The organism is Bacteroides celer (assembly GCF_002632415.2).
In the GTDB taxonomy this organism is placed as follows: domain Bacteria; phylum Bacteroidota; class Bacteroidia; order Bacteroidales; family Bacteroidaceae; genus Bacteroides.
The window spans coordinates 807,401-865,071 of the sequence record NZ_CP178209.1 but is presented as its reverse complement, the minus strand read 5'-3'; the positions used below and the strand labels follow the sequence as shown (position 1 = coordinate 865,071).

The following is a 57,671-nucleotide window of genomic DNA, read 5'->3' as shown; positions in this document are numbered from 1 at the left end:
TAGAATACAAGTATCATGGTCTGGCCGTTTAGTTGAAACTTATCAACTTCCAACCGACAAAGGGGTAATCAACAAGAACCTAGTCGCAACACAAGATTTCCTTTCAAAGTTGGGAATTCCTCTTATAAAAGACAGCAATAACTATCTCTGGTTAAAAGTCTCTCCCATAGATGTTCTAAAATTCTTTTCAGAGTTTACAGTCCCCCCACAACTTACTAAAGTAGATTTAACATTAATCAGCAATTTTATTCGCAAACTCAATCAAGATGGGGAACTCGGAGCATGGAGTGTTGCTTTAATGAACAAGGCCAACGCATCAAAACATTTTACAGTATCAAATAAAGTCAGTGCAGGTTGTTTTATTCGAAACACAGCAGGAGACACCGAGACTTATATAATTAAGAAGAATCATATTGTCGGAAAGCAAACAGATGAATTCATTGATTTGGATAATGCCGATTTATCTGATGCCTGGCTCGCATCAAAACAAGACAAAGACTGGAAAAAGAACTATCCAAAACCTAAACTTGTTCGAGAATTATCCCGTGATGTAAATAATCCATTATTGATTATCTATCCGCTTGATCCTTTAGGTGCAAATCCAAAAGATGAAAATAGTATAACTATTTTTCAGGAAAACGATGATGTAATAATTGGTTTTGCTATTGTTTTTCCAAAAAGTAATACACAGCATACTGTAGAATTTGCGATAAATACCTCTTTAGCAAATGAATATTATCAATCTGAAATTGATTTTGATGATAACAATGATAACTTAGAAGACAATGAATAATATATTGGAAATATGGGAGAATATTGAACAATCCAACGAAATCGGATTGTTAAAGCGATTATATACAAATGGTTCTGAATTATTTATTTATGCTATTTTTCAAATTCCAGAAAGACATTGTGGAATTGCTTTATCATTCAATGAACATACACATATTGATATTTCCTCTTTCTCTAATTTGCGTGATCTACAAATTGTCTTAATGCATGATAAATCATTCCCATGCAACAAGCTACTTATCATAAAGTTATTACATTACCAAAGCCGTGAAATTTTCGCAGTCATGTGTGAAAATATGATACAATCTGTTTTATCATTACATTCTGAAAAACAAATTGCAAAAACAATCATTAATCAATTAGAAAAATGGCAAGCACTTTTCGAAAAGTTGAAAGGTGAAGGTTTAACATCATCAGAGCAGCAAGGGCTTTATGGAGAATTACATTTTTTACAAAAGATTATCATCAGGCAAAATGCTATTGCAGCTCTCAACGCTTGGGTAGGAACAGATAAGGAAATACGCGACTTTCAGTACAATGACTGGGCGATTGAAGTAAAAACTACATCTGGCAACAATCATCAGAAAGTTACTATTAGCAATGAAAGACAATTAGACGAGACATTATTAAGAAATTTATTTCTATTTCACTTATCAGTTGAAGTAGCCAAAAAGAACGGTGAAAGTCTAAATAGTAAAATCGATGCTATTAGAAAGATGTTACAAGACAATATTTCTGCCCAAAACTTATTTAACAATAAACTTCTAGAAGCAGGATACTTTGATAGACATAAGTACCTATATGAAGAAAAATGTTATCAAATCCGCAATGAAAACTACTACAAAATAGACGGAGATTTTCCACGTATCAAAGAACAAGAGATCCGTAATGGCATAGGTGATATCAAGTATTCAATTATACTTTCACAATGCATGGATTATTTAATTTCTGAAAATACTGTATTTGACAAAATAAGTATCTTATGAGCGAAATAAATAAATACTACTTATCCTTATTACAAGAGATTCGAACAATGCAAGACACTGCTGAAAATGGTGCAAGCCAAGAGCAGTTATTTACACAGATCGCATTAGAAATGCTTGCAGAAGCTGGGGAAACCGAAAATGCCACATTTGCATATGATGAGAAAGAACTAGGAACTAAAGGGCAACACAAAATTAATGGTTATGCAATGTCTGACAATTATGAAACGATAGATTTATTTATTTCTATTTTTCAGAATACAGAAGTACCACAAAAAATTACAAAAGAAGAAATAGATAGAGCGGCCAAACGCATTACAAACTTTTTCCGAAAAGCATTTTATAATGAATATGCTAAAGATATTGATGAGTCATCACCTATTTTTCAATTTGCATATGATTTAGCTAAACTTCCTGAAATAAGAGAAACACTTGTACGGGTCAATGCAATAATTCTCACCAACGGCACCTACAACGGCGATATCCCTAAACAAGAAAAGGTTGCCGGACAAGACATTTATTACAATATCTTTGATATTAACCGCTTATACGCGATATCTGAAAAATCTCATATATCTATTGAACTGGATTTTGATGAACAGCAAATCAAAATTCCTTGTTTGAAAGCTCCTATTGATAATAGTGATTATGAATCATACATTGCTATAATGCCAGGACAAGGATTAGCAATGCTATACAAACAATTTGGTGCTCGATTATTAGAACAAAATGTACGTTCCTTTCTACAATTCACTGGAAAAATAAACAGAGGAATACGAAAAACCATTAACGAAGAATCACATATGTTCTTAGCTTATAATAATGGAATCTCTGCAACAGCTGACAACATAGAACTTGACGAGACTGGGCATTATGTAAAAAGAATCAGCAACTTACAAATTGTAAATGGTGGGCAAACAACCGCCTCAATTTATCATACTTGGGATAAAGACAAAGCTGACATTTCAAATATTTTCGTACAAATGAAAATATCTGTCATCAAAAAAGCTGATTCTTACAGTGAGATAGTATCGCGTATTTCCCAATATGCCAATACTCAAAACAAAGTTAATAATGCAGATTTTTCGGCCAATAATCCAATACTTATTGAATTGGAAAAAATATCACGCCGTTCATTCTCGCCCATTACTCCACAACGTAATATTCCAACAATCTGGTTTTTTGAACGAGCTAATGGACAATATAAAAACATGCGCTTACGTGATGGATTTACCCCTTCCCGAGCTAAACAATTTGATTTAAAATATCCCAAGAAGCAGATGTTCAAAAAGACAGATTTAGCAAAATTCGTCAATTCTTATGGGGAAATTCAAGAAGGCAAAAAACTAACTATCGGTCCACATATTGTTGTTCGCGGAAATGAAAAGAATTATGCCCAATTCATAAACTACAACTTGCCTAAAAAAGTTACAGGAATATATTTTGAAGATGTCATTGCCAAATTTATATTGTTTCGGGAAGCAGAAAAACTGTATGGCATCAAACCCAATAACATTGGTGAAATGCGTAATGCAGTTGTACCATATGCTATTTCACTGTTTGGTTACCTCACTGATTATAAGCTTAATTTAGAAAAAATATGGAAAAATCAAAAGATCTCTGATGAGTTGTCAGCAGCACTCTATTCATTAATGAAACAACTTAATGAATTCATTTTGCATAACTCACCAAGTTCCCATTATATTGAATGGGCAAAAAAAGAAGATTGTTGGGAAACTATAAAACAACAACAATGGAATATTGATATTAATAGTATTAAAGCTGATTTTGCAACAGATGAACAACTAAAAAAACGTAAGTCAGCCGCTGACAATTTAGATATTGATTCAATTCAAAAAGAATATGAAATTGCATTATTGCGTTCAATTCCATACGCCCTCTGGAAAAAAATTGAAGAATGGGGAAAAGATACAGGCTATCTAACCACGAGTCAACAATCTTTCGCGGGTTTTGATATGGCAAATACTATAAAATTCAATAGAAAAATTACAGATAATAATCGTAAGAAAGCTATGACTATTTACGAAATTGTTTGTAAGAATAATATTGAGCTGCTTGCAGAAGCTGATGAACTCACAGAGGAGCAAAAAACAGCCCTGTCAACAACTGTAAAAGACAGTACAAGTGCAGACCACGGAATAACCATTGAGTTAATACAAAAAATGGTTGCTTGGGATAAACATCGTCGTATTCTTAAAGATTGGCAATGGAATGTTATGAATGAAATTATTTCAGGAAAAAAAACTTTAAATGATCGTCTAGCATGGGGATGTAAACAAAATCTCAAAACATTAAAACAACACGGTTTCACAGAAGAATAATTTTTCAGACACTGTCCACAATCTTGTGTAAATAGAAAACTATGAGAAGAATCTGCAATGAAGAGTTTATATTCGCGCAGAGTATTTACTCTTCACTATATCCTTTTTCTTCCCCTAATAGTCATTCAAAGAAAAGTTTCTAGACAAGTATAATTTGCATTATAGTTTTCTAATACTATCTTATTCAAAGTATATACTAACCCTTTCAAATTTTGTTCCCGGACTTTACTTTTCAATTGACATTCCCATAACAAGATAACATGCCATCCCATATTTCGGAGTTGCATTCGTTCTTTCAAATCTCGTTCTTTATTCCTTTCTATTTTTTCTTTCCAGAATTCTGTATTGGTCTTCGGCAAAACATAATATTTACACCCTTCATGTCCATGCCAGAAACAGCCATTTACAAAGATCACTGTTCTATACTTTCTTAACACAATATCAGGAGTTCCTGGCAACTTTTTCACATTAACACGAAAACGAATACCTTGGGAAAATAGATATTTCCGCACAAGAATCTCCGGCTTCGTATTTTTACTACGAATATTCGACATACACTTCCGCCGTTGCTCTTTTGTTAAAACGTCTACCATACATCAACAAAATTTAAATGCAAAAGATAAATGATTCCTAATGCAAAGATAAAAATTATCATCCATGAATTATAATATTAAACACAAAGAATGCACTCATTATCTCTTCAATCCCCATACTCTCAAAACAAGCACCGAAATATTTATGGACGCCTTTAACTAAATTCGCGATATTTTCACTACATTCACAGCATGAAATGCAGAATTATACTCAAACTATTAGCAATTCTCTTTTTTACAGGATGTTATAACAGAGAACAGATTTCCCAGCTCGACGAGGCGGAAGCACTGTTACAGAATAAACCGGACAGTGCCTTAACAATTTTACGACAACTAAAGCCGGAAGGAAACCAGGCAGAACAGGCCAGATATGCGTTGCTTTATTCAGAGGCTTTAGACAAAAATCACATCAAAGTAACCAATGATTCGCTCATTTGCCAGGCTTGGAGCCATTATAAACATCATCCCAAAGATTTACGCCGCCAATGCAAGACTCTTTATTATTGGGGACGGGTTAAACTGCGCGCAGGAGACAAACCGGGAGCGTTACGTCTTTTCCTAGAAATTGAAGAGAAACTGAAAGACACCAATGAGCCTTATTATGCAGAGCTTTTATATAGTCAAATCGGTGAAGTGTATTATGACCAAATGAACTATAGCCAGGCCTATCACTATTTTCGTGAAGCTCGCAATAACTTCCGACAGTCCAATAACACTCGCGAAGAAACAGAGGCAACTCTCGATATGGCAGCCGCAACTTTCAATTCAAAAGATATGGAGAAAACTATGCGGCTCTATTCTGCCGCACTCGATTTGGCCGATGAACACAAGTACGATAAGTTAGCTAAAGCTAGCCTTACCAATCTTGCTTCTCTCTATGTAGTGTCAGGCAAGAAACAAATTCCTCATGACCTACTGCAACGCATCGAATTTTCCGCCCGGCAAGACACGGTATACGGGTATCATACGCTAGTAGATGTGAATCTTCTGAAAAACCGTATAGACAGCGCACGCTACTATCTGGCACTTGCAGAAACACATTCCACCGATATACGTGATATGGCAGACCTGCAATACACCGCTTATCGGATTGAGGCGCAAGCCAAGAACTTCGAGAAAGCAACCAAGAAGATACACCATTATATCTATCTGACTGACTCGCTGACACGTTCAAATATGCAATTCTCCGCCGGTATGGTGGAACGTGACTATTTCAAGGAACGCTCCAAATTTGCCGAATACCGGATGAAGAACCGTACTACCTGGGAGATTACCATAGCAAGCGTAATTTTTCTAATAATAGGGGTAGCATACTACACCATCCGTCAACGTCTGCGCCTGCAACGCGAGCGTACCGACCACTATCTGCTACTCGCCGAAGAAGCCAACGCCCAATACAAAACCCTGACAGAACATATGGAAGGACAGCGCAATGCAGAAATCCATTTAAAAGGTTTGATAGCTTCACGCTTTGACATCATTGACAAACTGGGAAAGACTTACTATGAGCGTGAAAATACCGCATCACAACAGGCGGCTATGTTCCACGAAGTGAAACAGATTATCACCGATTTTGCAGAGAACAATGCAATGTTGCAAGAGCTGGAACTTATCGTAAATACCTGCCATGATAATGCAATGGAGAAGTTACGGAATGATTTTCCATCAATGAAAGAAACTGACACACGACTGCTTTGTTATATTTTTGTAGGTTTCTCACCACAAGTAATCAGTTTGTTCATGAAAGATACGGTTGCCAATGTATACGCCCGTAAATCACGACTCAAATCGCGTATTAAATCGGCAGAAACAGCCAATAAGGAGTTGTTTTTAGCACTTTTCGGATAGGTGTTAGGCCTGTGTTAGAAATCTTAGAATACATCTTTTATAATCCATTGAATATCAACACACTTTAAATCAAAGTGTTAAATTTGCAAGATTGCATCATAACCCGATTTTGATGCAATCTTATTACTTTTGCATTCGAAAAATTAGAAAAAAGAAAAGATTATGAAGAAGATTGTTATTCTATTAAGCGCCATACTTTTCATGGTAGCTTGCGAAAAAGGAAACGAAGAAATGAAAGAAGCAAAAGTAGTGGTATCCGTTTATGATGAGAATGGAAAAATTGTAACGGGCGTTCCCGTAAAAATGTATAATGAAAAAGATTATAAGATTTTTGAAAAAGATAATTTAACCTTGCCAACCGCAATCACACAGACCAATGAAAGTGGTATAGCCATCTTTGTACTGCCACGAGAGGAATGGTTTACAATGCAGTCGCAACGGTTCCTGACATTCGTGGTACAAGAAGGGGGTGGTCCTGACAACTATCAGATATGGTCTTCCGGCAAAACCGTAGAAGCTGGAAAAGTTGTAAAAGTAGAAATACGTTTAACCCAATTCCCTAACTAAGCCTTTATCACATGAAGCAAACTAGACTTTATATAATAACCGCACTTTGTCTGCAAATGTTTTTGGGAACAATATTACTAAGTTGCAGCACCGAAAATGACGAATACAGGAAAGATTCACCTTCGGCAGCAAATCCTGCTGAACCCATAGAGGCTTCACTTGAAGATTTCTTCATAGAACAGCTACCCTCAAAAACAATTTATGCATTAGGAGAGAATATAGACTTAACCGGCCTTAACGTGACAGGCAAATATGATGACGGGAAACAACGGCCTGTAAAAGTTACCCCGGAACAGATCAGCGGTTTCTCTTCATCCACGCCTGTTGAAAAACAAGAAGTAACCATCACACTGGAAGGAAAACAGAAAAGCTTTTCTGTTCAGGTTTCACCCGTCCGTATAGAAAACGGAGTATTGACGGAAATATTAAAAGGATACAATGAAATCATACTTCCCAATAGCGTGAGATCAATCCCGAAAGCTGCCTTCAGAAACAGCCAAATAGCAAAGGTAGTACTCAATGAAGGACTAAAATCGATTGGAGATATGGCTTTCTTCAATTCGGCCATTCAGGAAATAGTATTTCCATCAAGCCTGGAACAGATGGAGGAAAATATTTTTTACTATTGCCGGAATTTGAAAAAAGCAGATTTAAGCCAAACAAAACTCACCAAACTTCCCGCCAGCACTTTTGTATATGCGGGCGTTGAAGAAGTGCTGCTGCCTGCGACACTGAAAGAAATCGGAGCACAGGCATTCCTTAAGACATCTCAACTGAAAACGATTGAGATTCCGGAAAATGTAAAAACAATCGGATTGGAAGCATTCCGGGAAAGTAGCGTTACAACCGTGAAGTTACCGAACGGCGTTACAACCATGGCGCAAAGAGCCTTTTATTACTGTCCGGAATTGGCGGAAGTGACCACCTACGGGAGTGCTTTCAATGATGATCCCGAAGCTATGATCCACCCCTACTGTCTTGAAGGATGTCCGAAATTGGCTCGCTTCGAAATACCTGAAAGTATTCGGATATTGGGACAGGGATTACTGGGTGGTAATAAGAAAGTGACCCAATTAACCATTCCGGCAAACGTCACACAGATTAATTTTTCGGCTTTCAATAATACAGGTATTAAAGAAGTAAAGGTAGAAGGGATAACACCTCCGCAGGTATTTGAAAAAGTATGGTACGGATTTCCGAATGATATTACCGTCATTCGTGTTCCTGCCGAGTCTGTGGAAAAATATAAGAACGCAAATGGTTGGAGGGATTTCACAAACAAGATAACAACGTTCTAACAGTTCTCCAGTTTTTCGATTATAATCGAATAAAGTTGGTTTAATATCGACTTTTTCGGTTATAATCGAAACAACTTAAGAAAAACACTATATTTTCGATAATAACCGGAAAAATCAGTACTATTAGTTTATCTATTTAAATCTCCCCATTCACCCCCAAGCCGAACAGAGCAAAATCGCCCAGACAAGGATCATCCGGAAAGACTGTAGCCAATGCTGCCGTTATCTGGCGGGCATTTTTCAGAGAAAAGGTTTCCACATCCGTCAACTTAAAATAATGGGCTACCCGGCAGACATGTGTATCTAAAGGAACAATCAAATCTCTGCGATCAAAACTTTTCCAAATCCCCAAATCGACCTCCGAATCCCGGCGAATCATCCAACGCAAAAACATATTCAGTTTCTTTTGAGGACTTTTGGCAGAAACTTCAAGAAATGCACATAACTTTTCCATTGGTATTCCGGGATATAACATCAAAGCTTCCTCCAGACTTTCAAACTGTGTATAAGCTATATATAATCGCCGAAAGTATCCATAAAAATCAGCATACGACAACATCCGATAAAAGCTATTGGTTGCTCCTGAAGGAAAATCCTTCTCCCACTGGCAGGACAATACATACTGATAAGGCGAATCTCCCATTAGCCCGTGCAATTCGTCCGCTTTCTTCAAGATCTGTTTGCGATTGCCAAAACTCATAACCGCCGTCAGCAAACCGCTGACTTCGATATCCTGTTTCAGCGTATAACGATGGGGAAACTGCACCGGATCGCTTTGTATAAAGTCTGCGCGATGATACATCTCCGCACACATCAAAAGTTTATTCTTTATATCTTCAGTCATTTCGAGAAAGTATCAAGTATTGAAAGTACAAAAATACATATTCTAGTTGGATTTCCTCTTTAAGTAAATGATAGATTGCATCCCTAATAAAATAACAAACAAATATTCTGCCGTCATATACACAGTCAGAGAAGCATGAAAACATTCACTTAACAGATACAGATAAATCAAATATACAAGAATGGTGATTAACTGGAAGATAAAGGCGAGCTTCGTCTTTCCTGTACCGGTAACAGCATTGATATAAACATATCCGGGCAGTGCAAAAGCATAATTCAACAGCATAACTATAAAAGGATAGAAAGCTAGTCTCACCAGATTATCGTTATTCGTATAAAATCCGATAACCCATTGGTTACCCCAAAGAGTCATAACTATCAATGGAACTCCCACGGCATAACCCAACCTAAGAACTTTATGGCAAACGGGAAAAAGTTCCTTCCCCTGCCCCGCCCCAATTAGATTGCTGACTAATGAACCAGTAGTGGATGCAAAAGAGTTGACAATCACAAAAAAGACGGTAGAAACACTACGAGTAATATTGGAAATAGCAAGCTCTGTCCTTCCCAGATGCTCGATAGCAACGAAGAACAGAAACCAGGGAGCAACGCTGACAAAAGAGTGAAGCATACTCCATACAGATATCCTCAACAACTTTATCATCAACTTCCCATCATAGACGACCTTTAGCCCATATTTTACCTTATCTACTTTTGCCCACATATATAATAGGAGTACGATAAAAACTCCGAACTCAGCCAAAGAAGAAGCCATCGCCGCCCCGGATATACCCAGATTCAGTTTGAATATCAGCAGATAGTTAAAAGGAATATTGATACAAATAGCCATGATAGCTGCCACGGACAATGCTTTGGTCGTTGTTATCCCTACCAGAAAAGACCGGAAAGCTAAAAAAGGAAATGAGAACAACAAACCGAAGCTGCGCCAATCCAGATAATGAATCACTGCCTGGTAAATTTCATCTGAAGTTATCAACCGGCGTAAGATAAATGGAGAAACAAGCAAAATCACCAAACAAAGAATGACTGCCATACCCGACAGGAAATATAATCCCTGAAAAAATGTACGTCCCGTCTCTTTATAATGTTGTTCCCCATTTCTCCGGGCAATCATTACCTGCAGCCCGATGCTGAATCCAAAGCCCAGCATATAAACAGCCAAATAATAGATTCCGGCAAGCACGGAAGCCCCCAGTTCGACTTCTCCCGCATGCCCCAGGAAAATAGCGTCGGTAATATTGATTAATTGTTCCATTAGAATGCTCATCATCACAGGAAAGTTGATGAGCCATATTTGCTTATATGTATAATTCATTGCTCAACTTAAAAATAACACGATACGGTATACCACATCATAGCAGCACACAGTTCCGTAAATTTATAAAAATGGATATAAAACTCTTTGGCAGGCGAGTAGTTGCCTGTCGGATAGCTGAATAGCCCTGTTAGAAATGATGCTATTCGTTGAGCGTAGCTATATGCAGAGTTTCATAAATGGATGAATATTGCTGGTTTATCAATCAATTACGCAACAAAGATAAGAAATCTTATTTTCATATCCCAATGTGGTATGGTATTAGCAGATTACTTATAGTAAAGAGATGTATTAAAAACATTGATTGCAACATTAACAGATTGATTTATACAGATATACCATATTCTAAAGCTAAGGAATGATTCTTAAATATCTTTCTCTTTTGAAAAAAGGCATATCATTTTGAAAAGAGTAGTAACCAATAAATAACCAGATAACAATGAAAGTTTGTAAATTCGAGAAAATTAAAGATGAGGATGAAATGAAGCAAGTAATCAATTGTATTCAGAAAGAACATCCTTATGTAGCTGTAGTCCCTATATTGGCACAATTACAGGAGTGGTTACAGGCTATTTCCATCAGTTGGTTTCACGAAGAAGATGAAGTTTCTCATACCACAGTCAATGCCATCGAAGCATATTGCTGTACCCTTGCCAATCATCTCATTACAGATTCGCACTTAAATCAGGAAATTAAAAACCGGATTCTGGAGTGTATAAAGAAAATACATATACTTGTAGAAGACAAAGCAGATTTACTGATTGATAAAATGATAAAAGCGGAAGTATACGGATTATCCAGTGATTTATTCACTTATTGCTTACGTCAACAGGGTCTTCGTGCCCAAACATTAGATACCGGCAAACTTATACAGATCAATCTGGAAAGAAAGCCGGACATCCCATATATTCAAGAATCTATCCAACAATACATTGACGAGAACCGGAATGTGGATATTTTTATCGCCCCACTTTCCATTTGCAGAAATGTGTATGGTGAAATAGACTTCATGAGCGAACAACGCAATGATTACTATGCAACAGTGCTTGCCACCCTATTCAAAGCGGACGAAATACTGTTATCCACCCCTATCAATCATATCTACGCAAATCGGAATTGTCTGCGAGAACAACATTCACTAACCTACATAGAAGCCGAACAACTGATTAACAGCGGAGTACACCTGCTCTACGCAGATTGTATAACCCTTGCGGCACGCTCTAATATAGTTATCCGCCTAACCGATACACACGATCTGTCAACAGAACGACTCTATATATCTTCCCATGACACAGGCAACAGTGTCAAGGCCATCCTCTCACAGGATTCGGCTACCTTTGTACGTTTTACCTCATTAAATGTATTGCCCGGATATTTGTTTATGGGTAAGATATTGGAAGTTATCAACAAATATCAAATCAATGTCATCTCAATGGCCTCATCCAATGTATCCATCTCGATGATGCTGACAGCCAGCCGGGACACCCTGCGAATCATTCAAAGGGAACTACACAAATATGCCGAAATGGTTATGGACGAAAATATGTCTGTAATACATATCATCGGCTCCCTTCATTGGGAACGCACACAAGTAGAAAGCCATATTATGGATACTATCAAAGATATCCCCGTATCTCTCATTTCTTATGGAGGAAGCGATCATTGTTTCACACTATCTGTACATACCACAGATAAAAACAGACTGATTAGTTCGCTATCCAGACAATTTTTTGAGAGTCAGTGCGCAGCCTGATTCAAAGCCGGATAAAAAGAGACATCTGAAAGCCAAATAAAAAAAATAAAGAGATGAAAATAGCTATTATAGGAGCCGGACATATAGGGAGTGCCATTGTCACTTGTCTGGCGCAAGGACATCTTTACAATGAGAAAGACATTATTGTCTCCAATCCAAACATTGATAAACTGGAGAGACTGCAAGAACATTTCCCTGCAATACACATAACGACCGATAACCAACAAGCCATATCGGAAGCCGAAGTAATCGTCCTCGCCATCAATCCCTGGAAAGTAGATGAAGTATTGTCCTCTCTACGTTTCTCGCGTACACAAATCCTCGTATCTCTTGTGTCCGGAGTATGTATCTCCCACCTGGCTCATTTAACAGAAGCCGAGATGCCTATCTTTCGGGCAGTTCCCAATATGGCCATTACAGAACGTTCCAGCCTCACTTTGATAGCTTCCCGCGGAACCGATAAAGAATATCAGCAATTAATAAAACAGATATTTGAAGAAGGAGGAAAATGCCTGTTCCTGCAAGAGAAACAACTAGATACCACTTCCGCATTGACCTCCAGCGGAATAGCTTTCGCCTTAAAATATATGCAAGCGGTTATGCAGGCAGGGATTGAGCTAGGAATTCCCGGCAAGGATGCCATGCAAATGGCAGCGTATAGCATGGAAGGAGCGACAGAACTGATTCTGAATCATAACACTCATCCATTGCTGGAAATAGAGAAAGTAACCACTCCGGGCGGAACCACTATAAAAGGATTGAACGAACTGGAGCACAAAGGCTTCACTTCTTCTATTATTCAAGCCATCAAAAGCAGTGCCACAACTTTGATTGATAAAGAGGAAGAAGATGCAAAAATCTTCCGATAGTCTTTATGGTATGGTTTCTCAAGTCCTTTTTGCCTATTTTGAGATGCTATATATCCCAAAGCCAGCATAAAGGACTTAAGAAAATATATGCTTAAATTTTATATTCCTCTATCTTCCGGTACAGGGTGGTAAGTCCGATTTTCAACAAACGGGCAGCTTCCGTTTTATTCCCTTTCGTATATTCCAACACACGTGCAATATGTCTACGCTCCATTGCGGCCAACTCAAAACTGCCTACACTATCATCCGAACATTCATAATGAGTGTTCTGGATTTCCAAAGGAAGATCACAAATATCCAGTCGCCCCCCTTCACACACAATCAGGCTACGCTCAATCACATTTCTCAATTCACGGATATTCCCTTTCCACGGCTGTTGTTCCAGTGCTTCCAGAAAAGCAGGAGTCATCTCATTGATGGCATACGAAAGTTTTTCGGAGAAACTCTTGGCGAAAGCAGTTGCAAGAATTCTGATATCACCGGTACGTTCACGAAGCGGAGGAAGATGCACCTGAAAAACCGAAAGACGATAAAACAAGTCTTCACGGAAGTGTCCTGCTTTGATCTCCTCCTGCAGGTTGCGGTTGGTAGCAGCGATGATACGCACATTTACCCGTGTCGGCTTGGTATCACCGATCTTTATATATTCTCCCGTTTCGAGGATACGCAGTAACTTTGCCTGCAATTCGAAAGCCATCTCCCCGATTTCATCCAGAAAGATCGTTCCGTTGTTGGCCTCTTCAAAAAGCCCTTTCTTATCTTTCAACGCACCGGTAAACGAACCAGCCTTATGTCCGAACATCTCGCTTTCGAGCAGTTCTTTGCTGAAAGACGAACAGTTGACCGCCACAAAATTCTGTTTGCTCCGTTTACTACTATAATGTATAGCTTGCGCGAAGACCTCCTTTCCTGTTCCTGTTTCCCCCGTCAGTAATACGGGAACATCTGTCACAGACACTTTCTGCGCCAGAGATACAGCCTCTTTCAACACCTTTGACTCACCCAGAATAGAATCGAACGAGTACATCTGCCCGACTTTCTTTTCCAGTTTTTCCAAACGGACATTCATCTTTGCTTTCTCCACGGCACGGCTGATTAAAGGAATAATCTTGTTATTATCATCTCCTTTCGTTATATAATCAAATGCACCGTTTTTAATAGCCTGCACCCCGTCGGGAATATTGCCGTGAGCAGTAAGAAGAATCACCTCTACATTGGGAGCTATTTTCTTGATGTTCAACACCAGATCTACTCCGTTTCCATCAGGAAGAAAAACATCGCATAAAGCTACGTCGGGCGATTGAATTTCCAGTTGTTTGAGGGCAGCTTTGCAATCACCTGCCTGACACACTTCATAGCCCTCAAGTTCCAGCATACGAGCTAAAAGGCTGCGAATCTGGACTTCATCGTCAATAATAAGAATTTTATTCATACAATTTATCTACATTAAATAGAAGAATGAAAAACAGGGTGCGCAAATATAGTTTTTTTATCTGAATCCATGAACATTTCTTCCATACAGTTTGTTCTTTCCACAGGAAACTATTTACGCTATAAACAGATGAAAATAATTATTATTGGGGGAGTTGCAGGAGGAGCCACCACTGCTGCCCGAATCAGACGAGTAGATGAAACAGCTGAAATTGTCCTTTTAGAAAAAGGAAAGTACATATCATACGCCAATTGTGGCCTACCCTATTATATAGGGGGAGTGATAGAGGAACGGGATAAATTGTTCGTGCAAACGCCCGAAGCCTTTTCTACACGCTTTCGCGTAGATGTACGTACAGAAAACGAAGCGATTTTCATTGACCGGAAAAGAAAGACAGTGACCATCCGGCAAAGCAGTGAAGATACTTATGAAGAGAGCTATGATAAGTTAGTCATATCTACCGGAGCCTCTCCGGTACGCCCCCCTCTTCCCGGAATCGACCTAAGTGGAATTTTCACACTAAGAAATGTCACCGACACAGATCGGATCAAAGAATATATCAAGAGCCACGCCCCACGAAAAGCCGTTGTCGTAGGAGCCGGATTTATCGGCCTTGAAATGGCGGAAAACTTACATGCACAGGGAGCGAAAGTATCGATTGTGGAAATGGGCAATCAAGTGATGGCCCCTATTGATTTTTCGATGGCATCACTTGTTCATCAACATCTGATGGATAAAGGAGTAAACCTCTATTTGGAGCAAGCTGTCGCCTCTTTTAGCCGGGATGGAAGAGGATTGAAAGTTACTTTCAAGAATGGCCAGTCAATCTCTGCTGACATCGTTATTCTATCTATCGGCGTACGTCCGGAAACCAATCTGGCACGGGCTGCCGAACTGACTATCGGTCCTGCAGGAGGTATCGCTGTAAACGATTACCTGCAAACCTCTGACGAGTCTATTTATGCCATCGGTGACGCGATCGAGTTCCGCCACCCGATCACGGGCAAACCTTGGCTCAACTATCTCGCCGGACCTGCCAACCGTCAGGGACGCATCGTTGCGGACAATGTCCTCGGAGCAAAGATTCCTTACGAAGGCTCTATCGGTACTTCAATCGCAAAGGTTTTCGACATGACCGTTGCTTCAACCGGCTTACCCGGCAAGCGTCTGCGTCAGGAAGAGATAGACTATATGTCGTCTACCATTCATCCCGCTTCCCATGCCGGTTACTATCCGGATGCCATGCCGATGAGCATTAAAATCACTTTCGATAAAAAGACAGGAAGATTGTATGGCGGACAAATCGTTGGTTACGATGGGGTGGACAAACGGATTGACGAACTCGCACTTGTCATCAAGCACGAGGGAACAATCTACGATCTGATGAAAGTGGAACAAGCGTATGCTCCTCCGTTCTCTTCGGCCAAAGATCCGGTAGCACTAGCAGGATATGTAGCTGAAGATATCATCACAGGCAAAACCAATCCTGTGTATTGGAGAGAATTGCGAGACATTGAAATGGAAAATAAGTTCCTATTGGATGTCCGCACCCCGGATGAATTTTCATTGGGTAGCTTACCGGGTGCCGTGAATATTCCGTTGGATGAACTTCGCGACCGGTTGGCAGAATTACCGAAAGATAAAATGATTTATACATTCTGTGCAGTCGGGTTACGGGGGTATCTTGCTTACCGTATACTGACACAACACGGATTTGACAAGGTACGTAATCTCTCGGGAGGATTAAAGACTTATCGGGCTGCCACTGCTCCCATCATCATACGGGAAGAAAATGGAAACGAAATAGACGAATCACCCATACAAAAGGAAACCGCTTCCCAAACCAGTCAACCCAACGTTTCTACAGCTCCCGTCACTGCTGCAGCTGATGCTTCCGCTACCCCTGCCAAAACAGTCCGGGTGGATGCCTGCGGGTTACAGTGTCCCGGTCCGATTCTGAAAATGAAGAAAACAATGGATACACTGATTTCAGGCGAACGGGTGGAAATCACCTCAACCGATCCAGGTTTTCCGCGCGACGCCGCCGCATGGTGCAGTTCGACGGGTAATCAATTGATTTCGAAAGATACCTCCGGAGGAAAATCTATCGTTGTAATAGAAAAAGGAGAACCAAAATCGTGCAATATTGTTACTTCATGTGAGGGCAAAGGAAAAACCTTCATCATGTTTAGTGATGATTTGGATAAAGCCTTGGCTACTTTTGTACTAGCAAACGGCGCAGCAGCTACGGGACAAAAAGTCACCATCTTCTTTACGTTCTGGGGACTGAACGTCATCAAGAAGTTGCACAAACCGGAAACCGAAAAGGATATTTTCGGAAAAATGTTTGGCATGATGCTGCCTTCCAGCTCCAAAAAGCTGAAACTATCTAAGATGAGTATGGGCGGAATAGGCGGAAAAATGATGCGGTATATCATGAACAAAAAAGGGATTGATTCACTGGAATCCCTGCGCCAGCAAGCGCTGGAAAACGGTGTGGAATTTATTGCTTGCCAGATGTCAATGGACGTGATGGGAGTCAAACAAGAAGAACTCCTGGACGAGGTGACCATTGGCGGTGTAGCAACGTATATGGAACGGGCGGATAACGCAAACGTTAATCTATTTATTTAAAAAATGAACAAATGAAATATTTAAATAGTGTATGAAAACAATATGTGCAATGCGTGATGTATTCAAAGCAATGGGAAACTTTGAAACAGCATTTGAAAAAATGTACCAGATAACGCTAAATGAAGCAATGATATTGTGTGCCCTCAAAGAGGCATCGGAGAAAGTGACGGCTACCAACCTGTCCAAGCAAACCGAGCTAAGCCCCTCACACACATCTAAAATGCTGCGAATACTGGAGGAAAAAGGACTGATCGTCCGGTCGCTCGGAAGCGAAGACCGGAGACAGATGTACTTCCACCTGACCCATACGGGCAAGCAGCGAGTAAATGAACTGGAACTTGATAAGGTAGAGATACCCGATCTACTTAAACCCCTGTTTAAATAAACGGATTTTCAAACAATTATCTGTAAATAATGAACGGTGAGCAAACTCCCTGATAATGGGGCAGAGTGCTCACCGTTTTTCTTTAAACAGGGCAAAAGATATATGTTAATTTTCCGGCAAAAGAAATTTCCATCTGAACCTTTTTCCACCTTTCTTATTGTTTCTATCAAAAGCCCAAGGTACCTGGGCGCGATTTTTATATAACCTAAACATTATAAAAGATATGAAGAAATTAATTCCTATTTTATTGGCGGTCTTTGCACTCGCTTCATGTGAAAAAGACCCGGACATGGGTAAGCTGGATGACAATTATCTGGTATACACTAACTACGACAAGAAAGCCGATTTCAAAGTTCCTACATTCTATCTGGCACCCCAGATTCTGGTGATTAGTGACAGTAAAGAACCGAAATATCTCGAAGGCGAAGGCGCAGAACAAATTCTGGCTGCTTATACAGACAATATGGAAGCTAGAGGTTACGAAGCGGCAGCCGACCAGGAAAGTGCAGATCTTGGTATCCAAGTGAGCTACATCGCAAGTACTTATTATTTCACCAGCTACGCACAACCTGAATGGTGGTGGGGTTATCCCGGATACTGGGGACCTGGCTACTGGGGTGGCAACTGGGGTGGCGGATGGTACTACCCGTACGCTGTAACTTACAGTTATAGTACTAACTCCTTCCTGACAGAAATGGTGAACTTGAAAGCTGAACAAGGGGACAGTAAAAAACTGCCTGTTGTATGGACAAGTTATCTGACCGGATTTGAGACTGGTTCCAAAGCTATCAACCGCACTCTCGCAGTAGAAGCTGTCAACCAATCATTCACTCAGTCACCTTATCTTACTAACAAATAAACAACTACAACTGTTATGAAAACAAGAAAAAATATATACTTCAAGGTAGTAGCCTTGGCGGCTATTGCCATCGCCTTCGCTATGCCGGCTAAGGCACAGTTATCAGACAACGGATATGCGAATATAGACTGGCAATTCAACGCTCCATTAAGTAATCACTTTGCAGATAAAGCAAGCGGTTGGGGTATGAACTTCGAAGGTGGTTATTTCGTTACTCCTAACATTGGCTTGGGTCTTTTCCTGAACTATCACAGCAACCACGAATATGTAGGCCGCGAAACCTTCCAAATGGGTGCCGGTGAAGTTACTACCGACCAACAGCATACTATTTTCCAATTGCCTTTCGGTGCTGCTGCACGTTACCAGTGGAATCGTGGCGGGTCTTTCCAACCTTATGTCAGTGCTAAATTAGGTGCTGAATATGCAAAAGTCCGCTCTAACTTCAATATGCTGGAAGCAAGAGAAAACAGCTGGGGATTCTACGCTTCTCCTGAAGTAGGTATCAATGTATTCCCATGGGTTTACGGACCGGGCTTGCACTTTGCTTTGTACTACAGCTATGGTACCAACAAGGCTGACGTACTGCATTACAGTGTAGACGGATTGAGTAACTTCGGTTTCCGCTTGGGTGTATCGTTCTAAAAAGAACTGCAACTATCAGAATATTACGTTAATAATAAAAAAGGTAAAAGGTAGCTTTTAATATAGGCACCTTTTACCTTTCTTTTTTTATTTTTTCTTCATCGCATCATAAATAGCTCCCTGTATTCGCTCACGAATGTGCAGCTGGTTCAATTTGCGGTTCGTTACGTCCGGATAAATCCGGTTGCTAAGGAATACATAAACCAGTTCATTCACCGGGTCCACCCATGCACATGTACCGGTAAATCCGGTATGGCCATACACTTCGGCAGGTGCGGCAGGAGCACAATTCCCTTTCTTCGGATCATCTGCATCGGGCTTGTCAAAGCCTAAACCACGCCGGCTGATCTTCGATGTTTCAGTAGTAAACAACTGACAGGTTTCCTTACTTAGATAACGTTGACCATCTATTTCCCCTCCATTCAGCAACATCTGATAAACGCGGGCTACATCACGGGCAGTAGAGAAAAGTCCGGCATTTCCGGCCAATCCGCCAAAGAAAGCGGAAGCCTCATCATGCACAAATCCCTGCAAAATTTCTTTACGCAAGAAACGGTCTTTATTAGAAGGAACAATTTCCGACTTGGCAAAACGGCGTAAAGGCAAATAACCAGTATGCTCCAACCCCATCGGTTCATAAAACTCACGTTGCAAATAGACTTCCATAGGCATACCGGCCAGTTGTTCCACCAACATTCCCAACAATATAAATCCTACATCACTATATACATAGCGTTTCTGCTTTAACGGAGCTTCTGCTATTTTCTCTTCTATCACCTTCCGGAAAGAACGGTTTAACCACAAGCTGTCACAGATCTGAACAATATAATCACCGGTTTTAACGGAAGAGACATATTCACTCTTGAACTTGAATTTCGGATTCGCCCATGAGGTGGTCCCCAACTGTAACGGATGGTGTGCATCTTTTCGTGCACTGAATAACCTTCCATCATAGCTATCCTTGTCAATAGCTTCCTGGTAGAAAGGAATCCAGGAGGGTAAACCGGATTGATGATACAGAATTTCCTGAATCGTTATATCTTTCTTATCAGTACGTTGCAAGAACGGCAAATGATCCGAAATCTTATCTGTCAGATTAAAACGTCCCTTATCGTAGAGTTTCATAATGGCAAGCAAGGTGCCCGTCGTTTTTGAAAGGGAAGCCAGATCGTAAATATTCGTAGATTCGACACGAGAACTTCCTTTGCCCGTATAAGTACCGAAAGCCTTGTCGAACATAATATGACCGTTTTTCAGCACCACCACCTGGCAACCGGGATAGGCTCCCTGACGAATACCATCCAATGCAATGGAATCAATCCGTTTAAGATGAACAGAGGAAAGCCCGTATTCTTCCGGAACGAAATGCAACGGTGTTTTGGGAGTAATGGTCACTCCTGCTCCCGCCGGGAACAGCTCTCCCAAACTTGCCGACAGCTGCCCGTCTGCAGATGCCTTGGCAAATAACACATCTGCTACCTGCCGCTGTACATCACTATTATAACTATGTCCCAGCACAACTGCCGAAGCATGAGCCACCGCCCGCTGAATCTGCAACATCATCTTCCCGGGAGTAAAAAACAGATAAATGGCCGGGCTTTCGGGAACAAACTTCGCAAAGAAAGGCTGATAAGGAGCCAGCCGCTGTTCGCTGACGGCTACAATGATCCGTTTATAGGTAGACAGAGAATCACGCAACCGCTGATTTACCCCTTCCGGTTGATTGGCACGAAGGGAAAAACGAGCCAAAGACGTATAGCGGGAAAGTTGTTTCGCCAACGCATCAGTTTCTCCGGGATCTCCTACCTCGAGCAATGCAATCGTCTGCTCTTTGTCTGTATGCAGAGGGAGAATATGATTCTTGTTGTTCAGAACTGTTATTGCCGCTAAATTCAACCGACGAACCAAATCACGCGTTTGCGGACTGTTGATCCGTTGTTCCAGACCGGATAATTGTACATACGACTTTTTCTTGAGTCCCAACACATATTTATAAGTCAAGACCTTGCGGCATTTGCTTTCAATATCTTCGCGGGTCAACTCCCCTTTTTCAATGGCTTCCAATACGGCCGGTATCTCTTCCTTCAAGTTTCGGGGAGACAATACCATGTCATTACCTGCTTTCAAAGCCTGCAAACTGACATTTCCATTTCCCGCCACTCCTTTCATGGCAAGCGCATCCGTAAATATCAGTCCTTTGAACGCCAGTTCATCTGTCAGCAAATCGTATACGACATTGCGGGACAAGGAAGACGGAAGTCCACCAATCGGTTCTATCACCGGAACTTGCAAATGTCCTATCATCATACCGCCCAATCCGGCACGGATGGCTTCTTTAAAAGGATAAAGTTCCACACTGTCCAGACGTTCACGAGTGAAAGGAAGTACCGGAAGTGCCTTATGCGAATCGACATCGGTATCTCCATGCCCGGGAAAGTGTTTGCACACAGATAAAACCCCTCCACCTTCCAAACCGGAAGCATAAGCGATTACCTTGTCAGCCACCTGTATCGGATCTTCTCCAAAAGAACGGGTATTAATTACGGGATTTTCAGGATTTATATTCACGTCCGCTACCGGAGCAAAGTTGACCTGTACTCCAATCTGTCGGCATTGACGAGCAACTTCACGCCCGTATTCATAGAGCAGCTTGTTGTCACGGATACATCCCAATACCATATTCCGTGGAAAAACAGGCATACCACGCAAACGCATGGCCAGTCCCCATTCTCCATCAAAGGTAATCATCAAAGGGACTTTAGCCTGCCGTTGCGCCCGGTTTGTCAGTTCAACCTGATTTTGCATCTTCCCACCGGAAAAGAGAAGTCCGCCCACTTTATAGGTGTCGATCACTTCGCGCAACAGTTCCAGGTTTCGTTTGGTATCTACCGGGGCAATGGTATAGATGAACAACTGCCCTACCTTTTCTTTAAAGGAAAGCTTATCCATAACCGAATCAACCCAGTGCCGGCAGTCCTTGTCCTGAAGGGCTTTATACACCAGCAGAGGTTCAACGGTTGTAGCATTTTGCGCCGGACTTGAAACCGTGCCGGCTGCGATAAAGAATAAAAGCGTTACTATTGAGGGAATTATCTTCATTTATGTTTCAAAGTCAAATCGAGACGGCCTACACGAACACCATTTTTTCCCGTGTGCATAACAGGCACCTCTTTTCCGTCCATATTCAAGTATGTTTTGGGGCCTTTCATAAATGTATGAGAGTGCCCGCCCAGAATCACGTCGATATTGCGTGTCCCGGCAACCAGATGTTCATCCATTTGAATGCCCAGATGAGACAGGCATACTACCAAATCACAACCTTCTTCGTCTTTCAACAAAGCAGTTATTTCGTTGGATATGCGGATAGGATCTTCATAAACGACTCCTTCGCATTTATTAGCCTGAATCATCCCTTCGGGTTGGGTTCCAAGGCCAAACACACCAATTCTCAAACCATATTTCTCAAGAACGACGTAGGGTTTAACTATATCTTTCAATACCGTAGCATCCAGATTATAGTTGGCACAAACAACCGGGAAATTAGCCATCTTGAAAATACGTTCCATATTATCCACATCGAAATCAAACTCATGGTTACCGATAGTCATAGCATCGTAACCCATTTCATTCATTAGTTTAACTTCCACTTCTCCGCGGAACATATTATAATAAGGTGTTCCCTGAGAAATATCTCCGCAGTCGAAAAGCAGCACATTCTTATGCTCCTTGCGGAACTGTTCGAGAAAAACAGCCCGGCGAAGAAAACCACCTTTATTATAGTATTCGTCCCCCTTCTGATTGACAGGTTCGATACGACTATGCACATCGCTTGTTTGTAAAATAATCACTTCTTTGGTATCCTTATCCTGCGCAAAAATTGAGAAAGTAAAGCTCAATGCAAGACATAACAGGAATAATATCTGAATTCTTTTCATATTCAATATTTTTAGATTCTCCTTTTTATTTTATGGTAATACGTCCATCCAGTTTAGAGGTAATCGCTTTGCCTTCGGCAGTCTGTTTGCGTACATAATCAAGAAATAGTCCGCGTAAGGTTGCGTCTTCGGGGCATACTCTCTTTTCTGCCTGCAGGAAAGCATCCATCCGTCCATTTCCATCTGCCAGATAGTCGATAGTGGCCACCGTGTAAAGCTGGTCATCCTTTAGTGGTTTTTCACCGACAAAGGCGTTCAGCAACTTTCCATTTTTGGTGATTTCAAGGCGGATACCGCTCACTCCTTCTCCGTGCAAAGATGCAATCGCTTCAAAAAGACGTCTCAAGTCTGTTCCTTTCATAGTCAGTACGCAAAGAGAATTCTCAAAAGGAAGAATTTCAAACACATCGCCTACCGTGATATCTCCTTCGGGCAAGATATTACGCAAGCCGCCCATATTTACCAATCCCATATCAGCAGGTTTCCCCAACACCTGAACAGCCGCTTGCTGCAAAACACCTGCAACAAGGTTGGAAAGCAAACTTTCGGGACCTCCTTTGTCCATTTTCATCGCACTGGTGCCGATGACTTCATACATCATCGCATCCACCTTTTCCTTATAAGGCTTTAAGATTTCGGCAGCTTTCGCGTTGGGATGGGTGTCCCAAACAGAATCAATCGTTATCATGCTACCCTCTACTTTGGTTACTTCGTACTGTGCCGTAGTCTCGCGTGCGGTCCGGCAGGAAGTAAACAGGAAGCCTCCTGCAAACGTCGCCACCATCAGATACTTTACATAAGTCTGTTTCATGTTCGCTATTTTTAGATATGCCACAAATATACAAAAACATTTGGCTATCTGGCAAATAATTCGTTACTTTGCACCGCTTTCGCGCAATCGCTGTCAAGAGAAGAGATACTTGGTATGTTGCGTTGTAACGATGAAACAATTTAATAATAACAACAATGGATTTAATTAAAATTGCAGAAGAAGCATTTGCTACCGGAAAACAGCACCCGAGCTTCAAAGCAGGAGACACTGTAACAGTAGCATATCGTATTATCGAGGGTAACAAAGAACGTGTACAGTTGTACCGTGGTGTTGTTATCAAAATCGCTGGTCACGGAGACAAGAAACGTTTTACTGTACGTAAAATGTCAGGAACTATAGGCGTAGAAAGAATTTTCCCAATCGAATCACCGGCTATCGATAGCATCGAAGTGAACAAGGTAGGTAAAGTTCGTCGCGCTAAATTGTACTACCTGCGCGCTCTTACTGGTAAGAAAGCTAGAATCAAAGAAAAAAGAGCTAACTAATAAGCCGAACTTTTCGATTCGAAATAAAAAAGGGAACTTCATTATGAGGTTCCCTTTTTTATTGTATATTTTCTCAAACATTCTCATGCCTATGAGAAAAAATTCTCATTGCAATGAGAATAATTCCTCAAAGGTATAAGAATATTTTCTCACTCCGGTGAGAATAACCCTTTGTCTGAATAAGCCGTACACGTCAGAAAGGACTAAATAAAACAAAGCCCCGAAAGTCATAAACTCCCGAGGCTTCATTACCTTTATTATAATAATGAAATGTTATTCTTTCAAATCTTTCAGTTCCCAAGCCAATGCACTGGCGCCCAGTACAGCAGCATCAGAATCCTTCAATTCGGAAACGAGCAGTTTAGTCTTGCCTTTATAGATATTCAGGATATTATCATCAATTGATTTCTGAATTGGTTTCATGATATACTCACCGGACTTAGCCAAACCACCAAACAATACAATTGCTTCAGGGCTGGAGAATGCAATAGCATCTGCCAGTGCTTCCCCCAAGATGTTACCTGTAAAGTTAAAGATTTCCTGTGCCAGTTTATCACCTTGTACAGCTGCATCATACACATCTTTTGAAGTGATGTTTTCTGCAGGAATGTTACGAAGCAAGCTAGCATCCGTACGGGCAGCAAGGAATTCACGGGCTGTGCGAGCTACACCGGTAGCCGAACAGTAAGTTTCCAGACATCCCTTACGGCCACAACCGCAAAGACGACCATCGCGACGGGCGATAACGTGTCCCAATTCACCTGCAAAACCGTCATGACCATACACCATCTGACCGTTGATAACGATACCGCTACCCACACCAGTACCCAGTGTAATCATGATAAAGTCTTTCATACCACGGGCAGCACCGTAAGTCATTTCACCGATAGCAGCAGCGTTTGCATCGTTTGTCAAAGCAGTGGGGATACCCAGTCTTTCTTCAAACATGGCAGCCAACGGAAGAATTCCCTTCCAAGGCAGGTTCGGAGCAAATTCAATCGTTCCCGTGTAGTAGTTGCCATTCGGAGCACCGATACCAATACCTCTGATTTTATCAACACCACCATTAGCAATAATCAATGGAAGCAGACTTTTACACACTTCATCAGCGTATTCTTCTACTGTAGGGTAACCAGATGTTTTGATTGAACTGCTGGCAATAATAGTTCCGCGTGCGTCTACAATTCCAAAGACGGTATTCGTTCCGCCTATGTCAATACCTACTACGTAGGGTTTTTCCATGTTTGAATTCATGATACTTTTATTTAAAAGGGTTAGTTAATCATTAAGTTTACTGCACACAAATTACGTAAAGAAGATTGAGTCTACAAAATGTTTTTTGAAAAAAGTTCAACCTGTTTGCAACTTTTCGTATCTTTCGCACGTCTAATAGTAGAAAATTATCAGAAAACAGAAACTAAATAAAGAAAATTGTGATACAACTAACGAATATCAACAAGACCTACAACAACGGAGCGCCTCTCCATGTACTTAAAGGTATCAATCTCAACATTGAACAGGGGGAATTTGTTTCTATCATGGGAGCATCCGGGTCTGGGAAATCAACTTTACTCAACATATTGGGAATCCTCGACAACTACGATACCGGAGATTATTACTTGAACAACGTACTTATCAAGAACTTGAGCGAAACCAAAGCTGCCGAATACCGGAACCGTATGATCGGATTTATTTTCCAGTCATTCAATCTGATTTCCTTTAAAGATGCCGTAGAGAATGTAGCACTTCCTTTATTTTATCAGGGTATAAGTCGCAAAAAACGAAATGCGCTTGCCTTGGAATATCTCGACCGTCTGGGTTTAAAAGACTGGGCACATCACATGCCGAACGAAATGAGTGGCGGTCAGAAACAACGTGTAGCCATTGCACGAGCTTTAATCACCCAACCACAAATCATTCTGGCAGATGAACCAACAGGAGCTTTGGACAGCAAAACTTCTGTGGAAGTGATGCAGATTCTGAAAGATCTTCATAAACTGGGAATGACGATTGTCGTTGTCACCCACGAAAGTGGAGTCGCCAACCAGACAGACAAGATTATACATATCAAAGATGGAATCATCGAACGTATTGAAGATAATATCGACCATGACGCTTCTCCTTTCGGAAAAGACGGTATCATGAAATAATCTAAAATCCACCACTATACAAACATTATCATGATTGACATCTGGCAAGAAATATATAGTACCATCAAACGCAACAAGCTAAGGACTTTTCTCACAGGATTTGCCGTGGCATGGGGAATCTTTATGCTTATCGTCCTACTAGGTGCAGGCAACGGACTGATCCACGCATTCGAGCAATCGGCTTCCGAACGTGCCATGAACTCCATCAAGATTTTTCCGGGATGGACCAGTAAATCATACGACGGACTGAAAGAAGGAAGACGGGTGCAACTGGACAATAAAGACATGGATGCTACCAGTCATTATTTCCCGAATCATGTCATCAAGGCCGGAGCAACCGTGTGGCAGGGAGGCGTTAATCTTAGTTTCGGACAAGAATACGTCAGCCTGAACCTTTCCGGCGTATATCCCAATCATACAGAGGTAGAAGTCGTGAAGCTTTTCGAAGGACGTTTTATCAATGAAATCGATATCAAGGAACGCCGGAAAGTTATTGTGCTTCATAAGAAAACAGCAGAAATCCTTTTTAACAAGACTCATACCGAGCCAATCGGACAGTTTGTCAACGCCGGAAATGTGGTTTATCAGGTAGTAGGTCTTTATAATGATAAAGGAGATAGCGGAGACAGCGATGCCTACATTCCTTTTACCACTCTACAAACGATTTATAATAAAGGAGACAAACTGAATAACCTGGTCATGACTACCAAAAATCTGGAAACAGTAGAGGCCAATGAGGCTTTTGAAGCCCATTACCGCAAAGTATTGGGAGCCAACCATCGGTTTGACCCAACGGACCACAGTGCTATCTGGATATGGAACCGGTTTACCAACTATCTGCAACAGCAGAAAGGTTCGGGCATGCTGCGTATCGCCATCTGGGTAATCGGCATCTTTACGTTACTTAGCGGAATCGTTGGAGTTTCCAACATCATGCTGATTACCGTCAAAGAACGTACCCGCGAGTTTGGTATTCGTAAGGCTTTGGGAGCCAAACCGCTTTCCATTCTCTGGTTGATTATTGTAGAGAGTGTCACCATCACCACCATATTCGGATATATCGGCATGGTAGCCGGTATCGGAGTGACCGAATGGATGAACAGCGCTTTCGGCAATCAGACCATGGACACCGGAATGTGGACGGAAACCGTTTTCCTAAATCCGACAGTAGATATAAGAATCGCCATACAGGCTACACTCACATTAATAATAGCTGGTACGTTAGCCGGATTATTCCCTGCCCGAAAAGCAGTTAGCATCCGACCGATCGAAGCACTTAGAGCAGATTAAGACTATGAGAATAGACATGGATACCTGTGAGGAAATCCTCATTACCATTACAAGAAATAAAACGAGAAGCCTGCTGACTGCATTCGGTGTTTTCTGGGGAATCTTTATGCTCGTAGCCCTTATCGGCGGCGGGCAAGGATTGGAGGACATGATGAAAAAGAACTTTGAAGGATTTGCCACCAATTCCGGTTTCCTTGTCTCGCAAAGAACGGGCGAGGCTTACAAAGGCTTCCGCAAAGGGAGATGGTGGAATCTGGAATCTACCGACATTGACCGTCTTCGCTCCCAAGTGAAAGAGGTGGAGATCATTACTCCGTCCGTAGCCCGTTGGGGTTCCAAAGCCGTATACGAAGATAAGAAATATGATTGTAGCGTGAAAGGATTGTATCCGGATTATCTCCACATTGAATCACAGGAAATGGCATACGGCAGGTTCATCAATGAGGTGGATATAAAGGAAGCACGCAAAGTATGTGTCATCGGAAAACGAATTTATGAAAGTCTTTTCAAACCGGGAGAAGACCCTTGTGGCAAATATGTAAGAGTAGATGGCATTTATTATCAAGTGATTGGCATGTCTTCTTCCGAAGGGGACATGAATATACAGGGACGGGCTTCGGAGGCCGTCACTCTTCCTTTCACTACGATGCAGCAAACATATAATCTGGGAGGACGAATTGATGTGATCTGTTTCACTGCGAAGCATGGAGTCAAAGTGTCTGAAATACAACCCAAAATGGAACAGGTCATTAAAGCCGCACATTATATCTCCCCGGATGACAAACAGGCTGTTATGTGCCTGAATGCCGAAGCTATGTTCTCTATGGTCGATAACCTGTTTACCGGTATCAACATACTTGTTTGGATGGTAGGATTGGGAACTTTGCTGGCAGGTGCCATCGGAGTATCCAATATTATGATGGTGACCGTTAAAGAACGTACCACTGAAATCGGTATCCGCCGGGCGATCGGTGCACGACCGAAAGATATTCTGCAACAAATTCTATCAGAGAGTATGGTACTTACCACCATTGCAGGAATGTGTGGAATATCCTTTGCCGTCATGGTGTTGCAACTTGTAGAAATGGGAGCCAACGCTGACGGAGGGGACACCCGTTTTCAAGTTACTTTCGGACTGGCAATCGGTACTTGTGCCCTTCTAATCGCACTGGGAATGTTGGCAGGTCTGGCACCTGCTTACCGGGCCATGGCTATCAAACCGATTGAGGCGATTCGGGATGAATAAGGAAGTGGAACAGTTATCTGGATATGTGAGGAGTTTAGTTTCAATCATCAATCGTAAATAATAAAATTATAAATAAAATCATGAAAAAGTATCTGAAAATCACATTATTGGTAGTCATTGCTATCATTCTTGTCGGAACATTCGTATTCCTTTATCAGAAATCCAAGCCTAAGGTAATCACTTACGAAACAGTTAGACCGGAAATGACTGACCTCCAAAAAACTACAGTAGCTACCGGAAAGGTGGAACCGAGAGACGAAATTTTAATCAAACCGCAAATTTCGGGTATTATCGACGAAGTATATAAAGAAGCCGGACAAGCTGTAAGAAAAGGGGAAGTTATTGCCAAAGTAAAAGTAATCCCTGAACTCGGACAACTGAATTCTGCAGAAAGCCGTGTGCGCCTGGCAGAAATTAATGCAACCCAGGCAGAAACGGATTTCGCCCGTGTGAAGAAGTTGTATGACGGTCAGTTAATTAGCCGGGAGGAATACGAGAAAAGTGAAGTGGCTTTGAAACAGGCTCGCGAAGAGAGACAGACGGCCAAAGACAATCTGGAAATCGTAAAAGAAGGAATTACCAAAAACATTGCCTCTTTCAGTAGCACGATGATTCGCTCTACCATTGACGGGTTAATTCTGGACGTACCTGTAAAAGCTGGTAATTCGGTGATTATGAGTAATACGTTCAATGATGGAACCACGATTGCTACGGTAGCCAACATGAACGATATGATTTTCCGCGGCAATATTGATGAAACAGAAGTGGGACGTATCCACGAACAAATGCCAATCAAGCTGACCATCGGAGCTTTACAAAATCTGACTTTCAATGCCATTCTGGAATATATCTCTCCGAAAGGGGTAGAAACCAATGGAGCCAACCAGTTTGAAATCAAGGCTGCGATTACCATTCCGGATTCTGTTCAGATTCGTTCCGGATATTCGGCTAATGCGGAAATCGTATTACAAAGAGCCAATCAAGTATTGGCAGTGCCCGAAAGCACTGTTGAGTTTAGTGGTGACTCTACATTTGTGTACATCATGACAGATTCAGTGCCCGAACAAAAGTTCCAGCGTACACAGGTAACTGCCGGTATGAGTGATGGAATCAAGATAGAAATCAAGAAAGGGGTAACCATTCAGGACAAAATACGTGGTGCAGAGAAAAAAGATAAATAATTGAATCCGATGAATATAATTCGTAAAACCATATCAGCCCTTCTGCTTGCCGGAGTCGGAATCACCTCCATCCAGGCACAGAACAACTCTTCGCAAGCGTGGACGCTGCGGCAATGTATCGACTATGCCATTGAGCATAATATAGAAATCCGTCAATCGGCCAATAATGTCGAAGCAGGCAAAGTGAGCGTAAACACCACTAAATGGGCACGCCTTCCGAATTTGAGTGGTAGTGCCAGTCAAAACTGGAGTTGGGGTCGTACCGCTTCTCCGATAGACAACTCGTATAGTGACATCAACAGCGCCAATACCAGTTTCAGCTTGGGAACAAACGTACCTATATTTACCGGTTTGCAATTGTCCAACCAATATTCACTTGCCAAACTGGATTTAAAAGCTGCTATAGAAGATTTGAATAAAGCCAGAGAGGATATTGCAATCAATGTCACTTCGGCTTATTTACAGGTTTTATTCAATCAAGAATTAAGTAAGATTGCTCATAATCAGGTCGATTTAAGCAAAGACCAGTTAAAACGTATTCAAGGTCTTCAGGGAGTGGGTAAGGCATCCTCTTCTGAAGTGGCCGAAGCACAAGCCCGTGTTGCACAGGATGAAATGACTGCTGTACAATCAGACAATACGTACAAACTGTCCTTACTGGATCTCACCCAACTCTTGGAATTACCCACGCCTGAAGGATTTGTACTCGAAAGCCCTAAGGAAGAATTAGAGTTCGAATCTCTCACTCCGCCGGATGACATATATACACAGGCGCTTACTTACAAACCAAGCATTAAGGCTGCAGAATATCGTTTACAAGGTAGTCTTAATAGTATTCGTATTGCCCAAAGTGCGTTTTATCCACAACTCTCTTTCAGTGCCGGTCTGGGAAGTAATTATTATACGGTTAGCGGAAGATCAGAGAGCAGCTTCGGCAGTCAGATGAAAAACAATCTGAATAAATATATAGGATTTAATTTGAGCGTGCCAATCTTCAACCGTTTTGCCACAAGAAACCGGGTACGCACCGCTCGTTTGCAACAAATAGATTTATCCTTGAAGTTGGATAATAGTAAAAAAGTACTCTATAAAGAAATTCAGCAAGCCTGGTACAATGCTCTGGCAGCAGAAAGTAAATACAACTCCAGTGAAGTGGCAGTGAAAGCCAACGAAGAGTCTTTCCGCCTGATGAGTGAGAAGTTCAATAACGGCAAGGCTACCTTTGTGGAATACAATGAAGCCAAACTTAATCTGACGAAAGCTCTTTCGGATAAGTTGCAGGCAAAATATGACTATCTGTTCCGGACTAAAATTCTGGATTTCTACAAAGGACAAGTCATTGAATGAAAAAAAATAAAGTTGAGTTTAGTATAGTAGTTCCTTAAAACATATCCGTTGGTTCATTCGTTATTATAGAAAGAACTAACGGATATGAAGTATTTTATCGTCCTAGTGATTGTAATGATTAGTAATACATTTTTAGGAGTTGCTAAACCAATGAAGAATCAAGCAGAAATCTATTTTGCGGGAGGATGTTTCTGGGGGACAGAACATTTCCTGAAACAAATTCGAGGAGTAGAAAGTACTCAGGTAGGATATGCCAACAGTAATGTTGCCAATCCGAGTTATGAACAGGTCTGTTCAGGAAAAACCAATGCTGCCGAAACAGTAAAGGTGGTTTATGATCCGAAAACGGTAGATTTGAATTTACTGCTCGATCTATATTTCAAGACAATCGATCCTACCAGCCTCAACCAGCAAGGTAATGACCGGGGAACGCAGTATAGAACCGGAATTTATTATGTAGATAAAGAAGATCTCCCTGTCATCAAGCAGGCGATTCAACTATTATCCGCGCAATATAAAACTCCTATCGTCCTAGAAGTAAAGCCATTGACAAATTTCTATCCGGCAGAGACTTACCACCAGGACTATCTGGATAAAAATCCGGGTGGATACTGCCATATCAATCCTGCCTTATTCGAAATGGCACGCAAAGCGAATGCACCGAAAGCTAAAGTGTATCAAAAAGCGGATGATCTAACCCTCCGTAAGGAACTCTCGGCGGAACAATATGCCGTAACCCAAAAGAATGCCACTGAACCAGCCTTCCACAATGAATACTGGAACGAGCATCGCCCCGGCATTTATGTGGATATTACTACCGGAGAACCTCTGTTTGTCTCTACCGACAAGTTCGATTCTGGTTGCGGGTGGCCAAGCTTTTCCCAACCGATTCAAAAAGATCTGATCGCAGAAAAAAAAGATACTTCGCATGGCATGATACGTACGGAAGTACGCAGTAAAACCGGAGACGCTCATTTGGGACACGTATTCACAGATGGACCGAAAGAGAAAGGTGGATTACGTTATTGCATCAATAGCGCTTCACTTCGTTTTATCCCGAAAGATAAAATGAAAGAGGAAGGTTATGGAGAATATCTACCACTCGTTAAATAGATATTGAAGAGTTACAAAAGCTAATCGTAACTGTTCATTAGAAAAACAGAACGGTGGATTATCCCATAAGGAAATCCACCGTTTTTAATGTAGTTAAATTAAAAGAGAGAGAAGGAGTTTCACAACTCCGATTTATTTTTATCTGCTGGCAGTCAGCAGAGTTGCTTCATTAGTTGCCGGAGTAGATACATTCATAGCCCAGCTAGCAGCGGATTCTTCAATCCATTTATCATTCCACTTATAGTTCATATAAGCAACCGGCATATTAGCGTCGTTCAGTTCATAAACGCTCTTTTCAACAGATGCGTCGTAAGCTCTGTGAGAGTCATTCCAGCGTGCATATACCAAAGTGATTTCATTAGATGAATAAGTATAATCAATTTTAAAGTACGGTATCCATTTTTCAGTAGAAGCATCCCATTTGAAAGCTTCTTTGGAGGACATTCTCTTCTGATCGTCATAGGTAAAATCATATTTCATGTGGCGATAGAGAGAACCATCGAGTCTGTAAATCACTTTCGATACTACAAGATCATCTACTTTTTCTTCATTAGTAATGAAGTTATTACCCTGTGCCTTCACTGTTGTATTAGCGATTCCTGCAAATACCATAGCAACTAAAACGATCATTCTGAATAATACTGTAGTCTTCATAATTGTATATTTTTTATTTGTTCAACATTCTGTTTTTGTTCTTCTGTTTATTAGACGGATCAAGCGTCTCAAACGGTTGCAACCTTCTGAAGTTTTTTTCATTTTTCTTCGTTGCCCGTTTGCGACTATAGAGATGCAACGAGCGTGCCAAAACGATAACTAACTAATAATCAGAGAAATCATAAAACAGAACGGTGTACGAAAACGAACAGTTGTACGCTCAAAAGCGAACAACCCATTAAAAAACGAACAAATAAGGAAATAATTTACTGACTAATAATGCTATTAAAAGAATGCTCAAAAGGTTCGTCATACAGTGATTTGTATTCCCTGCAGAAATGTTCATAAGTAGTCTTAGCCATATATTGCTTACGCATAGATACATAAGTGGCACATTTGAGTCTAAGAGCCGCTTCATTCACGGAATCGAACCGGAAGATAATATCGGATATTAATAATTTGGTATCATAAGCTTCATGCTCATCTAATAAAGTGGCATACTTTAATAAAGATTCAATCAGGCTGTCTGCTATCCGGCTTTTAAAAGTATCGAGCCACAGATAGTCACACTCATTCAGCAAGCCGCCTTTAGCTGTTAGTGCTGCTATGATTTTAATTCGTTCGGTTGTCAGGCTATCGGGACGAATCCGTTCCGGAAGACATTCATAGTAATCCACAAAAGCTGTTTTATCAAATTGCACCCGCCAGTTACCCGAAATCTTGGAGATAGTGCAACCACCAACAGATTCTACCAACACACGCAACTTGGAAAGATTTACTGCCCGGTTATTTTTGGCACTTACATCATCTTTATCAAACCACAACATGGTCGTGAGTTCTTCCGACGATATTCCATTTTCCGCCGACCGCAAAATCAACAAAATAAACAGCTCACGCAGAAGTGGAGAAAAACGTTGCGAGACTTCCTCACCATTACGGTCAAAAACCTGCAATCCGCCAAACAGGTAAACGGCATTATACCGGGGTAACTTAACCCTTTCTCCTTCATCGCCAAATGAGGTGAGTATCTCAATCCGGTTGCTTGCCTTCAATCTCTTCTGACGCCTACGCCGCCAATGCATTCCCAGGAACACAATCATATCCACCACAATAATCAATAAAATCCAGTACCAGGCGGACAGATGTTGCTCCTCCTTTCCAATCGACAACAATTCAGCATGCCCCTCCACCAACTTCAAATGGGAACGTTTATCACCCAGAATATGAAATCGATACCCCCGGTCCGAGCGAATGCCATGCGACGAAAATGCATAAGAATGTTCATTTGCGGATATATAAACCGAATCTGCCGGGAAACGAACCGAAAAGCCTACTGACATGGTATCAGTCCGGATTGAATCTTTTGGAGAGCCTATCCGCACTTTCTCAACCTCTGAATTACACACCCACAGAAGTTCAGTACCTGCCTGCGGAGAACGGGAAAGAATCAGATTATATAATTCTTTATCTGTACTTTCAATGCGCATCAGCGACTCAAACACCACTTTATCCTGCTCGGGAAGCACAATCTGCAATGTGATAATGCTCCCTTTATCCAGATAATTAAACTGTTTGGTATCAAGTATCTGATCTGCCTTCACTCTCTTAATCTCTTCTGCGGGAGGTACAGCACGTACGGATACAGTAAAAGAGAGGCAGAATATCAATAGCATAATCTTTTGCCCTAAAGAATACAATCCTTGTATGTACGATGCCGATAGAAACATTTTAAATACCTGTCTGATAAATAGGTCAACAAAAATAAGCTATTTAACCGATGGCTCAAAATTTTAGTCTTACTTAATAGAGTATTTTTGCTCCGGCTGCCGCCATCTTGGCATACTCATGTGCAACACCTGCCACCTCATACTTGTCCCAGTTCAATGAACAACCGTCTTTGGTACTGATACGCTTCGCTTCTGAAAAATAATACTTACCACGCTGATACCTGTTTGCCCCTTGTGCTTCGGCACCTGCTGAAGTGTTCAATCCGTTACGATCCGTATCTGCCGTGCCCAAATGAACAATCAGTTTACGGGCAAACAACGATGCCACCCGGGAGGTCGTTGCGACATCCGTATTTTTCAAGCCATAAGGATAAGCAACATCCACATCGGGCAATGTATACCAACCCGCATTGGCACTTACCGCCCTATCAACACGGGTATCAGGCATAAACGTCAGATACCGGTGCACGAACTGCGCTCCGGCAGAATGTCCCCACATATCATACTTATTCCGCGAAGAACCGGTATCTTTCCGGACAGTATCAAAAACAGACTCAATAAGTGAGAATGTCCATTCTGAACGATCAAGCAACGTATTTCCCTGAAACATACCTCCTTCGATATACTGTGCAGTAGAGTAAGTCTCCGTAGGAAACTCAAACACAAAGACCATTACCTCCCTGTTGGATGCTTCTGCGCGCCATGCATTCAAATAATCATCGGCATTTCTTTCTAATCCGGGAAATACAAACAACACCGGCATTTTTTTCATATCCCCGTTGACAGGGATATGAAAATGTATGCGGACAGGCCGGTCGGCCAAAGGCGCATATCCGGAATATGTCACGATACCGTCTCCCGGAAGAAACCCGGAGGTTTCTCCCAAAGATTCCGATTCGTCGTCTTTAAAACAACTCGTCATCAATACGGCAATGATTAAAATCAATAAGTTTGCTACACGCATCATTATCAAAAGAGAATATGAAGATTCAACTTAACCTGAAATTCCTTAGATCCTGCCCCCACTAACTGATTGTATGAGGTATATGAACCTGCCAGCTGTAGCTTGAACGTATTATTATTGAAATATTTCGATGCTCCGAAAGTGATGTTATCCGCCTCGCGCAAAACACTCTGTTCAGTCTCCTTCCACTCGGGTTTCACTTTACTGTAAGCAATATCAAGCGCCCATAATTTACGGAAAAGATACCCAGCCTGCACATTGAATCCATTTCCCAAAGCCAGGTAATTGGCTATCTGATGCGGTTTCAATTTTGCACCTTCATCCTTTTCTACATAAAGCCCGTTCAAACCGTTCGCTGTTGCATTGACATACTCTGCCAACAAGGAAAAACCATTCCACTTGAAGAGTAAATCGGCAGACAACTTACGATAGTCGGGATAATCCGCAGCACCTTCTTTATCATACATCTGAAAATCATTATGTCCCTCACCTACGATATTACTGGCACCGACATTATAACTATAGGCCGCACCGATAGCCAATTTGGGAGATTTCTCACGAATAAAATCATTAAAGACCATTTCATTACCGCTCGTAAAGAAGCCCAACGGATAAACAGTGACACGTCCGCCATATTTCAACCCACCCAAATCAGGGTCAGTGCTTGATGAACCAAATGAATTGCGTCCGTCACCGGAAGTAACAGCAGCGCCCAAATCGAATCCGAGTTTGCCAAGTGACAAGCGGCTTTCAACAAATAATCCCAACTCACGGCCTGTACGGGAGAAAGTACGATCCATCAATGAATGTTCACCAAAAGCAAGTCCCTGATCGAGCATCATCATCTGCCGGGTATTGGTAAAAGTCTGTTTCTGTCCGGCACTGATTTTCAACTGTTTCCAGGGAGCATACGAAACCCATGCATCCAACAAAGGGTAGGAATCTGCAAAATCTGCCTGTAAAAAGAATCCCAGTTTCTCATTCAGGAACGAACCTTCCAGACTTAAATAAGCATGTTCAATATCAAATCCATATTCCGACTCTGCGTTCTTTATGTCCGTATAATAACCTGATCCCTGGAGATAACCGCCAAAACGCAGTTTCTGACCGGGTGTTCTCAAGTTCAAGTCAAGCAAACCATCTTTCAGTTGCGGAAATACCTCGTTTCCAATTGTCTGAGCATACATACCTGTAGCCAAAATCAAGGAGAAAACTCCTATTATTATCTTTTTCATATCTTGTATTCTATTTATCGTCATTAATTAATCTATTTCATTTTACGATAGACGCCCAGCGTATTGTTTACTGCAGCATCAATCACGCGGTAGTTGACGAAACCATTGGCTGATTCCGGTTCCAGCAATACTGTCACAAGGGTGGCCAAAGGTTGGGACATGGGAATACGATAGCTGCCGGCCGGAAGAGTAATCGTACGGTTACTGGTATTTGTTGCCACATTCAACGGTAAAATACCGGCTACCAAATCATGGCTTTCTACTGCTTTTGTAACAGTGTAACACTCCAGTTCAACCGTTTCAGGAGATTCCAGCCGTTCCAGTTCAACCCCATAATGCTGCAATATTTCCACTGCACGATTTTGGTTGGCGTCCAGATAATAGGCAACAGGGCGTTCGCGGGTCAGTACGACTTCCGATTCGGGAGCGATACGGGCCTCAACAGGCACAGTTATCTCTTTACAAGCAAGGATATCGATAAAATTCAACGGATAGTCGGAAGCGGGTTTCGAACGGAAAGTCACGGCAATATCACCATTATAATGAGCAGATTCATCTACAGCTTTTCGTATTTGATCTTCATGCTCAAAAGTGGTACGGGCAAATGACTCTGCCAATTTATAAACAGTATATACCCTACGTTTGTAAGAAGTGCGTCCCAAACCAACACCACGTACTTCCATCAACATTGAAATAGCTCCACGCAATGCCATGATATTAGTGGAAGAACGAGGAGAGGAACCGCCGATATTGAATATAATTTCTCCACGATTACTTTTAGTAGTAAAATAGGTATGATGTGTCAGTCCTTCCGCATCAGCCATACGACTAGCTTCAGGCACATAAAAATCGTCTACAACAGCACGTAATGCGGGAGATACATTCGGGTTGCTACTCCACAAAAACATAAAGTCGTTAGGATTGGTAACCAGAAGCCCGTCGGTCACTTCTTCGTAAGAGGCACGAAGCGGTTTGTATTCATGGAAATCAATAAACAAATGAGGTTTGACTGTCAGAGCAACCCGTTGTAAAGTGCGTGCTTCCGGGGTTGACAAAAGAGTCTGGTCACGGTTCAGGTCTATACCATTGGCAGTGAGCCGTTCTCCCTGTTCGCTTCCGTCAATATTTACCGAAGGCAGGATATAGAAATCCATCTTATCAAGCAGGGCAGACAATTGAGGATCACGGGTCAGTTGCTTCATAAAATATAGAAGTCCTTCCGTACCAGCCGGTTCATTTCCATGTACACATCCTGTATAGAGGACACGTAACTTATCACTTCCTCCTTTACTCACCTTTATCATAGGAATTTCACGTCCACGCTGGGTACGACCTACAATTTGAAGTTTCACCCATTCCGGATGAGCGGTAGCCAAATCATGCAAGAACGTCATCAACTCACGATAAGTGGTGAAACCATGCTTCTTGGCAAATGCCGGTGTATCCATGTCGACCTGTGGGTCGGGGAAGAACTTCGCCGTCACCTTTCCGGTCTGTTGAGCATAGAATGGAAGACCGGATAATAAAAGACAGAGTATTAATAATATTCGTTTCATAGCTTCATCAGAATTTAAATTGGAACAATAGGTTTCCTATCCACTCATTACCATTATAGGTGTATGTACTATCGGGAGTACGGTTTTCACCATTGCTACGGGCCAGTCCGACAGTTAATTGTATTTTGGCAGCATAATTACGTGTCAGATATTTGGAGACACTAAAATCATAAAAGTTACGTCTGTTGAAATACAGATTATTATTCATATATGAATATTCGTCCGGCTTAAGGTATGTATAACGCAAGTCAAAACTCCAAAGACTGCGAAGCATATATCCTGCCTGAATATTAAACCCTTGCCCCAACATCATTCTATTTTTGATATAAGCTTCTACATTCTGCTCTCCGTTCACGTCAAAGGTAGTAGCGGTGGTACCATCGTTTCTTACCCGTTTCGTAATAGAAGAAGGAACATATCCCCAGGTCTTCGCATATTCGCCCAACATGGAAAATCCGCGATACTTAAAGGCAAAGTCTGCCACCAATTTAGCATAATCGGGAAGATCTATTTCATCACGGTCATTCATATAAAGAATATCCCCGTTACTACGGCCGCCACGACGGTCGGATGTGCCGTCCGCATAGCTATAAGCAACACCCACACTTAACTTCGGAGTCAGTTCGTAAGCCATATCCCCTTCTCTGCTTCCTCCCATCGAACGGAAAGCTCCAAAAGGAAGATAATCCAGCCGGCTGCCATACTTTAATCCACCATAACGTTTTCCTTCCGAAATCGGACCGGAACCGTCAGTGATGGCAATAGCAGGACGTAGAAGACCTTTGCTGCCTACCCGGAAAGAACTTTCGGCAAAGACTCCCAATTCACGAATCGTGCTAAATGCAGAAGTGATCTTACTACGTTCGCCAAACTGTAAAGTGTGGGAACTCATCTGTAATTCGTAGTTATCCGTAGGAGTGGAACGCTGTCCAAACGAAACGACCAGTTTAGAACCCCAAGGGCGATAGGCTGCATAAGCATCCATCAATAAGGAACCGGAATCATCGTCCGTCTCACTACCTTTCACCAAGTCGAGTCCCAAGCGGAAACGCAATTTATCATGATAGACACTTCCATCAAAACGCACACGGGCACGTCGCACACGGAAGCGGTTGTACATCTGATCCACATCTTCAAAGCGACGGCTTTCTACCGAGGTTTGTACCATTCCGCTAATAACCAGCTTATTGCCGCCCTGTGTTGTGAGTCTTAAACCATCCCCCATTTTATAGCGATGGAGGACTACCTTGTTGTCGATATCTGATAAACTTTCATCGCTGGCTTCCACTATTTCGGCGTCATCACTGCCTTCGTCTGTCTGCGCCATTAGCGGAAGGAACAAGAATAGCCCTATCAGGAATAATAGATATTTTTTCATAAGTAGTTATTCATAATTATTTCACATATGTCGAAATTGCATTATCTTTGTCTCGAACCAAACCGCAAGACAAATGAAAATCAAGAAATTGACGTTGAGCGATTCCGAACGTCGGGAACTTACCACCGGTTTCCGTACAGGCGAAAGCCATTGTTTTCGTATGCGTTGCCGCGCCATATTGCTCAAAGCAGAGGGCTTGAGTGCGCCCCAAGTGGGAGCACAAACGGAAATGACCGCCCAAACCGTTGGCAGTTGGGTCAAACGTTTCGAAAACCAAGGAATCCAAGGATTATATACACGTCCGGGACAAGGTCGCAAAGCCATCATGGACTGTTCGGACGAGGAAGCTGTGCGCAAAGCCATCGAGTCGGACCGACAGAGTGTGCGTGCAGCCAAAGAAGCCTGGCAGAATGCTTCGGGCAAGGAAGCGAGCGAATCGACGTTCAAACGTTTTTTATCCGCATTGGCGCAAGATATAGACGTATAAGAAAACGTCCTAAGGGTAAGCCCTCGCCGCAGCTCTATGCGTATAAGACCGAGAAGCTGCAAGAACTTGAAGTACTTTTTGAAAAAGGCTCCATCGACCTCTTCTATGGTGACGAATCTCATATCTGCACGGAAGGCTATGTCCCTTACGGGTGGCAGTTTTCCGGAGAAGACGTTTACATTCCTGTCGAAAAAGCCAAACGGCTCAACATCTTTGGTATGATTGACAGGAATAACCGCTTTGAAGGTTTCTGCACCTGCGATTCTGTTGATGCAGAGAAAGTCGTGGATTTCCTCGACAGGTTCTCTTTCAAGCTCAACAGAAAGACATTTGTTGTGCTTGACAATGCAAGTGTACACCGTAATGAGAAAATAAAGCGAATGCGTCCAATATGGGAAAAACGGGGACTTTTTCTTTTCTACATTCCCCCATACTCTCCTCATTTGAACATTGTGGAGACCCTTTGGCGTATTATGAAAGGGAAATGGCTCCGACCGCAAGATTATGTCACTACAGAATCGCTGTTTTATGCCACAAATAGGGCTTTGGCGGCGATAGGAACACAACTGAATATTAACTTTAGTCATTATGCTGCTTAATTTTGATTAGTTACTTATCCATGTTGTTTTAGTATTACATTTCAAAATTTCCCTTACGTATCACGATGCCTTCATGCATCATTTCCGCACCACGAGCGTAGACACCCTGCAATTTCCATTTATCATCAAACAGCGTTATATCCGCATCCCATCCTTCCCAGAGTTCTCCTTTTCCTTTCAGTTTCATTGTACGGGCAGGATTCGTTGTAATCAGGCGGAAAGCATCCGAAGGGGCAATACCTCCATCCACTATCAACCGGATTACCTGTTCCAGATTTCGATGTAAGGGTGCCACAGTATAACTGTCTTCCCCGGTAACCGGGTCTTTACGACGCACACCGGCATTACCATCCGATGAGAAAGTCATACGATCAATAGATACTCCGGCATTCAATCCCTCCAATACACTTTCATAGGGTTCACAATATTTCGTTCCGCCTGTGGAAATATCGATCATTCCCCCCATACGGGCAAATTCAATTCCTTGCAAGAACAGATCGTGCGTACGTCCCATGTGGGTAGGAGAAATATAGCTGATTAATGAAGGATATTCCCGCGCTATCTCAAGCAACAGATCAATGCCTCCGGGTAAAGCTCCCAAATGCACATGCATCACTCCACCCTTGGCAGAAGTAAAGCCCCCCAGACGTACTTGCTGAATGATACGCATCAGCTCACTTTTGGTAGGATAGGAACTACGGTCATCGCTTATAGCTATCTTACAGCCGATCACTTTATCAATGAAAATCAAATCATTGGCAATACAATCTGTCAATGTAGGAGTGGGAAGTCCATAGTAGCCGGTAAGCATATAAGCTGATATACCGTCCATGCATAGTGCTTTTGTTTTAGCATAAAGTGCCGGTAATTGCTTCACGAAGCCATCGGTTCCCAATAGTCCGACTACCGTAGTCGTTCCACAAGCCAGTAAACGGCTAAGCGGCACTGCAGGAGCCAGAGAGAAATATCCGGTTTGTCCGCCTCCGCCAATGATATGTACGTGTTGGTCGATACAGCCGGGAGCAGCATTCATGCCTGCTCCATCGATCACTTCTACTTCTATTCCACGAATATCGATATGGGGTGCGATACAAGCAATCTTTTCACCACAAATAAGCAGGTCGTTCATCCCCTTGTCTTCAGGAGCATAAAGATGTATATTTTGAATCAGTTTGAACATCATAATCAGTATTACTTGTTAAATAAAAAAGTGAATAACTATCATGGCAATCAGTGTGATTGTCAGCGGAATGATATTGCGTTTGGCCAAATCGGTAGCCGATACACCAGCGATCTCCGAGATAGCAATAATCACACCGGCAATAGGTGACGCCGCCCGTCCCATGCTCGATGCTAATTGCATAGGCAATATCATATCCACGGGTGCCATACCGACTTTGGTAGCGATTGACGGAACCAGCGGGCCAAACGAGAAGAAAGAAGCATTACCACTTCCCATCAGGATGGCAGCCAGGAAAAGAATCAGGATAATGACAATAGAAACCAAAGTTCCAGAGAATCCCAGACTGGTGCATCCTTCGACCAACGCATCAATGAAGCCAAGACTAATTAATCCCTTAGAGAAGATTTCTGCTGCAACAATCAGTGTCACCACATTGGTAAATACCTTACCCATCCCTTCCCAGAATGATTTCATAGTCACAAAAACCGCTTTAAAGGAACGAAGCCGTATCAACTCGAACAACATGGAAACTGCCAAAGAGACGAACATTGCCGTAGTGGTATCCAACTCGATCGGAGGATCGAACAAGTGTACATACTTCGAGAATATGATTAACAGGAACAATGGCAACACTGGCAAAATCGCATAAATCAAAGGAATATCTACCTTGAAATCTTTCGTATCCACCATTTCAGGCTGTGTACGTCCAGACTGGCGATCCTTGCGGTCAAAATAACGATTGGTGAGATAGTAAACAATCATTAGCAAAATAGTAAGCGGAATGGCCAGCGGAAGCTGGTGTTCAACAAAGTACAGCATATTATTTTGACCGACAAGTTCCGCCGCCCGGGCAGTATTGGCCGAACCGGGGCCCATATCAAAAATGGTACAAGCAGAAATAACAGATACTGCCGTCAAACGACTCACTCCCAAGCCTACCAAAATAGGAAAGATAGAAGCGACCAGCAACAGTCCAAGTCCCGTTGCGCTCGGTGTGCAGATGAAAAGCATTTGCCCGATAGGAATGACAATGGAAGCAGCGATATAAGGAAATTTCTTGAATATGGCCAGCGGTTGCATAGACACATATACCAATGCATCACTAGCCTTTATCTTTTTCATGTAAGCTACATAACCTCCAATAGTCATAATCATCAAACCGACACGAAGCATATTCGATGAAAAAGTTTCTTTGATAATCCGGAAGAGATCGAAAACTGGCGTCCCCGTTGTTTCAGTCAGACTTAGCGAATGCATACCAAGCAGCATACTAAGTGCCAACATCAGAATTCCGGCTACCATCAATACTCCCTGCGGATTATTCTTTTTCATTAGCCAATAAGCCACCAATACAATTACCTGTAAGGCTATAAATGCACCTATATATATCATCATAGTATCCTTTATTTGAATTATTCAGCTTCTACGCCTTTATTTTTAGTAGTAGTCAAATTATTAAATATTCCTGCCGGAATCCTGAAGTTTGCACCAGGATTACCACTTAAGTCGAGTTCTGTTAGCTTAACCAGATTCGTCACATTGATTGCCTCCAGTTTATTATTTTTCAGATTAAGAGTCTCCAGATTGGATGTATATGAAAGATTAATAGACGACAACGTGCCATATCCACTTTTCGTACTACCATTACAGTTCAGAATACGTAATTTGGGACTACCACTCAAATCCAATGAGCCAACTCCTGCCGTGTTCACTTGCAAGACTTCCAAATTGCTAAGTCCAGTAATCGGAAGTGCCTCGGTAAACTTATTTGACGTAGCTGTAAATTCAACCAATCCTGTAAAGAACTGTAATCCATCTGCAGAACTTATCAAAGTTTCCGCAGTTGTTAAACCAGCAGCTTGTAATTCAGTAATCGTGTCCTTCATTTTATTGACATTCACAGAAGTGACAGTAGCTGCAATTGTCTTATCCAATTGATATTCATTTCCCTCTTTCACAACAAGTCCTTGTGGCAACTTGCCAGCTGTTGTCGATAGATAATAAAGATACTCTCCAAAAGCCTGATCCGGGATCGTGAACAATTCACCGTCTTCATCGCCTCCTCCTTCAGAGTCAGCCACCACTCCGACAGCAGTAGTCAATTGGTTCATTAAATCCTCCGGAATAGCAAAAGGAGCAGCCGGGTTATTACTCAAATCAAGTTCTTTCAATGCTGAATAGTTTGAAGGAAGAGTAAACCCATTCTCCTGAAGATTCTGGTTCTTTAAATAAATATGTTCTATCACATTATTATTTGCGAAGCTAATTGTCGAAAGTTTGGTAGACGTATCGGTAGTAGTGTTCCCACCATAACGAAAGCGAACGAGTTTAGTGTTCTGTGATAAGTCCAGTGTTGCAACGCAGTTGTTGTTCATCTCAACCGTTTCAAGTTGGGTCAATGCGGTCAGGTCCATACGTTCCACTGAATTGGAGGTGATCTTCAATGTCTTTAGAGCGGTAAAGAACTGCAAGCCGTCCATATCTACAATTTTCACTGCAGCCGTAGCCAACCCTGCACTCTCCAATTTAGATATCTGCGCATCGTTTTTTACCAGATAGAGGTTTTCCACGGTAGCGGCTTTTTGGGTGTTCAGATAGAATTTGCCATTTTCCGCAACAGCCATTTCATAAGGAAGCTTGTTTTCGTCTGTACGGCTACAGTTATAAACAAGGTATTCTCCCAACGCACGATCCTTAATTTCATAAAGGTCTTGTTCACCATCTCCCTGTATATCTTCCACATCATTTGTGGTACAAGATGAGAGTCCTCCAAGCAATAATGCCATGCAAAACATTGCAGTAGTCATCGGTTTGTTCATTCGCATCATAATTTCAAAAGTATTGGTTTTGAGCGTAAAAGTAACATTAACGAGTAAACGAAAAGATTAATACAGACCTTAACAAAAGATTAATATTGCAAATAAAGCGCCTTTTTTTGTATTTTCTTCTTTCTACTGATGAATATAACTCTAAAAATGGGAAAATACTCCGCTTGTTGCCCGAATTATTATCTACCTTTGCAGCGATTATCATATCAAGAAAAAGAAGATGGAAACGTCCAGCAAAAAAAGAATTATCATTCTATCGGCTACCGGTATCTTGCTTACCAGCCTTATTTGTCTCTTTGCATTCCGCAATGTCATTTTATGCCATATCGTTGACAAACGAACTACACGTGCCGAACAAACATACGGTCTACAAATTCATTATCAGGAGTTACGAATGAAAGGCTGCAATGAAGTGGCTTTACAAGGACTTTCTATTGTTCCCAACCAACGGGATACCCTCCTGACATTACAATCCGTCAATGTAAAACTAAGTTTTTGGGAATTACTAAAAGGAGAAATCGAAGTACGGAATGTGCTTATGAATGGCCTGGCAATCAACTTCATCAAGCATGATAGCATAGCTAACTACGATTTCCTGTTCTTTAAACGGCAACAAGAAGCAGAACCCCAACCTGTCATAGAAAGTGACTATGCCAACCGTATTGACCGGATATTAAACCTCATTTACGGTTTCCTGCCTGAAAACGGGCAACTCAGTCAAATCAATATAACCGAACGTAAAGATAGTAATTTCGTTGCAGTCAACATTCCTTCTTTTATTATTGAGAACAATCATTTCCAATCAACCATTCAGATAAAAGAAGATACACTTCCTCAACAACTATGGGAAGCGACCGGCGAACTAAACAGAAGAGACTATACATTAAAAGCATCTCTCTTTGCCCCGGAAAAAAGAAAAATCTCACTACCTTATATTACCCGCCGTTTTGGAGCAGAAGTCACTTTCGACACCCTATCTTATAATATGACTAAAGATAAGCGTGCATCCAATCAACTGCTCCTCAAAGGAAAAGCGAGAGTGAACGGACTTGACGTATTTCATAAAGCCCTCTCTCCTGAAGTAATTCATCTCGATCGTGGACAACTCTGTTACGAGATGAACATTAGCGGGCACTCACTCGAGCTGGATAGTACGACCATTGTTGATTTCAACAAACTCCAGTTTCATCCTTATTTGCGAGCCGAGAAAGAGAAAGGAAACTGGCATTTCACTGCTGCAGTCAACAAATCCTGGTTTCCGGCAGATGATCTGTTCAGCTCTCTCCCCAAAGGATTATTCAGCAACTTGGAAGGCATCAAGACAAGTGGCGAGTTGGCCTATCATTTTCTATTAGATATTGATTTTGCACAACTGGATAGTCTCAAACTGGAATCCGAACTGAAAGAGAAAGACTTCCGCATCACGAGCTATGGGGCCACTTCACTCTCCAAAATGTCCGGAGAGTTCATTTATACAGCTTATGAGAACGGAATACCGGTACGGACTTTTCCTATTGGCCCTTCGTGCGAACACTTTACACCATTGGATAGCATTTCCCCCATCCTAAGAATGTCCGTTATGCAAAGTGAAGACGGAGCATTCTTTTACCATCGCGGTTTCCTGCCCGACGCCCTACGGGAAGCATTGATTTACGACCTACAAGTGAAACGTTTTGCTCGTGGAGGAAGCACGATCACCATGCAACTCGTAAAGAATGTATTCCTGAACCGTAATAAGAACTTTGCGCGTAAATTGGAAGAGGCATTGATTGTATGGCTAATAGAAAATGAAAGATTAACTTCTAAAGAACGCATGTACGAAGTATATCTGAACATTGTTGAATGGGGACCGCTCGTTTATGGCATTCAGGAAGCTTCTACTTATTATTTCAATAAACGCCCTTCACAACTGAACACGGAAGAAAGTATTTTCCTGGCTTCCATTATCCCGAAGCCCAAGCATTTCCGCAGCTCTTTTGCAGAAGGCGGACAGTTAAAGGAGAATATGGAAGGCTATTATAAGTTGATTGCCAAGCGGCTTGCACAGAAAGGAGTAATAAGTGAAATCGAGGCGGATAGTATCCGCCCCGATATCCAAGTTACGGGCGCTGCCCGGAATAGTCTAGCCGGTGAAAACCCGGAGTCTAGTTCTCCTTCCGCTGAGGAGTAATGAGATTGATATAAATAATAAAGGAATAGGTTATCTTCTTGAACTGCTGCTGTTTCTTTCAGAGGAACGGGAAGAACTTTGAGTGCTATTGCTTCTCGTACTTCCGGAAGAAGAGCGTCTTTCTGTTTGTCCACTAGAGACATTGCTCCGGGTAGAGCCGCCGCTGCTTCGAGTAGAACTCGAGTTACCGCTACTCCGGTTAGAAGTGGTACTGCTGCTACGACTGGTAGTACTACCGCTACTGCGACCAGAATCACTGCGACTGGAGCTACTACGACTGGAACTACCGCGACTGGAACTGGAAGAGCTGCTATTTCTCTCGGAACTGTTATTTCTATTATAGGAACTACTATCGTTTCGTTTACTTGAACTTTCTCTCGAACTGCTACTTGTTTTTCCACTTTCACGATTGGAGGAACTGGAACCAGTTGAACTTCCGCTTGTTGGTCTGCGATTAGAGCTTGAAGAACCGGAACCTGTTTCCGGACGACGACCAGAATTACGATCACTTTCTACTCTATTCGTATTCCCATTTTTATCAGGAGCAACATTGTTACCAGGTCTTCCACTTCCGGACGGTGTAGATGGTCTGACAGAAGTCGAAGGCCGATCTCCTCCAGATTCCGGACGGGGACGTGTTGACGTACCAGGTCTTGTTGTCGTTCCGGGACGAGTAGAAGTATCAGGACGAGTAGAGGTACTTGGGCGAGACGTACCAGGACGCGTTGTCGATGAACCCGGACGGGAAGAATTACCCGGACGTGTCGGTGCATTATGCGGACGAGTGGAAGTATTCGGACGGAACCGGACAGAACCGAAATCCGAACGACGATAAGAGTGGAATACTCGCTGATCTCTCACCCGATGCGGTGCAGAATAATGGTTGAAATTAGTATATCTGCCCCGATAATAACTCACATGGTGAAAGTGTGGACGATAATGTGCTCCACAATAAGTACGGTAATGGTAAGGCACACCAAAATAAAACAAACTACGATTCGGGTAATTAACATAAACCCTGAAACTCCATTTCCCTCCGGTTACATAGATTGGCCGATAGAAATACTCGGCACCGAGGAACCGGCGATACTGTGCATCACTCAATACCCAGCGAAGATCGTCGTTACGGATATCCAACGCTTCATAATAATCATCCAATGCCCATTCGTAACCACGTGCTACGTAATCCATAATATTACGGACAGAATAAATAAAGTCGTAATTAATTTCATACGCATCATTATATTGCTGTGTACTCAAACTCAATTCATATGCCATCTTATCGGTAAGAAAACGCGTCTCCTTACGTACCTTGCTAGTGCTCATTCCAGCCATTACGGTCATATTGGCAGTCAGACCGACAGCAAAGAGTAAAAACAGTATTCGTTTCATAATTCAATCTCCTATCATTTATTATTCTGATGATATTCCTCAATAAACTTACGCATCTCATCTTTATATGCATTAGAAAATAAAATATCGATCACCTTATTAAAATTCCTCTTATCCCTTACATAAGGATACAGCTTCTTCATCATCTCCACCTGGTCAGGAGTATACGAAATCTCCTTCACTATTTTCACACATTGATTTGAAGTGACATCATACGTTCTCAACATCCGATCGACAAGCTTCTTCTGGTCTTCATTCATAACCGTTATTTTGAGCTTATTGATAAATTCATCAAACTCCGGATCAGTCATCAAACGAGCTTCTTCCACCTGTTCATGATTAGGAAAGACTTCAACGGTAGTGTTCACAGCAGGCGGTACTACAACGGAATGCATCGGTGCAGGTCTGCCATAACCTTTGAACGTATCCATACTAACCACCTTTCTATTTACAAACTGAACGATTATCGTCACAGGTTCCGAAGTAAGTACAGGCGTACCGTTATCACGATGGAATTCCCATTCTTCCATATCACCGTCAAAACGCCGGAAATCAGGTTTTCCTAAAACAGACTCTACCTGCGATTGAGTCATTCCCTGATATATACCCATCATCTGTTTGGTAGATACATAGCTGGTAAAACAGCCACTGACCAATATTCCCAACGCCAAACACAGCATAATATGTATCTTTTTCATAACCGTATCGTTTTTAGTTAATAGTATCAACGTTTACCGTACCCTATCATAAAATCCTTCATCTTTTCCTTGCTGGAGCTAAATGTCAGGGTATTAATCACCGTAAAGAAAGCTTCCTTATCTACAATCCGGGGATACATGATCTTCATAATCTCCATCCGGTCATCATCGAATGTATATAGTTTGGTCAGTTGGAGACATTGGGCAGATGTGAAATCAGAACCAGCCAATGCAGCATTGAGCAACTTCATACGGTCATCTTTAAAAGGCTCATTCTTCATCTCTTTATAAAACGTTTGGAAGAGCTGATCGTTCATCACCCTGTTGTAACCATATCCCGGACGATGTTCTCCCTGGTCTGGACGGCCGGGTCTTTCCGGGCGCATGTTATCACGTCCATCTACCCATATTTCTTTCACTCCTCTCCCATCAAAATAAACGAGATCTTTATATAATTTATCACCTTTCCAAACTCGCTCTCCCGCACGGGTAAAGCGGGTGGCAAACACTTCAACAGTATAATGTCCGGGATTTAAATTGGCTATAAAGCAGGTAGTAGTGGGTAAACATATCTGGTTCCCTCCCAGGTAAACAAGAATCGGAGTATTCCCGCCATCGATACGGATTCCGTTAACAGACTGCGCTTGTAAAGAGAGGGCAGCGAACAGGATGCAGAAACTTATTATAATCTTACGCATAGCTTATCTAGTTTTTATTATTTATATCTTTAATCTGATAGCACAAAAATAGGGTGAGGAAACTCCCCACCCCAATGATTCTCTCTATTCGTATGTAGGGAAATCCCTATTCTGTTTAGGAATCCGCCAAAGCAATGCCATCCTCATGCAAGGTAATCAGACGTTTCTTATACAAGTCGCCCACTCCTTTCTTAAAGGTTTTCTTGCTAACACCAAACGTGTCATAAATATCTTCCGCAGGACTTTTATCATTCAAGTAGATTCGTCCTCCATGCGCTTTGATATAGTCGAGCAACGTTTTCGAAAAATCGTCAATCTTTTCAAAACCGGGTTTCTGAAGAATCAGGTCTACCTTACCATCTTCACGCACCTGTTTCACAAAAGCTTTCATCTCCATTCCTGTTTCCAACGGACAGAATATTTCATTTTCATACAGCAAACCGCTATACTTATTATCTATAATCGCTTTAAAGCCCAAATCCGTCTTCTGCCAGATAAGGATATTCACTTCTGCTTCCAGAGTATATTCCGGCTTTTCTTTCAACAGATAACGTTCCACCTTTGCTGAAGCCACAATACGATAACTCTCTTCATCCAAATGCGCATGGACCACATATTTCCGCCCAACCTGCATTTTCATCTTCTGCTCACTGAACGGAACGAACAGGTCTTTCATCAATCCCCAGTTCAGGAAAGCTCCGTATTGATTCACCCAGGAGACTTCCAGACAGGCAAACTGACCTACCTGCACCAACGGAGTCAGCGTCGTAGCAATCAGTCTTTCATCCATATCCAGATAAAGAAACACGTTCAAAAAATCTCCTATCTTACAGTCTTCGGGCACATAGCGGGTAGGCAACAAAATCTCACCTTCTTCCCCACCATCGAGATATACGCCGAAATCTACTTCTTTCACGACTTCAAGCTGATTGAACTTTCCTAATTCGATGCTCATATTCTTATCTATTTATTGTAATAAGACACAAAGATAATCTATTTTGAATAGATCTCTCAAACAGTCAGCCATAACTTTTCGTTATCGGGCAAAACTATTTGCAATGAACAATCTGCTTTCTAATATGTTAACTTTGTAGCGACAAAAAGAAAAAGTAAATTATTCACCTTTAAACATATAAACTTATGGAATTTCTAACCAACGAGAAACTTACGATTGTAGGAGCTGCCGGAATGATCGGCTCCAATATGGCACAAACAGCCATGATGATGAGACTCACTCCGAATATTTGCCTGTATGATCCATTTGCCCCGGCTCTGGAAGGAGTAGCTGAAGAATTGTATCACTGCGGTTTTGAAGGTGTCAACCTTACATTTACTTCCGATATCAAAGAAGCGCTGACAGGAGCTTCTTACATTGTCTCTTCCGGTGGAGCTGCCCGTAAAGCAGGTATGACCCGCGAAGATTTGCTGAAGGGAAATGCAGAAATTGCCGCTCAATTCGGTAAAGATGTTCATCAATATTGCCCAAACGTAAAACATATCGTTGTGATCTTTAATCCTGCAGACATCACCGGATTGATTACTTTGTTGTATTCAGGTTTGAAACCCTCTCAAGTTTCTACACTGGCTGCCTTGGACAGCACCCGTCTGCAAAACGAACTGGTGAAATTCTTCCATATCCCGGCTTCCGACATTCAGAATTGCCGTACGTATGGTGGTCATGGCGAACAAATGGCTGTATTCGCATCTACAACCAAAATAAAAGGAGAGCCTTTGACCGATTTCATCGGCACTACCCGTCTTCCATTGGCAGATTGGGAAGCACTGAAAGTACGTGTCATCCAGGGTGGTAAGCATATTATCGACCTGCGCGGTCGTTCTTCTTTCCAAAGCCCGGCTTATCTTTCTATCGAAATGATTGCCGCTGCTATGGGTGGACAACCTTTCCGCTGGCCTGCCGGAACGTATGTTTCTAACAGTAAGTTCGACCATATCATGATGGCGATGGAAACTTCAATAACTAAAGACGGCGTCACTTATAAAGAAGTAGCCGGAACTCCTGCCGAACAGGAAGAATTGGAAAAAAGCTACGAGCATTTATGCAAACTTCGTGATGAAGTGATTGAAATGGGGATCATCCCAGCTATTAAAGACTGGCACGCATTGAATCCCAATATTGACTAATCAAACAATATTAGCAAAAAGCCGAAAAAGAGAAAATACATCTCTTTTTCGGCTTTTATTCCAATTACTTACATATCACATATACCCCCCACTTAGTCTATAAATCTTTCAAGACTCCAATTCAAATGACTATGCAAAGTTGGGGATAATTCGTCAATTAAAAAAATAGACAAAATGGGGAAAGTACCTAAACTGAAGTTACAGGTACTCAAAGTGCGAAATATAGTGATTATCCTATCCAAATTAGTGAATGGAATAAAACTGCGCATCGAAGTTTATAAAATATCTGTCATTTTTGAGAAGTACATTCGGAACAAACTCCTTTTAGTACATAGTTTATACTATGCAAAGTAAATCCTTTAGGCAAATCAATCACCGGGATATGTGTACCTTCCAGGCAGAATGTACGATGACATTTCTCACAATAAAAATGCGAATGTAAATCCTGTACCACACAATTGCAGGAGTTGTCGCAAACGGCATACTTCAACGAGCCGCTTCCATCGTCTATGCTATGTATAAGGTGGTGAGACAAGAAGAGAGCGATTGTTCGGGATATGGTCGATTTATCGACTGTATCGAGCAGCGTTTCCAAATCGAGCAATGACACCGCACGTTCTGCCTGCATCATTGCTTTTATCACCAGAAGCCTTATGGCAGTTGGCTTGATACCTCTTCTATCCAACTTATCCAAATAAATATCTTCTTCCATCTTTCTCCTATTTTATCATTTTCTGTATTCTGACAGCATTCATAATGGCAAGCAACGCAACACCCACATCTGCGAAGACAGCTTCCCAAAGAGTAGCAATTCCGCCAGCTCCCAAAATCAATACAAGTAATTTCACTCCAAATGCCAGTGATACATTCTGCCAAATAATTCTTCGTGTCAGTTTTCCTACTTTGATAGCTTCGGCTACCTTCGACGGCTGGTCTGTCTGTATCACGACATCGGCTGTTTCAATAGCCGCATCACTACCCAGTCCTCCCATAGCAATGCCAACATGACTTAGAGCGAGCACCGGTGCGTCGTTCATTCCATCACCGACAAACGCGCTCCGGTTTGTCTCATCCCGCCGCAATTCTTCCAGATGATTCACTTTTCCTTCCGGCAACAAGTCGCCATAAGCTTCCGATATACCGAGCTTCTCTGCAAAGTTAGTAACAATACTCTGTTTATCACCGGATAGTATCTGGATGTTTTCAATATTTAAAGCTTTTAAATTGTCAATAGCTGCCTTTGCATCCTCTTTCAGGGCATCAGCCAACAGCAGATAACCTGCATAACGGTTTCCAACGGCACAGACTACGATGGTATCCGTTATTTCCAACAGTTCTTCCGGGTAGGATATATCAAACTTAGAAAGTAACCGGCAGTTACCGACCAGAACCGTAGTCCCGTTTATCGTCGCCTCCAGACCATAGCCGGCAAATTCTTTCGTACCGGTAACAGCTACACATTCAATATTTTGTTCTTTCGCATAATTCACAACAGCCTTGGCAATCGGATGTGTGCTATCACTTTCTACCGAAGCAACCAGTTTCACTAATTCTTCTTCAGAAATCTCACCTGCACTTTTACAAGCCTGTACTTCAAAGGTTCCTTTTGTCAGGGTTCCTGTTTTATCGAATACCACCGTATTGATCTTGGTGATAGCATCCAGATAATTACCACCCTTGAATAAAATACCCAATCGGGATGCTGCTCCAATCCCCCCAAAGTAGCCTAACGGAATACTAACCACCAATGCACAGGGACACGAAATCACGAGAAAGACCAAAGCCCTGTATAGCCAGTCATTAAATGCAAATACAAATGGAGGATTAATAAGTGAATAGACAAATGGACACAACACAATTAATACTGCAAGCACTATAACAATAGGTGTGTAAATGCGTGCAAACTTACGAATAAACAATTCAGCCGGAGCCTTACGTTCGGAGGCATTCTGAACAAGTTCCAATATTCGGGCAAGTGCACTCTTATCAAAAGGTCTCGTTACCTTGATCCGGATAACCTTGTCAGTTACAATCATTCCGGCAAGAACTTCTTCACCTTTCCGAATATTACGAGGAACGCTTTCGCCCGTTAATGCGGCTGTATTAAAGGCAGCCACTTCATTCTGCATGGCTCCGTCCAATGGTACCCGTTCGCCTGCCTTTATTTCTATGATTTCACCGACTTTTATCTTTTTAGGGCTTTCAATAACAAGATTGCCTTCCCGGAGCACTAATGCTTTCTCGGGTCTTACATCCAATAAGGCTCCAATATTACGTTTGGCTTTATCTACCGCTTTATCCTGAAACAGTTCTCCTACTGTATAGAATAACATCACGGCTACTCCTTCCGGATATTCACCAATATAGAAAGCTCCCAAAGTAGCTATAATCATTAGAGTGAACTCACTGAAATAGTCTTTTTCCCTGATACTTTCCCAGGCTTCTTTCATCACTGGAATTCCTACCGGAAGATAGGCCACGATATACCATATCAAGGCAACAGATCCTTCACGGAAGAATGCTAAATCGAGAGCATTCATAATTATTCCACCTGCCAGAAGCAGGAGAGAGAATATCACTTTCCCATATTCATGAAATACCGAAACCTTTGCATCAACCTTTTTTTCTGCTGCGCATGAATGAGCGCCACAACTACAATGTCCCATAACATTCATCATTTAGTTGATGCAAAGGTAGCAAATGATTCATGCAACAAAGTTGCAAAATCGGTTTTAGAACATATATCCCAATGAGATCATTAGGTTTCTGTTCTTCATTCCTAAATCTTTTGCCACTTCAACAAGTCCGAAATCATAGCTTATGGCAACCTGATATTTCTTGTTGAACTCAACTCCGGCTTTCAGTCCAAGACCGAAATCGAATCGTTTCAGACCATCATCTCCAAATATATCTTCAGACATGGAGTTATCTCCTAATTCCGCAATATCTGCAATATCACCGTCCACTTTCAATTTTGCTTTTCCAAACAGACCGACAGCCATATAAGGACCGACACTACCAAATAACGAAAAATCATCATTGACAGCATATTTATACCCGACACGTACCGGTACTTCTAAATAGTATGGATTAAATTTTATGCTCGCAAGTGATCCTCCATCAATTTTAGCACCTTTCAATGTAAGCAATGCAGCGAAGTCCATATAGGCACCACTACCATTCGCATCCTGAGACAATCCCAACTCTGCTTTAACACCTGCGTGAAAACCTATCCTGCTGTCAAAACCTGTAATGGTGTATTTACTAACATTCATACCTGCCATCACACCCCATTTCAGATTATCTTGAGCATTGATACTCAACGCACTTATCGCTACTAAAGCGAATAATAATAAGGCCTTTTTCATACGAATAAATAATTTAATTATTGTTTAGAAATTATGTGAGGCAAAAATAACAATAATTCGCATAACTCCGAGAGATTTGGTGAAAATATAAAAAATAAACGATATGAATCTTATGAGGTATAGTCATAGCAAGGGAACCGGACTATTTCAAACGATTTTACGAGATATAGAACAAAAACACTCCGTACAGAGAAAAAACAAAGAATGAAAGACTGTATAACTTAATTAATTGTTATCTTTGCACAATCAGTCGTAGCGCGACTGTATTGTTTGTTTTAAGAAAAAAAGCGTTTAGCTGATTTCTGTGCCAGTGAAAAGTCCAAATAAAATCAACGCACATGAAACAGATAAATGCTCCTTGCAATATGCGGGGAGTGTTTCCTGTTTGTGCGTTAGGGCTTGGACTCCCTCACTGGCGGATAGGCAAATGCTCTCCGCTTTTTTTGTGCCTATAAATTTGCTGCAATAGATACAAACAACAAATTAGTAATAATTACAAAGGCAAGTCAATTCGAGTGGAGCGGCACTTGAACGACTGCAAAGTCGAAAACGTAACATCTATATGTTGCTACTTGCCTTTAAAAATATAAGAGACAGAGGCTAGCTACACCTGCAAGGGGAACAAATGGATTCATCCAGGAGTTCCCCTCTATTTTTGTAAAGATGTGTACTATTGGAAAGACAGATATCAGATTTACATATAAAATTAATGATTCTTATTGTCAACCAAAGTTTTTTCCCGATAGTATAATGATTATCATCGGTTTACATGCTGACAATAAGCCATGACAATAGGCTGACAATAAAAAATTAGAACTTTTATTGTCAGCCTGTTCTTTGACCCCTTTGGGGCAAGATTATGGGATTCGTTCCAATGTGTCGATATACTCTGACTTAATTCCCAGCTTGATCCATGTTATAAACTACTGAAGACTATCATTGTCTACAGTAACAATATCATCGACATAAGAAACACATACGCTTTATAAAATGAGTATGCCCCTATTAAATGAATGCTATATAGCCGGTATCTTTCACTTACCAAGCAGGTATTGTTTCATTAAAGTGTCGGTATTGTTAACTCCCCACGGCCGTGACGAGATCTTCCCACGGCTGTGGTAGGAATTTGTCACGGCCGTGAGAAGAAGTTACCACGGCTGTGACGAACTAAAGATACCGGTGCTTTAGTGGAACAATACTAACACTTTAGAGGAACTATACTGGCGTGTTAGCGGAACTATACAGGTATATTAATGAAAGGATATCACTTTGGAAAGCTGTTATAAAAATGCGGCATTATTTCGAAAGGTGCCCATAAAGCTATTGTTTATCAAGTTATTAAAGGTAGCATAAGAGATAAAAACAGGCTGACAGTAAAAGTAGATATATTTTATTGTCAGCCTATTATCAGCATCTATTGTCAGGTGATATAATGCTGATATTCATATACTTAAATATCATCCTGACAGTTTGACAATAAAACAGGTATAAATCAATAGAGATAATCATAAAGTTTTTAATAGGGAAGGGCAAAGAATTTATAAAAAGAAAGAAAAAGTTTGCCGTTCTCTTAAGAATAAATATCTTTGTAACCGTGGTTACAGTAACCACGGTTACTAATAAAATTCACAGACTATGAGGTTTTATAATAGAGAAGAAGAACTAAAAGAGTTAAAACGAATTCAGAAATTGGCATTTGAGGAAAGTTCAAGAATGACAGTCGTTACCGGCCGCCGTAGAATTGGGAAGACAAGCCTCATCATGAAAGCTGTTGAACAGACTCCCACTGTCTATCTATTTATAGGACGTAAAAATGAGGCAACCTTGTGCGAAGAAT

48 protein-coding genes (2 of these 48 running past the window's edge) are annotated in these 57,671 nt (G+C 41.6%); 24 read left to right on the top strand and 24 right to left on the bottom strand.

Annotated elements, in window-relative coordinates; translation table 11 throughout:
* The 3 genes in view from CJF29_RS03075 to CJF29_RS03065 are tightly spaced (each overlapping or abutting the next) and all read left to right on the top strand, a layout consistent with a single transcriptional unit that may run on beyond the window.
* A protein-coding gene (locus CJF29_RS03075; protein WP_234152965.1) for a Z1 domain-containing protein crosses the window boundary here: on the top strand, window positions 1-793 show its 3' end. It extends 2,126 nt beyond the left edge of the window; 793 of the gene's 2,919 nt are visible here — the last part of the coding sequence; the start codon falls outside the window, past its left edge; it ends in the stop codon at window positions 791-793.
* The gene (locus CJF29_RS03070; RefSeq protein WP_008645011.1) at window positions 786-1,778 is read left to right on the top strand and encodes a PD-(D/E)XK motif protein; all 993 of its coding nucleotides are present in this window, start codon (window positions 786-788) and stop codon (window positions 1,776-1,778) included. The genes CJF29_RS03075 and CJF29_RS03070 overlap by 8 nt, the downstream gene beginning before the upstream one ends.
* A complete protein-coding gene (locus tag CJF29_RS03065; RefSeq protein ID WP_008645009.1) occupies window positions 1,775-4,117 on the top strand; it encodes an AIPR family protein in 2,343 nt (780 codons plus the stop codon). The genes CJF29_RS03070 and CJF29_RS03065 overlap by 4 nt, the downstream gene beginning before the upstream one ends.
* 125 nt (window positions 4,118-4,242) lie before the next feature.
* On the opposite strand, the gene CJF29_RS03060 is transcribed toward CJF29_RS03065, so the two are convergent.
* Entirely contained in the window at window positions 4,243-4,710 is a 468-nt protein-coding gene (locus tag CJF29_RS03060) for a very short patch repair endonuclease (RefSeq protein ID WP_008645002.1), read from the bottom strand.
* A 192-nt stretch (window positions 4,711-4,902) separates the two neighbouring features.
* On the opposite strand from CJF29_RS03060, the gene CJF29_RS03055 reads away from it, so the two are divergent.
* The 3 genes from CJF29_RS03055 (at window position 4,903) to CJF29_RS03045 (ending at window position 8,423) form a co-directional block, all read left to right on the top strand.
* A complete protein-coding gene (locus tag CJF29_RS03055; protein ID WP_099147130.1) occupies window positions 4,903-6,558 on the top strand; it encodes a hypothetical protein in 1,656 nt (551 codons plus the stop codon).
* Between the two features lie 162 nt (window positions 6,559-6,720).
* A complete protein-coding gene (locus CJF29_RS03050) occupies window positions 6,721-7,125 on the top strand; it encodes a hypothetical protein (protein WP_008644994.1) in 405 nt (134 codons plus the stop codon).
* Between the two features lie 11 nt (window positions 7,126-7,136).
* Window positions 7,137-8,423: a leucine-rich repeat protein gene (locus tag CJF29_RS03045; RefSeq protein WP_008644993.1), complete on the top strand. Its 1,287-nt coding sequence runs from the start codon at window positions 7,137-7,139 to the stop codon at window positions 8,421-8,423.
* A gap of 136 nt (window positions 8,424-8,559) precedes the next feature.
* On the opposite strand, the gene CJF29_RS03040 is transcribed toward CJF29_RS03045, so the two are convergent.
* Window positions 8,560-9,267 (bottom strand): TIGR02757 family protein, encoded by a 708-nt coding sequence (locus CJF29_RS03040; RefSeq protein ID WP_074558596.1) that lies wholly within the window; start codon window positions 9,265-9,267, stop codon window positions 8,560-8,562.
* 42 nt (window positions 9,268-9,309) lie between these two features.
* Window positions 9,310-10,602: an MATE family efflux transporter gene (locus CJF29_RS03035; protein WP_099147129.1), complete on the bottom strand. Its 1,293-nt coding sequence runs from the start codon at window positions 10,600-10,602 to the stop codon at window positions 9,310-9,312.
* Between the two features lie 439 nt (window positions 10,603-11,041).
* Here CJF29_RS03035 and CJF29_RS03030 point away from each other — a divergent pair, with 439 nt between their 5' ends.
* Together CJF29_RS03030 and proC are read left to right on the top strand one after the other, a co-directional pair.
* Window positions 11,042-12,355, top strand: a complete 1,314-nt coding sequence (locus tag CJF29_RS03030) for an aspartokinase (RefSeq protein WP_099147128.1) — start codon at window positions 11,042-11,044, stop codon at window positions 12,353-12,355.
* 53 nt (window positions 12,356-12,408) lie between these two features.
* Window positions 12,409-13,224: a pyrroline-5-carboxylate reductase gene (gene proC / locus CJF29_RS03025; RefSeq protein ID WP_099147127.1), complete on the top strand. Its 816-nt coding sequence runs from the start codon at window positions 12,409-12,411 to the stop codon at window positions 13,222-13,224.
* 91 nt (window positions 13,225-13,315) lie between these two features.
* Here the strand turns inward: proC and CJF29_RS03020 are convergent, their stop codons facing one another.
* A complete protein-coding gene (locus CJF29_RS03020) occupies window positions 13,316-14,656 on the bottom strand; it encodes a sigma-54-dependent transcriptional regulator (protein WP_099147126.1) in 1,341 nt (446 codons plus the stop codon).
* Between the two features lie 129 nt (window positions 14,657-14,785).
* Between CJF29_RS03020 and CJF29_RS03015 the strand changes: the two genes are divergently transcribed.
* The 4 genes from CJF29_RS03015 to CJF29_RS03000 all read left to right on the top strand — a co-directional run bounded on the left by CJF29_RS03015 (window position 14,786) and on the right by CJF29_RS03000 (window position 19,176).
* Complete coding sequence (locus CJF29_RS03015; protein ID WP_099147134.1) at window positions 14,786-17,290, top strand: FAD-dependent oxidoreductase; 2,505 nt, start codon at window positions 14,786-14,788, stop codon at window positions 17,288-17,290.
* Window positions 17,291-17,321: 31 nt separating this feature from the next.
* Window positions 17,322-17,675, top strand: coding sequence for a MarR family winged helix-turn-helix transcriptional regulator (locus tag CJF29_RS03010; protein ID WP_004296191.1), 354 nt, complete (start codon window positions 17,322-17,324; stop codon window positions 17,673-17,675).
* A 223-nt stretch (window positions 17,676-17,898) separates the two neighbouring features.
* Complete coding sequence (locus tag CJF29_RS03005; protein WP_099147125.1) at window positions 17,899-18,534, top strand: DUF4136 domain-containing protein; 636 nt, start codon at window positions 17,899-17,901, stop codon at window positions 18,532-18,534.
* Between the two features lie 15 nt (window positions 18,535-18,549).
* A complete protein-coding gene (locus CJF29_RS03000; protein ID WP_004307005.1) occupies window positions 18,550-19,176 on the top strand; it encodes a porin family protein in 627 nt (208 codons plus the stop codon).
* Between the two features lie 87 nt (window positions 19,177-19,263).
* Here CJF29_RS03000 and CJF29_RS02995 read toward each other — a convergent pair whose 3' ends face one another.
* Genes CJF29_RS02995 through CJF29_RS02985 form a run of 3 tightly spaced genes read right to left on the bottom strand, consistent with a single transcriptional unit; the run spans window position 19,264 to window position 23,922 of the window.
* A complete protein-coding gene (locus CJF29_RS02995) occupies window positions 19,264-22,275 on the bottom strand; it encodes a glycoside hydrolase family 3 N-terminal domain-containing protein (protein WP_099147124.1) in 3,012 nt (1,003 codons plus the stop codon).
* Complete coding sequence (locus CJF29_RS02990; protein WP_099147123.1) at window positions 22,272-23,111, bottom strand: bifunctional metallophosphatase/5'-nucleotidase; 840 nt, start codon at window positions 23,109-23,111, stop codon at window positions 22,272-22,274. Before CJF29_RS02990 ends, CJF29_RS02995 begins: the two co-directional genes overlap by 4 nt.
* A 25-nt stretch (window positions 23,112-23,136) precedes the next feature.
* Window positions 23,137-23,922: a 5'-nucleotidase C-terminal domain-containing protein gene (locus CJF29_RS02985; protein ID WP_099147122.1), complete on the bottom strand. Its 786-nt coding sequence runs from the start codon at window positions 23,920-23,922 to the stop codon at window positions 23,137-23,139.
* Window positions 23,923-24,077: 155 nt separating this feature from the next.
* Here CJF29_RS02985 and rplS point away from each other — a divergent pair, with 155 nt between their 5' ends.
* Window positions 24,078-24,428, top strand: a complete 351-nt coding sequence (gene rplS / locus CJF29_RS02980) for a 50S ribosomal protein L19 (RefSeq protein WP_004296199.1) — start codon at window positions 24,078-24,080, stop codon at window positions 24,426-24,428.
* Window positions 24,429-24,701: 273 nt separating this feature from the next.
* Here rplS and CJF29_RS02975 read toward each other — a convergent pair whose 3' ends face one another.
* Window positions 24,702-25,682, bottom strand: a complete 981-nt coding sequence (locus CJF29_RS02975) for an ROK family protein (RefSeq protein WP_074558608.1) — start codon at window positions 25,680-25,682, stop codon at window positions 24,702-24,704.
* 179 nt (window positions 25,683-25,861) lie between these two features.
* Here CJF29_RS02975 and CJF29_RS02970 point away from each other — a divergent pair, with 179 nt between their 5' ends.
* From CJF29_RS02970 to msrB, 6 genes are all read left to right on the top strand, one after another.
* Window positions 25,862-26,578, top strand: a complete 717-nt coding sequence (locus tag CJF29_RS02970; RefSeq protein WP_004296202.1) for an ABC transporter ATP-binding protein — start codon at window positions 25,862-25,864, stop codon at window positions 26,576-26,578.
* 30 nt (window positions 26,579-26,608) lie between these two features.
* Window positions 26,609-27,868: an ABC transporter permease gene (locus CJF29_RS02965; protein ID WP_008649823.1), complete on the top strand. Its 1,260-nt coding sequence runs from the start codon at window positions 26,609-26,611 to the stop codon at window positions 27,866-27,868.
* Window positions 27,869-27,872: 4 nt separating this feature from the next.
* A complete protein-coding gene (locus CJF29_RS02960) occupies window positions 27,873-29,114 on the top strand; it encodes an ABC transporter permease (protein ID WP_004296204.1) in 1,242 nt (413 codons plus the stop codon).
* Between the two features lie 80 nt (window positions 29,115-29,194).
* On the top strand, window positions 29,195-30,295 hold the full coding sequence (locus CJF29_RS02955; RefSeq protein WP_099147121.1) for an efflux RND transporter periplasmic adaptor subunit: 1,101 nt from the start codon (window positions 29,195-29,197) through the stop codon (window positions 30,293-30,295).
* Between the two features lie 9 nt (window positions 30,296-30,304).
* On the top strand, window positions 30,305-31,642 hold the full coding sequence (locus CJF29_RS02950) for a TolC family protein (protein ID WP_074558644.1): 1,338 nt from the start codon (window positions 30,305-30,307) through the stop codon (window positions 31,640-31,642).
* A gap of 84 nt (window positions 31,643-31,726) precedes the next feature.
* Window positions 31,727-32,755: a peptide-methionine (R)-S-oxide reductase MsrB gene (gene msrB / locus CJF29_RS02945; protein WP_074558614.1), complete on the top strand. Its 1,029-nt coding sequence runs from the start codon at window positions 31,727-31,729 to the stop codon at window positions 32,753-32,755.
* Window positions 32,756-32,893: 138 nt separating this feature from the next.
* Here the strand turns inward: msrB and CJF29_RS02940 are convergent, their stop codons facing one another.
* The 6 genes from CJF29_RS02940 to CJF29_RS02915 form a co-directional block, all read right to left on the bottom strand.
* On the bottom strand, window positions 32,894-33,409 hold the full coding sequence (locus CJF29_RS02940; RefSeq protein ID WP_004306995.1) for a DUF3836 domain-containing protein: 516 nt from the start codon (window positions 33,407-33,409) through the stop codon (window positions 32,894-32,896).
* A gap of 266 nt (window positions 33,410-33,675) precedes the next feature.
* Window positions 33,676-35,082 carry a hypothetical protein gene (locus tag CJF29_RS02935; protein ID WP_255299403.1) on the bottom strand — a complete coding sequence of 469 codons (1,407 nt, stop codon included), beginning with the start codon at window positions 35,080-35,082 and terminating at the stop codon, window positions 33,676-33,678.
* A 127-nt stretch (window positions 35,083-35,209) separates the two neighbouring features.
* Window positions 35,210-36,103: a hypothetical protein gene (locus tag CJF29_RS02930; RefSeq protein ID WP_099147119.1), complete on the bottom strand. Its 894-nt coding sequence runs from the start codon at window positions 36,101-36,103 to the stop codon at window positions 35,210-35,212.
* A 2-nt stretch (window positions 36,104-36,105) separates the two neighbouring features.
* A complete protein-coding gene (locus CJF29_RS02925; RefSeq protein WP_099147118.1) occupies window positions 36,106-37,335 on the bottom strand; it encodes a porin in 1,230 nt (409 codons plus the stop codon).
* Between the two features lie 32 nt (window positions 37,336-37,367).
* Entirely contained in the window at window positions 37,368-38,891 is a 1,524-nt protein-coding gene (locus CJF29_RS02920; protein WP_099147117.1) for a M14 family metallocarboxypeptidase, read from the bottom strand.
* 7 nt (window positions 38,892-38,898) lie between these two features.
* Window positions 38,899-40,269 (bottom strand): porin, encoded by a 1,371-nt coding sequence (locus CJF29_RS02915; protein WP_099147116.1) that lies wholly within the window; start codon window positions 40,267-40,269, stop codon window positions 38,899-38,901.
* 73 nt (window positions 40,270-40,342) lie between these two features.
* On the opposite strand from CJF29_RS02915, the gene CJF29_RS02910 reads away from it, so the two are divergent.
* Both CJF29_RS02910 and CJF29_RS02905 read left to right on the top strand, forming a co-directional pair.
* Window positions 40,343-40,756 (top strand): helix-turn-helix domain-containing protein, encoded by a 414-nt coding sequence (locus CJF29_RS02910; protein WP_099147678.1) that lies wholly within the window; start codon window positions 40,343-40,345, stop codon window positions 40,754-40,756.
* Window positions 40,672-41,355 carry an IS630 family transposase gene (locus tag CJF29_RS02905; RefSeq protein ID WP_141561047.1) on the top strand — a complete coding sequence of 228 codons (684 nt, stop codon included), beginning with the start codon at window positions 40,672-40,674 and terminating at the stop codon, window positions 41,353-41,355. The genes CJF29_RS02910 and CJF29_RS02905 overlap by 85 nt, the downstream gene beginning before the upstream one ends.
* Before the next feature lie 34 nt (window positions 41,356-41,389).
* Here CJF29_RS02905 and iadA read toward each other — a convergent pair whose 3' ends face one another.
* From iadA to CJF29_RS02890, 3 genes are read right to left on the bottom strand one after another with little or no spacing between them, the layout of a single operon-like run.
* Window positions 41,390-42,535, bottom strand: coding sequence for a beta-aspartyl-peptidase (gene iadA, locus CJF29_RS02900; RefSeq protein ID WP_099146917.1), 1,146 nt, complete (start codon window positions 42,533-42,535; stop codon window positions 41,390-41,392).
* 18 nt (window positions 42,536-42,553) lie between these two features.
* Window positions 42,554-43,930: a C4-dicarboxylate transporter DcuC gene (gene dcuC, locus CJF29_RS02895; protein ID WP_009000166.1), complete on the bottom strand. Its 1,377-nt coding sequence runs from the start codon at window positions 43,928-43,930 to the stop codon at window positions 42,554-42,556.
* A 20-nt stretch (window positions 43,931-43,950) separates the two neighbouring features.
* Window positions 43,951-45,366, bottom strand: a complete 1,416-nt coding sequence (locus CJF29_RS02890) for a leucine-rich repeat domain-containing protein (protein WP_099146897.1) — start codon at window positions 45,364-45,366, stop codon at window positions 43,951-43,953.
* Between the two features lie 220 nt (window positions 45,367-45,586).
* On the opposite strand from CJF29_RS02890, the gene CJF29_RS02885 reads away from it, so the two are divergent.
* Complete coding sequence (locus CJF29_RS02885) at window positions 45,587-47,536, top strand: transglycosylase domain-containing protein (protein WP_099146898.1); 1,950 nt, start codon at window positions 45,587-45,589, stop codon at window positions 47,534-47,536.
* 30 nt (window positions 47,537-47,566) lie between these two features.
* Here the strand turns inward: CJF29_RS02885 and CJF29_RS02880 are convergent, their stop codons facing one another.
* From CJF29_RS02880 to CJF29_RS02865, 4 genes are all read right to left on the bottom strand, one after another.
* Complete coding sequence (locus CJF29_RS02880) at window positions 47,567-48,928, bottom strand: hypothetical protein (RefSeq protein ID WP_099146899.1); 1,362 nt, start codon at window positions 48,926-48,928, stop codon at window positions 47,567-47,569.
* Between the two features lie 14 nt (window positions 48,929-48,942).
* Entirely contained in the window at window positions 48,943-49,626 is a 684-nt protein-coding gene (locus tag CJF29_RS02875) for a DUF4476 domain-containing protein (RefSeq protein ID WP_099146900.1), read from the bottom strand.
* A 26-nt stretch (window positions 49,627-49,652) separates the two neighbouring features.
* Window positions 49,653-50,324 carry a DUF4476 domain-containing protein gene (locus CJF29_RS02870; protein WP_099146901.1) on the bottom strand — a complete coding sequence of 224 codons (672 nt, stop codon included), beginning with the start codon at window positions 50,322-50,324 and terminating at the stop codon, window positions 49,653-49,655.
* 115 nt (window positions 50,325-50,439) lie between these two features.
* Window positions 50,440-51,279, bottom strand: a complete 840-nt coding sequence (locus CJF29_RS02865; protein WP_099146902.1) for a S1 RNA-binding domain-containing protein — start codon at window positions 51,277-51,279, stop codon at window positions 50,440-50,442.
* Between the two features lie 185 nt (window positions 51,280-51,464).
* Between CJF29_RS02865 and CJF29_RS02860 the strand changes: the two genes are divergently transcribed.
* A complete protein-coding gene (locus CJF29_RS02860; RefSeq protein ID WP_004296217.1) occupies window positions 51,465-52,466 on the top strand; it encodes a malate dehydrogenase in 1,002 nt (333 codons plus the stop codon).
* Window positions 52,467-52,755: 289 nt separating this feature from the next.
* On the opposite strand, the gene CJF29_RS02855 is transcribed toward CJF29_RS02860, so the two are convergent.
* The 3 genes from CJF29_RS02855 to CJF29_RS02845 all read right to left on the bottom strand — a co-directional run bounded on the left by CJF29_RS02855 (window position 52,756) and on the right by CJF29_RS02845 (window position 55,834).
* A complete protein-coding gene (locus CJF29_RS02855; RefSeq protein ID WP_004296218.1) occupies window positions 52,756-53,178 on the bottom strand; it encodes a Fur family transcriptional regulator in 423 nt (140 codons plus the stop codon).
* A 7-nt stretch (window positions 53,179-53,185) separates the two neighbouring features.
* Window positions 53,186-55,132, bottom strand: a complete 1,947-nt coding sequence (locus CJF29_RS02850; RefSeq protein ID WP_176553152.1) for a heavy metal translocating P-type ATPase — start codon at window positions 55,130-55,132, stop codon at window positions 53,186-53,188.
* 66 nt (window positions 55,133-55,198) lie between these two features.
* On the bottom strand, window positions 55,199-55,834 hold the full coding sequence (locus CJF29_RS02845; RefSeq protein ID WP_099146904.1) for a porin family protein: 636 nt from the start codon (window positions 55,832-55,834) through the stop codon (window positions 55,199-55,201).
* A gap of 1,635 nt (window positions 55,835-57,469) precedes the next feature.
* On the opposite strand from CJF29_RS02845, the gene CJF29_RS02840 reads away from it, so the two are divergent.
* A protein-coding gene (locus tag CJF29_RS02840; protein WP_099146905.1) for an ATP-binding protein crosses the window boundary here: on the top strand, window positions 57,470-57,671 show its start. It continues 1,121 nt past the right edge of the window; 202 of the gene's 1,323 nt are visible here — the first part of the coding sequence; its start codon is at window positions 57,470-57,472; the stop codon falls past the right edge of the window.

What these genes read in the sequence shown, in the direction of transcription:
- CJF29_RS03070 (WP_008645011.1), top strand. Translation starts at nt 786, where the DNA reads ATGAATAATATATTGGAAATATGGGAGAATATTGAACAATCCAACGAA.
- CJF29_RS03065 (WP_008645009.1), top strand. Translation starts at nt 1,775, where the DNA reads ATGAGCGAAATAAATAAATACTACTTATCCTTATTACAAGAGATTCGA.
- CJF29_RS03060 (WP_008645002.1), bottom strand. Translation starts at nt 4,710, where the DNA reads ATGGTAGACGTTTTAACAAAAGAGCAACGGCGGAAGTGTATGTCGAAT.
- CJF29_RS03055 (WP_099147130.1), top strand. Translation starts at nt 4,903, where the DNA reads ATGAAATGCAGAATTATACTCAAACTATTAGCAATTCTCTTTTTTACA.
- CJF29_RS03050 (WP_008644994.1), top strand. Translation starts at nt 6,721, where the DNA reads ATGAAGAAGATTGTTATTCTATTAAGCGCCATACTTTTCATGGTAGCT.
- CJF29_RS03045 (WP_008644993.1), top strand. Translation starts at nt 7,137, where the DNA reads ATGAAGCAAACTAGACTTTATATAATAACCGCACTTTGTCTGCAAATG.
- CJF29_RS03040 (WP_074558596.1), bottom strand. Translation starts at nt 9,267, where the DNA reads ATGACTGAAGATATAAAGAATAAACTTTTGATGTGTGCGGAGATGTAT.
- CJF29_RS03035 (WP_099147129.1), bottom strand. Translation starts at nt 10,602, where the DNA reads ATGAATTATACATATAAGCAAATATGGCTCATCAACTTTCCTGTGATG.
- CJF29_RS03030 (WP_099147128.1), top strand. Translation starts at nt 11,042, where the DNA reads ATGAAAGTTTGTAAATTCGAGAAAATTAAAGATGAGGATGAAATGAAG.
- proC (WP_099147127.1), top strand. Translation starts at nt 12,409, where the DNA reads ATGAAAATAGCTATTATAGGAGCCGGACATATAGGGAGTGCCATTGTC.
- CJF29_RS03020 (WP_099147126.1), bottom strand. Translation starts at nt 14,656, where the DNA reads ATGAATAAAATTCTTATTATTGACGATGAAGTCCAGATTCGCAGCCTT.
- CJF29_RS03015 (WP_099147134.1), top strand. Translation starts at nt 14,786, where the DNA reads ATGAAAATAATTATTATTGGGGGAGTTGCAGGAGGAGCCACCACTGCT.
- CJF29_RS03010 (WP_004296191.1), top strand. Translation starts at nt 17,322, where the DNA reads ATGAAAACAATATGTGCAATGCGTGATGTATTCAAAGCAATGGGAAAC.
- CJF29_RS03005 (WP_099147125.1), top strand. Translation starts at nt 17,899, where the DNA reads ATGAAGAAATTAATTCCTATTTTATTGGCGGTCTTTGCACTCGCTTCA.
- CJF29_RS03000 (WP_004307005.1), top strand. Translation starts at nt 18,550, where the DNA reads ATGAAAACAAGAAAAAATATATACTTCAAGGTAGTAGCCTTGGCGGCT.
- CJF29_RS02995 (WP_099147124.1), bottom strand. Translation starts at nt 22,275, where the DNA reads ATGAAGATAATTCCCTCAATAGTAACGCTTTTATTCTTTATCGCAGCC.
- CJF29_RS02990 (WP_099147123.1), bottom strand. Translation starts at nt 23,111, where the DNA reads ATGAAAAGAATTCAGATATTATTCCTGTTATGTCTTGCATTGAGCTTT.
- CJF29_RS02985 (WP_099147122.1), bottom strand. Translation starts at nt 23,922, where the DNA reads ATGAAACAGACTTATGTAAAGTATCTGATGGTGGCGACGTTTGCAGGA.
- rplS (WP_004296199.1), top strand. Translation starts at nt 24,078, where the DNA reads ATGGATTTAATTAAAATTGCAGAAGAAGCATTTGCTACCGGAAAACAG.
- CJF29_RS02975 (WP_074558608.1), bottom strand. Translation starts at nt 25,682, where the DNA reads ATGAATTCAAACATGGAAAAACCCTACGTAGTAGGTATTGACATAGGC.
- CJF29_RS02965 (WP_008649823.1), top strand. Translation starts at nt 26,609, where the DNA reads ATGATTGACATCTGGCAAGAAATATATAGTACCATCAAACGCAACAAG.
- CJF29_RS02960 (WP_004296204.1), top strand. Translation starts at nt 27,873, where the DNA reads ATGAGAATAGACATGGATACCTGTGAGGAAATCCTCATTACCATTACA.
- CJF29_RS02955 (WP_099147121.1), top strand. Translation starts at nt 29,195, where the DNA reads ATGAAAAAGTATCTGAAAATCACATTATTGGTAGTCATTGCTATCATT.
- CJF29_RS02950 (WP_074558644.1), top strand. Translation starts at nt 30,305, where the DNA reads ATGAATATAATTCGTAAAACCATATCAGCCCTTCTGCTTGCCGGAGTC.
- msrB (WP_074558614.1), top strand. Translation starts at nt 31,727, where the DNA reads ATGAAGTATTTTATCGTCCTAGTGATTGTAATGATTAGTAATACATTT.
- CJF29_RS02940 (WP_004306995.1), bottom strand. Translation starts at nt 33,409, where the DNA reads ATGAAGACTACAGTATTATTCAGAATGATCGTTTTAGTTGCTATGGTA.
- CJF29_RS02935 (WP_255299403.1), bottom strand. Translation starts at nt 35,082, where the DNA reads ATGCTATTGATATTCTGCCTCTCTTTTACTGTATCCGTACGTGCTGTA.
- CJF29_RS02930 (WP_099147119.1), bottom strand. Translation starts at nt 36,103, where the DNA reads ATGATGCGTGTAGCAAACTTATTGATTTTAATCATTGCCGTATTGATG.
- CJF29_RS02925 (WP_099147118.1), bottom strand. Translation starts at nt 37,335, where the DNA reads ATGAAAAAGATAATAATAGGAGTTTTCTCCTTGATTTTGGCTACAGGT.
- CJF29_RS02920 (WP_099147117.1), bottom strand. Translation starts at nt 38,891, where the DNA reads ATGAAACGAATATTATTAATACTCTGTCTTTTATTATCCGGTCTTCCA.
- CJF29_RS02915 (WP_099147116.1), bottom strand. Translation starts at nt 40,269, where the DNA reads ATGAAAAAATATCTATTATTCCTGATAGGGCTATTCTTGTTCCTTCCG.
- CJF29_RS02910 (WP_099147678.1), top strand. Translation starts at nt 40,343, where the DNA reads ATGAAAATCAAGAAATTGACGTTGAGCGATTCCGAACGTCGGGAACTT.
- iadA (WP_099146917.1), bottom strand. Translation starts at nt 42,535, where the DNA reads ATGTTCAAACTGATTCAAAATATACATCTTTATGCTCCTGAAGACAAG.
- dcuC (WP_009000166.1), bottom strand. Translation starts at nt 43,930, where the DNA reads ATGATATATATAGGTGCATTTATAGCCTTACAGGTAATTGTATTGGTG.
- CJF29_RS02890 (WP_099146897.1), bottom strand. Translation starts at nt 45,366, where the DNA reads ATGATGCGAATGAACAAACCGATGACTACTGCAATGTTTTGCATGGCA.
- CJF29_RS02885 (WP_099146898.1), top strand. Translation starts at nt 45,587, where the DNA reads ATGGAAACGTCCAGCAAAAAAAGAATTATCATTCTATCGGCTACCGGT.
- CJF29_RS02880 (WP_099146899.1), bottom strand. Translation starts at nt 48,928, where the DNA reads ATGAAACGAATACTGTTTTTACTCTTTGCTGTCGGTCTGACTGCCAAT.
- CJF29_RS02875 (WP_099146900.1), bottom strand. Translation starts at nt 49,626, where the DNA reads ATGAAAAAGATACATATTATGCTGTGTTTGGCGTTGGGAATATTGGTC.
- CJF29_RS02870 (WP_099146901.1), bottom strand. Translation starts at nt 50,324, where the DNA reads ATGCGTAAGATTATAATAAGTTTCTGCATCCTGTTCGCTGCCCTCTCT.
- CJF29_RS02865 (WP_099146902.1), bottom strand. Translation starts at nt 51,279, where the DNA reads ATGAGCATCGAATTAGGAAAGTTCAATCAGCTTGAAGTCGTGAAAGAA.
- CJF29_RS02860 (WP_004296217.1), top strand. Translation starts at nt 51,465, where the DNA reads ATGGAATTTCTAACCAACGAGAAACTTACGATTGTAGGAGCTGCCGGA.
- CJF29_RS02855 (WP_004296218.1), bottom strand. Translation starts at nt 53,178, where the DNA reads ATGGAAGAAGATATTTATTTGGATAAGTTGGATAGAAGAGGTATCAAG.
- CJF29_RS02850 (WP_176553152.1), bottom strand. Translation starts at nt 55,132, where the DNA reads ATGGGACATTGTAGTTGTGGCGCTCATTCATGCGCAGCAGAAAAAAAG.
- CJF29_RS02845 (WP_099146904.1), bottom strand. Translation starts at nt 55,834, where the DNA reads ATGAAAAAGGCCTTATTATTATTCGCTTTAGTAGCGATAAGTGCGTTG.